Below are 57,671 nucleotides of genomic sequence, written 5' to 3'. Positions count from 1 at the left end.
GCTGGAGGCCCAAGGCCTGGTTCAGCGCAGTCGCTCTTCTGAAGATGGCCGGGCTGCCTTTGCCAGCATCACGGATGAAGGCCGGGCCTTGCGCAAACAGATGTGGCAGATCTACCAGAGCACGGTGCAGGAACTGTTCCTGTCGGCCTTTTCCGATCAGGAACAAACGCAGTTTGCAAAAGGGCTGGATCAGGCTGCCCGACAAACGCGGCAATCTTCCAACACCTAGATGTGTCTAACTGATACCTGAGACTCACGCTTGTAAGATGCGCTGGGCTATTATTTAGTAATGAAAGAAATCTTCGCACTTCTCGATTTCGGGGGTTATATCGCTTTGCTCCTGTGGGGTATCCACATGGTGCAAAGCGGTGTGCAACGCGCCTTTGGTGCCGAGCTAGGCGTCTGGATGGGCCATGCTCTGGGCCGACCCCGGCGCGCCTTTTTTGCTGGCGCCGCCATTACCGCCGCCATCCAAAGCAGTACCGCCACCGGACTGATGATTACCAGCTTTGCCGCCACCGGCATGGTGGCGCTGGTTCCGGCTCTGGCCGCCATGCTGGGCGCCAATGTGGGCACGACCCTGATCGTGCAATTGCTGTCCTTCAAAATGACGGCATTGGCCCCTGCCCTGATTCTGTTGGGTGTCTGGCTGTTCCGCTCGCAGGAACCGGGACGCCGCCGTGACCTGGGCCGTGTCTTTATTGGTCTGGGCCTCTTGCTGCTGTCCTTGCATGAACTGGTGGGCTTGTTCTCGCCCATTCAGGACGCCCCCTTGCTGCAAACCATTCTGGAAGCCTTGGCAGGCAGCCCCATGACCGGCATGTTGCTGGCCGCCTTGCTGACCTGGGCGGCGCACTCCAGCGTGGCCATTGTAGTGCTGATCATTTCCCTGGCCAGCCACCAGCATATGGACCCACAACTGACCTATGCGCTGGTGCTGGGCGCGAACGTGGGTACGGCCATCAACCCGATTCTGGAGGGTGCCGGTGGCACCAAGGACCCAGCCAACAAACGTCTGCCCATAGGTAACCTGGGCACACGTGTGTTTGGCTGCCTGATCGGCATGATCGTGCTGCCCTGGATTCCCGATTTGATGAGCTGGTTTACCGATGACCCGGCCCGTGCCGTCGCCAACTTCCACACCTTCTTCAATCTGGCGGTCGCAGCGCTGTTCCTGCCTTTGCTCAAACCCTATTCGCGTTTGCTCAGCCGTTATCTGCCCCGTCGCACCGACCCGGACGATCCTGGCCTGCCTTTGTATCTGGACCAGTCCGCTCAGGAGGTTCCTGCCGTGGCCTTGGGTAATGCCGCACGGGAAGCTCTGCGTCTGTCCGATATGTTGCAGGAGATTCTGGATACGGCCCGCCAAAACATGCTGAACAATAGCGCCCAAAGCATTAACCATGCTCGCTATATCAGCAATGCGGTCAACCGGCTGGAGCCACTGATCACCACCTATCTGGCCAGCATGGATCAGGAAAATCTGAGCAAGAAAGACACCCGTCGCCTGAACGATATTCTGACTTTCTCCACCAATATCTCGCACGCGGCAACGATCAGCGTGAATGGCTTGCTTAGTCACACGGCCAAGCTGCGTAAACAGGGTTGGACGCTGCAATCGGAAGAGCAGGCAGAAATCGGCAAAGTCATGGACAGACTGATTCGCAACCAACGTCAGGCTGCCGCTCTGTTTGTAGCCGAGGACGTTAAAACCGCCCGCTTCCTGGCCTTTGAAAAAGACTTCTTCCGCGAGCTGGAAGTGGCTGCGGCAGACCGCCATATTCGCAAGATCAAGGCGGGTCAATTGGATTCGGCCGAGCAAGGCTCCTTGTACCTGGAGATTTTGCGCGATGTACGCACAATCAACTCGTATCTGGTCAGCGCGGCGGCTTATCCGATTCTGGCCAAGCACGACGAACTGCTGCCAAATCGGGTACGTACTAACGAGGAGTAAGCAGACTGCAGCCAGGCCGAGAAAACAAAACGCTCTGCTACTTAAAAAAAAGGCGACCATCAGGTCGCCTTTTCCTTGAGCTTGCCAGGAAGCCTTAGTGAGCCTGTTCCCAGTTATCGCCCACGCCGACTTCAGCCACCAGCGGCACATCCAGCTTGGCCACATTGCACATCAGGCCCGGCAGGTTCTCACGCAGAATCTCCAGTTCATCTTCAGGCACATCGAATACCAATTCGTCATGTACCTGCATGACCATTTGCGTGCGCAAACCTTTTTCTTCCAGCCATCGCTGCACCGCAACCATCGCCATCTTGATCAAGTCTGCCGAGGTGCCCTGCATGGGTGCATTAATCGCAGCACGTTCAGCACCAGCCATGCGAGGCCCCTTCGCGCCCTTCAGTTCAGGCAGCCATAGGCGACGACCAAACACGGTTTCCACATAGCCCTGCTCGTGCGCCTGGGCCTTGATGCGCGTCATGTAGCTGGCCACGCCGGGGTAGCGAGCAAAATAACGATCAATATAGGCACGAGCCGCATCGCGAGTAATGCCCAGATTGCTGGCCAGGCCAAACTCGCCCATGCCGTAGATCAGACCAAAGTTAATCGCCTTGGCAGCGCGACGCTGATCAGAGCTGACGTCTTTGGCATCCTCAACACCAAAGATCTCGGCGGCCGTGGCCGTGTGCACGTCACCGCCCTGTTCAAAAACTTGCTGCAAATTGGTATCGCCCGAAACATGGGCCATCACGCGCAATTCGATCTGCGAATAGTCAGCCGACACGATCTTGCCCAGTTCCGACACAAAAGCAGCGCGGACACGGCGGCCTTCTGCGGTACGCACTGGAATATTCTGCAAGTTGGGATCGGACGAAGCCAAACGACCCGTGATAACCGCCGCCTGCGCATAGCGGGTATGCACGCGGCCACTGTCCGGGTTCACCATCTTGGGCAGCTTGTCGGTATAGGTGGACTTGAGCTTGGCCAAACCACGGTATTCCAGCAAGACCTGCGGCAAGGGGTAATCCTGTGCCAGACGGGTCAACACATCTTCGTCAGTAGACGGTGCGCCACTGGCGGTCTTGCGCACCACGGGGATACCCAGCTTGCCGAACAGAATCTCGCCCACTTGTTTGGGGGAATTCATATTGAAGGGCTGGTCGGCCAACTCGTAAGCCTTGTTTTCCAGCTCCAGCATCTTCTGGCCCAGCTCATGGCTTTGGCGTGCCAGCGTGGGCACATCAATCTTGACGCCATTACGCTCCACAATGGTCAGCACATCAGATGCCTGGATTTCCAGCAGATAAATACGTTCCAGCCCCTCTTCCTGAGCCACCTGGGGGCGCAGGCACTGATGCAGACGCAAGGTGTAGTCTGCATCTTCGCAGGCATACTGGGACGCGACCGGAATATCCACCTCGTCAAAACAAATCTGTTTGGCACCCTTGCCGCAAATATCTTCGTAAGACGCCCCTTTCAGACCCAGCCATTGCAAGGCCAGCTCTTCCATGCTGACGCGCTTGTGCGACTGCAGGACATAGGCTTGCAACATGGTGTCCTCGCGTATGCCGCGCAAATGGATCTTCTCATTCAGCAAAACGTGGGTATCGTATTTGGCGTTGTGCAAGACCTTGGCCGCATCCGCGCTTTCCAGCCAGGGGCGCAAGGTATCCAGCACATAGCCTTTATCCAGTTGCTCCACATCCAGCGAACCACGGTGTGCAACGGGTACGTAAAAGGCTTGACCAGGCTTGACTGAAACGGACAAACCCACCAGACGTGCCGTCAGGGGGTCCAGGGATGTAGTTTCAGTGTCCAGCGCCACCAGCTCCGCTTTTTCCAGCTCGGCGAGCAAGGCCTTGAGCTGCTCCTGCGTAGTGACTGTCTGGTAATCCAGCTCCGCGGGGGCGGCAGGTGTTTCAGGCTGCACACGGGCATCCTGGGCCGGTACACGATCGGGATCGTCTGTCAGTTCCCGCAACCAGGTACGGAACCCATAGGTCTCGTAAATGTCCTGCAAGACAGCCTTATCGCGTGGCTCGGGCGTCAGGGCGGCAAAATCACCCGTAAACCCGGGCACTTCGCAATCCAGCTTCACCGTGACCAGCTTGCGCGTCATCTCGAAATTGGAGCTGAAGTCTCGCAGGTTCTGGCCAGCCACACCCTTGATACTGTCGGCATGCTGCAACAGTCCATCCAGGCTGTCGTACTCGCCCAGCCACTTGGCCGCCGTCTTGGGACCGACCTTGGGCACGCCGGGAATATTGTCCGAGGTGTCGCCAATCAGCATCAAATAATCGATAATCTGGTCTGGGCGCACACCGTACTTGGTGGTGACGCCTTCTACATCCAGCTTCTCGTTATTCATGGTGTTGACCAACTGCACATGCTCATTGACGAGCTGGGCCAAGTCCTTGTCCCCAGTGGACACCACGGTGTCGATACCATTTTCTGCCGCCAGACGAGCCAGCGTTCCGATGATGTCATCGGCCTCGACGCCGGGCTGACAAATCAGGTGCCAGCCCATCGCGCGCACGGCTTTATGAATAGGCTCTATTTGCACCGCCATATCTTCGGGCATGGAGGGGCGGTTAGCCTTGTATTGATCGTACAGATCGTCCCGGAAGGTGCGGCCTTTGGCATCGAAAACGCATACCATATAGTCCGCCTGATAATCCTGTAGCAGGCGGCGCAGCATATTGATTACCCCGTACAAGGCGCCTGTAGGCTGGCCTTGCGCGTTTCGCAGATCGGGCATCGCATGGTACGCTCGGTACAGATAGCTGGAACCATCAACGAGCAACAAGGTTTTTTTCATGTCTAACAATAAAATCGTCCGTTTACCGGCCTCTGAGCAGATTCCTACCATCATGAAGGAGCTGCAAACTGCGGTCGATACATTAAAAGAAATGGGTGCTGGCGTTAGCGTTTTTGGCAGCGCTCGCATCAAACCCGGTCATCCTTACTACGAAGTCGCCCAGGAACTGGGCCGTCGTCTGGCCGAAGCGGGCGTCACCCTGATTGCAGGCGGTGGCCCCGGCTTGATGGAAGCCGCCAACAAAGGCGCGTATGAAGCAGGCGGGCAAAGTATCGGCCTGAATATACGCTTGCCTCATGAAACCACCAACAACCCTTACCAGACTCAAAGTCTGCAGTTTGAATACTTCTACTCGCGCAAGGCCACCTTTTTCATGCATAGCTGGGCCTATATTGCCCTGCCCGGCGGCTTCGGTACCCTGGACGAGCTGTTTGAAGTCATGACTTTGGTACAAACTGGCAAAGTCCCACCCGCACCCATTGTACTGATCGGCACTTCCTTTTGGTCCGGCCTGATCGACTGGATTGGTGAGCAATTGATGGAGCTGGGTCTGATTGGCCCCAAAGACCTGAATTTGCTGGTTCTGACCGACGATCTGGACGAGGTGATGAGCTACATCAACCAGTGCTGCGTACTGCCTAGGGCGGAACCCGCATTGCCCCAGTAAGGCGTACGGGTTAAATTTGCAGTCTTTCTTCGGCCCTCCATCAGCAGGGCCGAATTTGTATTGAATGCCACAAGCTAGTCGATATTTGCCGGAGTGACCCATGAACAAAATGCTTGCCCGCCTCCTGATGGTGGCTTTTTGTAGTGCCCTGGTGCCCGCTGCCCATGCAGCCGGGCCGTCCGAAATCCGTTTTGCCACTGAAGCGGGCTACCCCCCATTTGAGTACCTGGACCCTAGCGGCGAGCTACAAGGCTTTGACATCGACATCGGCAACGAGATCTGTAAACGCCTGGAAGCCAAGTGCGTATGGATCGACCAATCGTTTGACAGCTTGATCCCCGGCTTGCAAGCCCGCAAATTTGATCTGGCCAACTCCACCATGACCGCCACAGAGGCGCGCGCCAAGGTCATCGACTTTACCGAACCCCTGTACATCGTGCCGGTTCGTCTGGCCGCCCGCAAAGGCAGTGGCCTGGAACCCACCGTCGAGTCCCTGAAAGGCAAACGTGTGGGCGTGCAGCAAGGCACCACCATGGAAACCTATGCTCGCCAGAACTGGGCCAATAACGGCGTCACGATTGTGGCTTACCCCAGCTACACCGATGCCTTCAACGACCTGGCCGGTGGCCGTGTTGACGCGACCTTCCAGGAAGCCCAGAACGCCATCGAAGGCTTTCTGAGCAAACCTGCCGGTGCCGACTTTGAATTGACCGGCAGCACGGTAGACGACAGCCCCATCCTGAACGAGCCTATTGCCATGGGCCTGCGCAAGGGCAACAAAAAACTCAAGAAAACCGTTGATGAAGTTCTGCGTGAAATGAAAGCCGATGGCACCATGCAGACCTTTGCCGACAAGTACTTCCAAAAAGAAAACATTCGCATCGCGCCCTGACCTGGATATCTGAACCATGTTGCTTTACGGTTATGGGCCGCAGTTGCTGGCGGGCACCTGGGAAACCATCAAACTGGCGGTGCTTTCACTGCTGGTTTCCCTGGTGCTCGGTCTGGTCGCTGCCCTGATGAAACTGTCCCGCACCTCGCTGCTGCGTTGGGTGGGCGGTTTGTACACCACCTTGATCCGGGGCGTCCCGGATCTGGTCTTATTGATGTTGTTCTTTTTCAGCCTGCAAATCTGGCTGAACGAACTGACGGACTGGCTGGAATGGGACATGATCGAGATCGATCCCTTTGGTGCCGGTGTCGTCACCCTGGGCTTTATTTACGGAGCCTACTTTGCCGAGACCTTCCGCGGTGCCTTGATGGCCATCCCCAAAGGGCAGATGGAAGCAGGCAAAGCCTGTGGCTGGAGCGCCTGGCAAGTTCTGCACCGCATTCAGATTCCACAAATGATGCGCTACGCCCTGCCCGGTCTGGGCAATAACTGGCAGATTCTACTCAAATCCACCGCACTGGTATCCCTGATCGGTTTGAGCGATGTGGTCAAGATTGCGCAAAACGCCGGTAACGCGACCTTCAATTCCTTTTTGTTTGTCGGCATCACCGCCCTGATCTATCTGGGCCTGACTGCTGTCAGCAATATCGGGCTGAGCTATCTGGAGCGACGCTATAACATCGGCGTGAAAGGAGCGCAGTTCTAATGGATGTTCTGAACGAATTCTGGCGTGCCTATCTGTACCAAAGCAATGGTCAGCTCTCGGGCCTGGCCATGACGCTGTGGCTTCTGGTGATCTCGGTTGTGATCGGCTTTTTCCTGTCCATTTTCATGGCGATAGGCCGTGTTTCGGGCAAAGCCTGGCTGTCGCGCCCTATCGGTGCCTTTACCTACTTTTTCCGTGGTACGCCCTTGTATGTGCAGATCTTGCTGATCTATACCGCCATGTACAAGCTGGCCATCATCAAATCCGTGCCTGCACTGGAAGCCTTCTTCATGAGCGGCTTTAACTGCATGATTCTGGCACTGACCTTGAATACCGTGGGCTACACCACCGAGATTTTTGCCGGGGCCATCCGCTCCATGCCTCCCGGTGAAGTCGAGTCGGCCCGTGCCTATGGCATGTCCGGCTGGACCCTGTACCGTCGCGTGATTCTGCCGCAAGCCTTGCGTCGCGTGCTGCCTGCGTACAGCAATGAAGTGGTCCTGATGCTGCATGCCACCTCGCTGGCCTTTACCGCCACCGTTCCTGACCTGCTCAAGATCGCGCGTGATGCCAATGCGGCCACTTACCAGACCTTTACCTCCTACGGAATTGCTGCACTGATTTATCTGTGCGTATCTTTCATTCTGGTCGGTGCTTTCCGTATTGTGGAAAAGCGCCAGATGGCATTTTTGAATCACTGAACGCTGAAGTGCTGAACAAAAAATGGGCCGCTTGCAAAAGCGGCCCATTTTTCTTTAGCAATACAGCAACCCTATCAGTCCCCCGTGTGATCCAGGTTCTGATATCGCATCTGCCGACCCATCACACCGGCCATCATCAAGAAGAAGGTCAGGCCGCGACGCACCTCCGGCTCCTTGGCCAGCCGTATCAAACCCATCAGAGTCGGGGTAGTCTCCGTGGCCCGCACTTGATCCGAAGCCATGCGTGCCGCATTTCCAACCGACCAGGCGGCTCCTATGCCCTCCTCAAAGCCCTTCATGAGCTTTTCCAGCATGTAGTCGTCCGTCATGTCCACCAGATCGGCCAACAAAGACACCGCGTCCACCACCCGATTCAGGCGGCCACCGGCCAGCAAGGGCTCGATCTTGCCAATCAATTCGTCCAGGCCCTTGATGCCAGGGTCTTCTCCCAGCAAAGCCTCCAGAGCTGTTGGTTTTTTCTGAGCCGCACCCGCGTCTTCGGGGTTCAAGGATTTATCCGATACCGAATTCATCTGTCTCTCCTGACTTAGACCAAGCCACGGGCCACAGCCCAGTAAATACCCCGATTAAAGCCCTTGCGCAGCAAGCCACCCAGCTTGGTGGGCGGCGTGGGATGCACATCCTCCTTGTAGTCGTACCAGAGCGGCATACCGCCCTCCAGACCCATTTGGGCTACCGCTACCACACGGCCATCGTATTCGTCGCTGGTGCGCCCGAATCGCAGCTCTGAGGCCAGGTTATTGACCACCACGGGCGACTGGTTATGGCAAGAGCCACCCGCCTTGCTGATCGGCAGATCAACGGTGTCACCCAGCACATACACATTGTCCAGACCCAGCACTTTCAGGGTCTGGTGATCGGTAGGCACCCAGCCTTCGTTATCTGCCGCCTGCGAAATGCCGGAATCCCGGACTGCGGCCACAGCCGTAATCGGAGGCGTTGCCATCAGCAAGTCGTAGGGCTCCTCGGCCCCTTCGGCGGAATAGGCAATCTTGCGTTCGGGATCCACGCGGCTCAAGGTAAAACCACGTTGGTGTTTGATATCCCGGTCTTCAAAAATGGGAGGCAAGACCTGGCAAACCTCGTTCTGCATGAACAGGCAATTACGCAAAAGCTGGGAGGTGGTGGGATAGGTATAGGCAATCTCTACCTTGTCGCGCACCCCGCGACGACGCAGATACTCGTCCAGCATCAGGGTCGTTTCCACCGGAGCGATCCCGCACTGGTGCGGCACGTTATGGGTTTTAGGGAACGTCACCGTGACCAGCACACGACCTTTTTCCAGCTTGCTCAGGCGGTCAGCCAGTTGTCGGGCGGGGGCGTGCTGATAGAAATGGTCTCCCCCCTCTTTCAGGCCCTCGATTTTTTCCGGTGAAGGTACGCAGCCTGTGGACAGCACCAGGTAGTCATAATCAATCTTCTTTCCACTGGCGCAGTGCAGGCGGCTGGCCTTGAAGTCAAAACCGCTGACTTCCTCTAGCTGAAAATCGATTTCCGGGCGTAGCAGAGAAATTTGAGGCCGCCGCAATTCATCTCGAAAAAAAGCATCAAAGGCCACGTACATAAAAGCGGGCTTGTAATAATGCCAGGGGGAATTGGACAGCATGGTAATGCGGACTTTGCCAGAGCGAATCTCTGGATATAACTTGGTCACCAGATGATTGGCGGTCATCGTACCGCCAATCCCACCACCTACAATCACAATATGCTGCACCATCAGTATTCTCCTTGAAGGGAAAACTACGCATAGCAACTTGTATCAATAAAAATTTATAAAAAACAAGAAGATACGCAGATATAACTGAGACTTCGCAAAGCGAGCTTGGTAATGCGTCCAGCCAGTCTGGATCGAACAAGTATTAAGCAGAAATTAAAACAGTCGTTTATTTATTGATAAGCTGCTTAATCAATTTTATTTATCTCCCACCCGCTCATGATTTTAAAAATCAAGCTGGAGCGCTTATCAATGCGCCCCAGCTCTCTAATACCTTTTTCAAATCTGGCCTGACCCTGACAATATAGAATAAAAAAAACGCCTGCATCAAGCAGGCGTTTTCTCGTATCGCTAAACCCGAAGGATTAACCTTCGCGTTGGCTGCGACGACGCTCGTGTTCTTTCAGGTAACGCTTGCGCAGGCGAATGGACTTGGGAGTCACTTCAACCAGCTCGTCGTCATCCAGGAAGTCCACAGCGTATTCCAGGCTCATGCGGATAGGTGGAACCAGATCAATGTGCTCGTCCTTACCGGAAGCACGCACGTTGGTCAGTTTCTTTTCCTTGATGGGGTTAACCACCAGGTCGTTGTCACGGCTGTGAATACCGATGATCATGCCTTCGTACAGGGCATCACCGGGGGACACAAACATACGGCCACGATCTTGCAGTTTCCACAGCGCGTAGGCCACGGCATCACCGTCGTCCTGGCTGATCAGCACGCCGTTACGACGCTCGCCAACCGTGCCTTCACGCATGGGGCGGAACTCGTCAAAGGTGTGGCTCATCAGGCCGGTACCGCGTGTCAGGGTCATGAATTCGCCCTGGAAGCCGATCAGGCCACGAGCGGGAATACGGTACTCCAGACGTGTACGACCACGGCCATCAGCAACCATATCCTGCAAGTCACCACGACGGCGACCCAGCTCTTCCATCACGCCACCTTGGTGGCCGTCTTCGACGTCCACGGTCAGTTGCTCGTAGGGCTCCATCTTGACGCCGTTTTCCTCACGAATCAGCACGCGTGGACGCGATACGGCCATTTCGTAGCCTTCACGACGCATGTTTTCGATCAGAATGGTCAAGTGCAACTCACCACGACCGCACACTTCAAACACGGTGTCGTCGTCGGTTTCGTTAACGCGCAGCGCCACGTTGGATTTCAGTTCGCGGTCCAGGCGGTCACGCAACTGACGGCTGGTCACAAACTTGCCTTCACGACCGGCCAAAGGCGAGGTGTTCACCATGAAGTTCATGGTCAGTGTAGGTTCGTCAATGCGCAGCAAAGGCAGTGCTTCAGGCGTAGCAGGATCGGTCACGGTGCAACCAATGCCCAGCTCTTCAATACCGTTGATCAGCACGATGTCGCCGGCTTCGGCTTCATCAACCGACACACGCTCCAGACCCTTGAACTTCAGAACCTGGTTGATACGGCCTTTGATGACTTCGCCATCAGGACCGAATTTGACGATCACGTCCTGGGCAGCGCGCACGCGACCACGGTTCACACGACCTACACCGATCTTGCCCACGTAGGAGCTGTAGTCCAGGGAACAAATCTGCAACTGCAAAGGTGCGTTGACGTCATCTTCACGCTGAGGAACGTGCTGCAAAATAGCGTCAAACAAAGGACGCATATCGCCTTCACGCACGTCTTCGGTCAAACCGGCGTAGCCCGACAGGCCCGATGCGTAAATGATAGGGAAGTCCAACTGCTCATCAGTGGCGCCCAGCTTGTCGAACAAGTCGAACGTGGCGTTGATGGCGAAGTCAGGACGGGCACCAGGACGGTCAACCTTGTTGACCACCACAATCGGGCGCAGACCCAGTTCCAGGGCTTTACGAGTCACAAAACGGGTCTGGGGCATGGGGCCTTCAACCGCGTCCACCAGCAACAGCACGCCGTCAACCATGGACAGCACGCGCTCGACCTCGCCACCGAAGTCAGCGTGACCGGGGGTGTCGATAATGTTGATGTGGGTGCCTTCGTATTCGACGGCACAGTTCTTCGCCAGAATGGTAATACCGCGTTCTTTCTCGATATCGCCCGAGTCCATGACACGTTCGGAGATATGTTCGTTGTCACGGAACGTACCTGCCTGTCTCAACAATTGATCGACCAGGGTGGTCTTCCCGTGGTCAACGTGGGCAATAATGGCCACATTGCGCAATGCGCGTCTCATAACTCATCCTTCTGATTGAAGTTTTTTGGGCAAAATCTCGGTAGGCAAGCTCTCGATGGCCAGCAAGGCCGACATCGGGTCTTCCATCGCCTGCAACCCGTCCAGGGTGTAGGCGTCGTCGATATGAAAAGGTCCTAACTCTGTCCGGCGCAAGGCCGTCAGATGGGCAAAACACCCCAGAGCACGTCCAATGTCTTGCGCCAGGGTCCGGATATAGGTTCCCTTGCTGCAACGTACAAACAAACGCGCCGATTGCGGCGTAAAGTCTTGCACCTGCAAATCGTGAATCACGAGATGTCGTGCCTCACGTTCCAGCTCTATACCCTGACGGGCATATTCATACAGGGGCTTGCCATCGCGCTTGAGCGCGGAATACATGGGCGGCACCTGGGTAATGGGGCCTCGAAAGGCAGGTAATACGGCCTCCAGGGCCTCAAGGGTCACACCGGCAAACTCTGCCGGGGCCTGAGACACCACATTGCCAGTCAAGTCACCTGAATCGGTTTCCTGACCAAACAGCAAGGTAGCTTCGTAGGCTTTGTCCGCTTCCAGCATGGTGGCGGAAATCTTGGTAGCTCGACCAAAACAGCAAACCAGCAGACCCGTTGCAAACGGGTCCAGGGTTCCAGTATGGCCAGCTTTGCGGGCATCCAGAGTGCGGCGCGCACGCTGCAAAGCGTGGTTGCTGGACATTCCGTCGGACTTGTCCAGTAGCAGCACACCATCAATCAACTGCCCGCGTTTTCGCGTAGCCATTGTGTGTCAATCCGTGAAGAAACAACAGCCGCGTCAGGGCTGTTCGTCCGGCTCGTCCGATTTGGAGGCAGAGCCGTTCAATTCGCTATCGGCCTGGTTGGCGCTGTCGATGAGCTTGGAGAGCTCCATGCCGCGTTCCAACTGTCGGTCGTGATGAAAATGCAGAGTCGGAACGGTATGAATGTGCAGCAGCTTGAACAGCAGCGAGTGCAACCAACCGGCCTTCTCGGTCAAAGCCGCCTGGGCAGCTTCGGGTTCGGCGCCCAGCACCGAGTAATACACTTTGGCGTGAGCGTAGTCAGGAGACAGCTCCACACCGGTCAAGGTGATCAGACCAGCGCGGGTCATATCGATCTCGCGCTGGATCAGGACCGCCAGATCCTTCTGGATCTGGTCGGCCAGGCGCAGATTGCGCCCTGGGTTAGGTTTGGACTTGTGTCGTGCCATAAATTACAGTGTCCGGGCGATCTCTTTGATCTCGAAGATCTCAAGCTGGTCGCCCACTTGGATGTCGTTGTTGCCGCGCAGCGTGATACCGCAATCGAAGCCGGAACGCACTTCTTTGGCATCGTCCTTGAAGCGGCGCAGCGATTCCAGGTAGCCACTCCAATGCACGACGTTGTTGCGCAGCAAGCGAACTTGCGAGTCGCGGCGAACCACGCCCTCGGTAACCATACACCCGGCGATGTTACCAATACGTGACACGTTGTAGACTTCGCGAATTTCAACCATACCGATGACTTCTTCGCGTTGCTCTGGAGCCAACATGCCGGACAGAGCTGCTTTGACCTCGTCGACCGCATCGTAAATGATGTTGTAGTAACGCATGTCGATACCGTTGGCTTCGGCCAGTTTCTTGGCGCTTTGCTCGGCACGTACGTTAAAGCCAATAACAACGGCGTTGGAGGCGATAGCCAGGTTGACGTCGCTCTCGGAGATACCACCCACGGCGGCGTGTACAACCACCACGCGCACTTCGTCGGTAGAGAGCTTGACCAGCGACTGAACCAGCGCTTCTTGCGAACCCTGTACGTCGGTCTTGATGATCAGCGACAGAGTCTGTGTACCTTCGCCCAAGTTGTCGAACATGGATTCCAGCTTGGCGGCTTGTTGACGCGACAATTTCACATCGCGGAACTTGCCTTGGCGGAACAGGGCGATTTCACGGGCTTTACGCTCGTCAGCCATCACGACCAGTTCGTCACCGGCGGCAGGCACATCGGTCAGACCCTGGATTTCGACCGGAATCGATGGACCAGCGGAATTGAGCGACTTGCCCGTTTCATTCAACATGGCACGAACGCGACCGAAGGATGCGCCAACCAGCACGCTGTCGCCACGGTTCAGGGTACCGCTCTGAACCAGGATGGTCGCTACAGGACCACGGCCCTTGTCCAGACGGGCTTCAATGACGGTGCCCTTGGCAGGCGCGTCTACCGGGGCCTTCAGCTCCAGCATTTCGGCTTGCAGCAGCACGTTTTCCAGCAGTTCGTCGATGCCCTGGCCGGTTTTGGCCGACACAGGAATAAAGGGCACATCGCCACCGTATTCTTCAGGAACGACTTGCTCGGCAACCAGTTCCTGCTTGACGCGTTCCGGGTTGGCTTCGGGCTTGTCGATCTTGTTGATCGCCACTACCAGAGGCACACCAGCGGCGCGAGCGTGGTGAATAGCTTCACGGGTCTGAGGCATCACGCCGTCATCCGAGGCCACCACCAGAATCACGATGTCCGTTGCCTTGGTACCGCGAGCACGCATGGCCGTAAAGGCTTCGTGACCGGGGGTATCCAGGAAGGTAGCGGTGCCGCGATCTGTTTTTACGTTGTAAGCACCAATGTGCTGCGTAATACCACCGGCTTCGCCCGACGCGATCTTGGCGCGACGGATGTAGTCCAGCAGCGAGGTTTTACCGTGGTCAACGTGACCCATCACGGTTACCACTGGAGCGCGTGGCTTCAGTTCGGCATCGTTCTGAGCATCGGTATCAACCAGGAAGGCTTCCGGATCGTCCAGCTTGGCCGCAATCGCTTTGTGACCCAGCTCTTCGACCAGAATCATGGCCGTTTCCTGATCCAGCACCTGGTTGATGGTGACCATCTGGCCCAGTTTCATCAGGTGCTTGATCACCTCGGCAGCCTTGACGGCCATCCGGTGAGCCAGATCGCTGACCGAAATAGTTTCAGGCACGTGAACTTCACGGGCGATGAATTCTGCCACTTGCGGTTCGCGACGATCAGCCTGAGCGTTACGGCCACCACGGCCACCCTTGCCACGACCGGCCTTGGAATTGGATTTCCAGCCTTCACGACCACCACCGGCACCGGCGGAAGCCACATCAGCCTTGGAGGGCTGCTTCTTGCGGCTTGCATCGCTGGTCCAGCCTGGGGTGCTATCGGTCTTGACCGGTTTGCCTGGAACTTTATCGGTTTTGGAACCTTTGGCGTCTTTCTTCTGAGCGCCCTTGGCGCCTGCCTTGCTGTCAGCCTCGGGCTCGGGAGCACGCAAGACTTTACGAGGACGGTTCAACATATCGCGCAAGGCAGCGGCTTCAGCCTCGGCTGCTTTACGGGCGCGATCACGATCCTGGTCTTGCTCCACATCGGCGGCAACAGGCGGAATCACCGGGCCGCGCACGGCACGACGCTGGCTAGTAGCGGCCATATCCCGAGGTTTTCCAGTCGAGGTGGGCGTTTTAGTCCCTTGAGGGTGCTGATTTTTATTCACAGAGTTAGCTTGACGGGCGTCGTTTACAGATTTAGTAGGTTCCACCGGCTTTTCTTGGGCCGTAGGAGAGGGAGCCGAATCGGCCTTTTCCTGAACAGGCGCTGCAGCGTCGGACGGTGCCGATGCAGCAGGTGCTTGTTCCTGAGGCTGAGGCTCGGGTTTCTTTGTATCTTCCTGGGCAGCCACAACGGGCTCTGCAGGAGCAGCAGGTTCAGGCGCGGGCTCAGCAACAGGAGTCGGTTCTGGGGCGGCGACCACTTCGGGTTCAGGCTCTGGCGCAGGCGCAGGCTTGGACTCGACGGGGGTTTCCACCTTCACAGGAGCCTCAGGGGTCGCTGCAACAGGGGCCACCGGCTCGCTGACAGGCGCGGCAGGCGCCTGTTCAACAGCGGGGCTTTCCTGGCTGGCCGCTTGGGCCTGAGCAGCTTGCTCCTTGGCATTTTCCTGAGCCAATGCCGCATTGGCCTCTGCCACCAGCTCGGACGGATCACGCTTTACAAACACACGTTTTTTGCGTGTTTCCACCTGAATCGTGCGGGAGCGACCCGACCCGTCATCCTGACGAATCTCCGATGTTTGACGGCGAGTCAGGGTGATTTTATTACCCTCCTGACTGCCGTGCGAGCGGCGCAACGATTCAAGCAGCTTCGCCTTATCCGAATCAGTGATGGCGTCATCAACTGATTTGAGCTCAATACCTGCGCTACGCAACTGTTCCATCAGAACATTCGCAGGCATTTTCAGTTCTTGAGCGAACTGGGCGACAGTGTTACTCGACATTCGACTCTCTCTTGCTTTACTACAACTATTCTTAATGAATACAACGCGCGGGACCTAGCTAGACATATCAGGCCTCGTCGTCAAACCAGTGGGCACGGGCACGCATGATCAGTTCGCTGGCTTCTTCTTGTGCCAGGCCGCTCATTTCGGACAGTTCGTCCGTTGCCAGTTCCGCCAGTTCATCCAGCGTTGTAATCTCGTTTTCGGCCAACACGGCGATCAGCTCAGGCGTCATGCCTTCGATTCCAGCCAGTTCCTTGACCGCAGTCTGTACCAATTCTTCTTTGGCAATAGCCTCGCTCAGCAGTGCATTGCGGGCGCGGGCGCGCAGCTCGTTGACGGTTTCTTCGTCAAAGGCTTCGATATCCTGCAGTTCCTGCATAGGCACATAAGCGATTTCTTCCAGACCGGTAAACCCTTCGTCGATCAGAATATCGGCCACGGCTTCGTCCACATCCAGACGGGACATGAAGGTGGCGCGCAATTCTTCGCGCTCTTCGTCCTGACGGTTGCGGCTTTCTTCCGGTGTCATGATGTTGATCTGCCAGCCAGTCAACTCGGAGGCCAGACGCACGTTCTGACCACGCGAACCAATCGCCTTGGGCAGGTTTTCTTCGTCCACCACCACGTCCATGGCGTGCTTGTCTTCATCCACCAAAATGGATTCGACGTGTGCCGGAGCCAGAGCGCCGATCACAAATTCGGCCGGATCATCCGCCCACAACACGATATCGACCTGCTCGCCGCCCAGTTCGTTACGCACCGCAGTGACGCGCGAACCACGCATACCGACGCAAGTACCGATAGGATCGATACGCTTGTCGTAAGCAATAACGGCGATCTTGGCGCGCACACCCGCATCACGGGCGGCTGCCTTGATTTCCAGCAGACCCTGTTCGATTTCAGGTACTTCGTTCTCGAACAGTTCTTTAATAAAGTCAGGGGCCGTACGCGACAAGATGACCTGTTGGCCACGAGCCGCGTAATCCACCTTTTGTACCCAGGCACGCACGCGGTCACCCACGCGGATGTTTTCCTTGGGGATCATTTCCGAGCGTGGCAGACGCGCTTCGATCTTGCCCATTTCGATAATGGCATCGCCCTTATCCATGCGCTTGACCGTACCGGAAACGATGGTTTCACCACGTTCCAGGAAGTCGTTCAGAACCTGTTCGCGCTCGGCGTCACGGATTTTTTGCAGGATGGCCTGTTTGGCCGCCTGGGCACCGATACGACCGAACTCGATAGGCTCGAGCGGTTCTTCGATGTAATCGTCCACTTGCAGCTCGGGATCGATTTCCTGGGCGTCCGACAACATTTCCTGTTTATCGGGCTCTTGCAGGCCGGCCTCGTCGGGCACGACCAGCCAGCGCCGGAACCCTTCATGGGCACCAGTTTCCCGGTCGATTTCCACACGGATATCGACATCTTCCTTGAAGCGCTTTTTCATGGCCGAGGCCAAGGCGCTTTCGAGCGCGGTGAACACGACATCACGCGCTACGGATTTTTCACGCGCCAGCGCATCGACCAGCAATAGAATTTCGCGACTCATCGCTTCTTACCCTTGAAATCAAGAACGGGATCCAATTTGGCACGATCCACCTGGTCATAGGTGAATTCGACCTGCGTCAGCTTGCCCGATGCTTCGTCCAGTTCCAGCCTAAAAACGGTATCCAGCGGAACACTAGCCGGTAGCGCCCCCTCAGGAGCGTGGAGCGTACCCACAAACACTTTCCGATTGTCGACTGCCTCGTGCAGGCGCACTTGCACCCGACTGCCCGCGAAACGCACGTAATCGCCAACGCGCAACAAAGGGCGATCTATCCCCGGCGAGGCGACTTCCATGCGGTTGTATTCCACGTTTTCCACTTCGAAAACGCGCGATAATTGTTTAGACACCCATTCACAGTGTTCGATACGCACCCCTTCCGGGTGATCGATGACGATGCGTAACAAGCCTAGCGGCGCACGCTCCACGTCCACCAGTTCGTACTCGGTACCCGCCAGGGTCTCTTGTGCCAAAGCTAGAATGTCTGCCATAAAATCCAAAAAAAATGGGCTGTACGCCAGCCCATGGTCACCATGCACACTTGAGAGTCAAGCGGGCCCTGGTCTTGCGCATTGCCAACGTCAAATCGGGTAGTTGCAGGCGCAACCGAACCGGATGATCCACGCGGTCTTTGCCTTGAAAGACCGCCCTATTCGCTGGCGCGCAGCATCAAAAAAGACCCAGCCGACACTATCGTCTCTGAGCCAAGTTCTATATTCTACCAGAAAACCGGAAAATACGTGCATTCACACGGCCTTACAGGCCCAAACCGCAGGGTTCGGGCCACAAACTCAAAGTCCGTGCGACTTGGCTTTATCGACGCCCACGCCCCAGATGGGACTCATGAGCGGCCGAGCTGGCTGGCTGCCAGTCATCATCACGTCGATTAACACGACGCACTACTGTTGTTTTCTTCACGTGAGCCTTAGGCCCCTGCCCTGCACCCGCACGGTCTGTTGCACCGCGACGAACCGATGGAGCACGCCCTTCCTGAGCACCACGTGCGTGACCGCCACGAGCCTGATCACCACGACCCTGCTCGCTGCGACCGCCCTGTTCACCACGCGCCGGACGACGGCCATTGTGAACACGCGCACCTTCTTGCGAGCGACCCTCGTGACCACGGCCTTCGTGGCTACGGCCCTCCGAAGAACGTCCCTCTGCCGAGCGACCGCGCTGCTGACCACGAGCACCTTGACCGGCACGTGGCGCACCACGTCCATGACCGCCGTGTTCGCGACGACCACCATCAGGATGGCCATTTGCCAGACCGCCACTGATAAACAGAGCACCGCTGACTGACTCATTCACCCGCACATTATTGGACGAACGACCACGGCCACTGGCGACTCGGCCACCGCGTCCCATACGGGCACCGCTCAGACCATTGTGCTCCAAAGTACCGAAACCGGGAGGCAAGGCGCTGTCATGCGACAAGGGCTGGCGCTCACGGCGCTGATACGAGCCCTCATCGTCCGATTCTTTAACCAGACCCAAACGCAGCATGAAGGCCATTACCAGGTCGGCATCCAGCTCTTCCCAACGACCACGGCGCAGGCTCTTGGGCAGACCCACATCGCCAAAACGTGTACGAATCAAACGGCTAACCGTGACACCCATGGCTTCAAACATACGACGCACTTCACGGTTACGACCTTCGTGAATGGTGACGCGATACCAGCGATTACTGCCTTCACCGCCCAGGAACTCGATCGCACCAAACTTGGCCACACCGTCTTCCAACTGCACGCCATCGCGCAAAGACTGCATTTGCTCTTCGCTCAACTCGCCCAGCACGCGCACGGCGTATTCACGCTCGGCACCGTAGCGAGGATGCATCATGCGATTTGCAATATCGCCGGAGGTTGTGAAAATCAACAGACCTTCGGTATTCAAATCCAGACGACCCACGGAAAGCCACTTGCCTACTTTCAGGGAAGGCAGACGACCAAACACGGTGGCGCGACCTTCAGGGTCATCGTGCGTCACGATCTCGCCAGCCGGTTTGTGATACAGGATCACACGGGGAGGACGCTTGGCATTGGCACGATTGACCAACTGACCATTGATACGCACCTTGTCTTCGGCGCTAACGCGTTGACCGATATGAGCAGGCTCGCCATTCACCGATACGCGACCGGCGACGATCAACTCTTCCATATCGCGGCGCGAACCGATACCCGCCTCAGCCAGCACTTTGTGCAACTTGGGCTGCACCAGCTCGCTGCCCATGTATTTACCCAAACGCTGCGACAGGCGACCTTGCTTGTCCAAGTGGCTAAAGGCGATGTCATCATCACCATCCAGCACCACAACGGGAGCATCATCTGCCGGATTCGTGTAACGAGCCTGCTGCGTCGCTGGGCGCTTGTGGGCACCACCGCGCGTATCCTGGCGACGACCGGCAGGAGCAGGCTTGCGGCGATTTTGTGTTGGACGAGCAGGACGTGCCTTGGCTTCGCTAGGAGCGGCAGCCTGGGCTTCTTCATTCTGGCGGGGTGCAGACTCTTGGGTCGCATCACCACGACGGCGGCGAAACGGGGTACGTAATTTACGTCCCTGGCCTTTTGCGCGTGGATTTTTAGGATCGGCCGCGCCAGAGGCGTCCGACATAGAGGCTGTGTTCGTCTCGTGCGAATCAGTCATTTTTAATCATTTACTCCAGAGTTTTTTATTTCGTCCGGTACCTGTGCTTCTGATAGGCCAGCCGCAGCCTGGGCCTCATCCAATGGGTCCGGTGTCGTATTCACTTCAGCTTGTGGCGGCTCCCCACTAGGAGCCCCCTCGCGAAAACCTTCCTGACTGCCTGGCTCGGAATCCGGTTCAGACTCCAGCTCAAGCTGAGCAACAGAAGCCAGAACCGGCTCCATGCTCACTTCCAAAGCAGCGTCTTGCTCTGCTTCTTGTTCTATTTCTTGCCCTGCTTCGGAACCCGTCTGCGGCATGGCCGCAGAGGCAGACTCTTGCTCTACGCCCTGCTCTGCCGCCAGCTCCTGGCTCTGATCCTGATGATCCAGACCCTGCCCTTGATCCTGCTGTTGATCCTGTTGCTGGTCCGGCCCCTGATCAGGCGATGCAGCCGCTTGCCCGTTTGGCAAGGATGCCAGCACATCCAGCGAGTCCAGAGTTTCAACGGAGGGCAACTCATCCAAAGAACGCAGACCCAGATCATTCAGAAACTGACGGGTCGTTCCCAGCAATGCCGGGCGTCCGGGCGCATCACGATAACCCAGCACTTCAATCCAGCCCCGATCCTCCAGGGTACGCACAATCTGGGTCGATACGCTGACCCCACGTATGTCCTCAATATCGCCACGGGTAACGGGTTGCCGCCAGGCAATAATCGCCAAGGTTTCCAGCACGGCCCGCGAGTACTTGGGCGCACGCTCCAGACTGAGGCGAGACAAAAATACCTGCATGGCCGGGCGACTTTGAAAACGCCAACCCGAAGCGACCTGGACTAATTCCAAGCCACGTTCTTTCCAATCCAATTGCAAGATAGCCAGATAACGGCGCAGATCATCCGCACTCAGCGGCGGGGAGACAAACATTTTGCGCAACTCGGCGCTGTTCATGGGCTGCTGCGCACACAGCAAAGCCGTCTCCAGGACTCGGATTATTTCACTTTCAGTCACTGCTGGGAAGCCTCACTGTGTAGCGATACTTGCATAAAGCAAAAATTCCATGTTAATATTTAATTCTTCCGGCGCGGGGTGGAGCAGCATGGTAGCTCGTCGGGCTCATAACCCGAAGGTCGTAGGTTCAAATCCTGCCCCCGCAACCATCACCCGGAACTGCTTAGCAGAATCAAACAAGCCAGCCAATGCGTGCTGGCTTTTTTGTTGCCCGCTGTTTTGATCTTCAATCTTGCGCGCAGCGCAGCCCACAACCAGAGCACGCAGGCTGTCAGCACGACTGAGCGCGCGCGCAGCCCCATCGCCCTGGCTCAAACCAGAAACGGCAGCTTTAAAAACAATTAAAAATGTTGTGTAAGCACACATGCTGATGATGAGTATGTCCGCAAGCCCTATCGGGCCGGATTGGAATTGGCGTTTCAGATTCAAGAACGCGAAAACAGCACAACAACTTTTGGGGCAATAACTGATCGGGGCAATACAGGTCCGGACGGTGACACACCATCATCAAGGCAAACAAAGACCACAGCATGGGCCATCGATTGCCTAAACCTGAAGCAAAGCCAGAAACAGAGAAATTCGTTTTGCCGGGACATCCCGCCTAGTAGGGGAGCCGACTGCTATCAAAGCCAGATACCAGCCAATAAGAACTGGTCGCTATACAGGGAGCCGCTTGCGCGTTTGAGCTTTTAGAAATGCCAGTCTGGCTGAACCTGTAAGCACAGTCCCTATTACACCATTGCGACCAACAAGACGCAAGAAAATTGAAGGGCCGATTTATCCTGCCACCGAGCCCTTCCAAGAGCTGATCGGCAAATATTAATGAAATAAACTCGCCACACTATGTACATAATCAAAAACTATGTTATAGTTACTTTTCTGACGCGGGGTGGAGCAGCATGGTAGCTCGTCGGGCTCATAACCCGAAGGTCGTAGGTTCAAATCCTGCCCCCGCAACCAAATTTAAAAAACCGTCGCTTATGCGGCGGTTTTTTTCGTCCTGCTTCAGGCACCGCTTTATAGACAGCTACTAGCGATGGTCTGAACACCTAACATGGCTCGGATACTCTACGTACCCCGAGCCATACCTGTGAGCCTTGAGTGCCCCGCCTTGCTCATGGCGAAAGCCAGACAAACACCCTACGGCTATAAAAACCTGCAGCGACTGACGCCCATTAATTCGATGCGTCGGCCTTGCCAAGGTCAAACAACTTCAAACCATAACGCAAGCGATCACGCAGCCAGACATAGGCTGAAGGGACTTCTTGCCCTGTATCGAACCTGGCTTTCACTTTCAGGCCGGACATCAATTTACGCATTTGATCTACAGACAGCCCGGACTCCAGGCGAGTCGCAGGCCAAGGCGGGTCCATATTCATCTCCAGCGATAAACGCCCCTCGGGTGCGGGAAGTTGAGCGATGAATGCCAGCAAGGCATTGCGACTGTCCCGATCCGCCACCGAGTCAGGCATCAACTGCACAGACGTGCGGGCTGCCAACAAGGCCTTCTCGACAGCGGGGCGCGGGTCCTCGTACATACTCATGTTCAACACCAATGCAGGCATGATCATGGTCTGGATCAGATTCTGATTATCCAGGTACAGATTCAGACTTTTAAGTTCTGCCTGCTCCAGCTCGTCCGGGCCCAAGGCACGCCCTGCTGCTGATTTGATTCCGAATTGAGCCTGAACACGAACCTCACGCAGGTACTTGCTGCGCAGCCGGAGCTGCTCCAGATCCAATTGCGCCGAGGCCGAGTCCCACTTGTATTTCAGGGAGAAATCCATAGGCTTGGCCTGCAGGCGCATCACATAGTCCTGCCCTGGCAAACGTCCCGTCAGAACATAGATTCCGCCGACTCGTAGATCCATGGCGTCAGGAATGGCTTGCCGCTCGGACAGTTTTTCCAAGCCCTCATCACGCAAGACCAGCTCATCAAAGGCCAGCAACATCGACGAAAAACCGGCCGACCATTGTCCGTTCTGAACCAGACAAGCTCCATCCTGATCCTGCATCTGCAGCTCGTCGCCGGATTGCGACTGCAAAGCGACATGATTACGCAAATACTCACAAGCAGGTCCTGCTTGAGCCGAACTCGCCAGCACCATCGCGGCACCCAGCGTCAAAGCAATTTTCTTCATGGATTCCTCGTATTGAGCCAGCACAGGCAACAATGCCAGGCAGGCCTTCCCTTTGCATGAAACGCTGGCTAGTATACAAAGCCGTCAGGGGCTCTGCCCTACCCCTGTTTCAAAATAGACTTACCGACGCCCCCCTTGCCATGGCCAGCACTGAACCCATCCAGTTTTCACTTTGCACACAACTGAATCAGCTCGATGCGGCAGGCTGGGACGCGCTCTCTGGCGATCGCCTGCTGCTCAGCCATGCTTTTTTGACAGCGCTGGACGCCGTTGGCTGCGCCACTCCACAGACAGGCTGGTCACCCCATTACCTGTTAATGCATCGTGGACAGACGCTGTGTGGTGCCGTACCCCTGTACCTGAAGCATCACTCCCGGGGGGAGTATGTGTTTGACCAAGGCTGGGCCCAGGCCTATCAACGTCACGGTCTGGACTATTACCCCAAGCTCTTGTCTGCCATACCTTTTACGCCTGTCAGTGGCCCCCGCCTGCTGGCCCGCACGCAGGAAGATCGCGTCCTGCTGGCTCAGCAACTGATTGAGCTGGCGCGGAACAATCAACTGTCCTCGGTACATGTCCTGTTCCCGAACGCAGACGACAGGCAGGCCCTGGAGCAAGCAGGCTTCATGATTCGCCATGATGTGCAGTTTCACTGGCAAAACCAGGACTACGCCAGCTACGAGGACTTTCTGGCATCACTGACCCAGCAAAAACGCAAAAAGATGCGACAGGATAGCCGTAAGGTCTACGAGCAGGGCCTGTCCTTTGAGCACAAGCAGGGCCAGGACATTAGCGAGCAGAACCTGGACTATTTTTACCAGTGTTACGCCAACACCTATCAAGAGCGCGGGCAACGCCCTTATCTGAATCGGGATTTCTTTGCGCGCCTGCACGATCAACTACCCGACTCTCTGGTGCTGATTCTGGCCCAGCAAGATGGACAAGACGTGGCCTGCGCCCTGTCACTACGGGACGGGCACACGCTTTATGGACGTTACTGGGGCTGTACTCGTTACGTACCTGGCCTGCATTTCGAGACCTGCTACAACCAGGCGATTCAGTTCTGCATTGCGCAGCAACTGCGTTTTTTTGAAGGCGGCGCTCAAGGGGAACACAAGCTATCACGTGGCTTGCTCCCGACTCCCACCTGCTCGGCGCACTGGATTGCAGACCCTCGCTTTGCCCACGCCATTGAAGAGTTCCTGCATGAAGAAGCGGGCCATGTGGCCCGCTATCAGGACAATTTAAGCAGCCATACCCCGTTTAAAACGCTGGCAGACTAAAAAAAATCAGTCCTTCTTGTCTTTGCCCGGTGGCACAAAGGGAAAGACCGAGAACATTTGCCGGGTTTGATCCTGCATCTGATCCTGCATTTGCACGAACAGATTTTTGCTCTGATCAATATAGCTGTTCATGACGGTCTGCATGACAGGCGCCTGCACACTCATGAACTGCGCCCAGGCTTCAGGACCGAACTGCCCGCCGTACACGCCTTTGGACTGCTCGGTCATGCGTTCCTGGATTTCCATGAAAGCCTGGATGTTCTTTTCCAGATACGAGCCCATCACCCCCTGCATGGCATTGCCATAGAAACGGATGATTTGCATCAGCACCGGGGTCGAGAACATGGGAATTCCCCCGCTTTCTTCCTCAAGAATGATCTGCAACAGAATACTGCGCGTCAGGTCCTCGCCGCTTTTGGCATCGACGACCGCGAACTCCTCTCCTGACAGGACCAACTGCTTGACATCGACCATGGTGATGTAAGCGCTGGCCTGCGTGTCGTACAAGCGACGATTGGGGTATTTCTTGATGAGCCGAGGGGATCCCATGCTGGTGCTTACTTCCTAATCAATAAAACAAAGACAAACGAATTGCACAGTGGCAAGCCTTAGCTCATGTGCAGGCCGCCGTTCAGGGAGAAATCCGCGCCTGTTGCAAAACCTGAGTCCACCGAGGCCAACCAGGCCACCATAGAACCGATTTCATCAGGCGTACCCAAACGGCCTACCGGGATGGTCGCGACGATTTTCTCCAGAACATCGGGACGAATCGCACGCACCATGTCAGTACCAATATAACCGGGGGAAATAGTATTGACCGTCACCCCCTTATTGGCAACCTCTTGCGCCAGCGCCATGGTAAAGCCGTGGATACCGGCTTTGGCGGTGGAGTAGTTGGTCTGGCCGAACTGTCCTTTTTGCCCGTTCACCGAACTGATGTTGACGATACGGCCCCACTGACGCTCCACCATGCCATCAATGACCTGCTTGGTCACGTTAAACAGGCTGTTCAGGTTGGTATCGATCACCATGCGCCAATCTTCCTGGCTCATTTTACGAAACGTACCGTCGCGTGTAATCCCGGCATTATTGACCAGCACATCGACACGACCAAAATCGGCAAAAACCTTTTTAAAGGTTTCAACCGTCGAATCCCAATCTGCGACGTTGCCCACCGACGCATGGAATGTATAGCCTAGCTCGGCCTGCTCGCCCAACCACTTTTGATAGTCACGGTTAGGGCCGCAACCGGCAATAACGGTAAAACCGTCCTTGGCCAGGCGCTGACAAATGACTGTCCCTATCCCTCCCATACCACCAGTTACGTAAGCTACTTTGCTGCTCATATACATCTCCTGAAAGGGGTGACATAGCTCAAATCCCGATGCCGGCCTGGGCAATGTCATCAAACGACATCGGGATAAAGGAAGCGGACGAATCGCCCTGCTCCCGAAACCTGAAAATTGAAGTCTTAACTGGCGCGTACTTTGACGTAGCTGCCTGGTGCCTCTTCCAGCACCGGGTAGCGGGCATGGCCCAGACTACGTTTGGCGCGGCGACGCGAACCGGACAAAGGGGCCAGCCAGGCAATCCAGTCCGACCACCAGCTACCGGGAACAGACTGCGCCCGTTCCATATACTGCTGGGCATCCAGCGAGGCGACCGGCTCCCCATCTTGCAACACCCAATAATTACGGCGCTGCTTGGCAGGCGGATTGATCACACCGGCAATATGGCCCGACGCCCCCAACACAAAACGATGCTGGGCCGCAGGCAAAGCCTGCAAGGAGGCATAGGCCGACTGCCAGGGCACGATATGGTCTTCTTTGGAGCCATACAGGTACACAGGCAAGTCCAATTGGCTCAAATCAGCACGGTGAGCCCCTACTGGCACGCCGCCCTCTTGAACCAGGCGGTTTTCCAGATAGGTATTACGCAAATACCAGGTAAAGAAAGGGCCGGGCAAATGGGTGCCGTCAGAGTTCCAATACAGCAGGTCAAAGGCCGGAGGCTTTTTGCCCTGCAAATAATTGCTGTTGACGTAGTTCCAGACCAGCTCGGCCGGTCTCAAGAAAGAAAACGTGCTGGCCAGCTCGCGAGCATTCAGCAAACCGCCCTGCCCTAACTGCCATTCCCGATACGCCACCTGCGCTTCGTCAATGAACACATTGAGCATGCCCACATCCGTGAAGTCCAGCATGGTGGTCAGCAAGGTCATGGACGCAGCCGGGTCCTGGCCCTTGTCACGCGCCAGCGCCAAGGCACTGGCCAGCAAGGTGCCGCCAATACAAAAACCCAGCGTATTGATTTTTTTCTGGCCAGACAGCTCCTGGCTGACGCGAATGGCCTCCAGCACGCCCTGCTCCAGATAATCCTGCCAACCCAGGGCATGGATATGTGCGGCATCGTCAGGCTGAGGATTGCGCCAGGACATCAGATACACCGTCAGCCCCTGATCCAGGGCGTGACGCACAAAGGAGTTCTCCGGCTGCAAGTCCAGAATATAGAACTTGTTAATGCAGGGAGGCACAATCAGCAAAGGCACCGCATGCACCATCGTCGTGGTGGGCGCGTACTGGATAAGCTGAAAAATATCGTTCTGGAACACCACGGCACCCGAAGTGGTGCCCACGTTTTGCCCCAACTGAAACTGGCTTTCATCCGTTTGCGTCAGACGCCCTTTTTGCCAGTCGTCCACGAAATTGGACATGCCTTCCAGCACAGACTGGCCGCCCGTATCCATCATGGTCTGCAGGGCCTGGGGGTTGAGCATCAGATAATTGCTGGGCGACATGGCTTCGGCCCACTGCATCATGGAAAAGCTCAGGCGTTCGCGCTGCGCCGCTTCCAGATCCATCAGGCCCAGCATATCGTTCATGGCCTGAACGCTAAGCTGCCAGATATGGGCATTGAACAAGGCGGTAGGATTGCTCTGCCAGGCGGCATCGGCAAAACGGCGATCCTGCGGGGGTGGCAAGGCGCCACGTTGAGCCTGGTCCCACAGATCCTGCCACTGCTGTGTGTAACGAGCCTGAAGTTCAGCACAGCGGGTGGCATCCATCGGTTTGCCAAAACCTTGAAAAGCACTGTTGTTACTCGACATCTGCCACCTGTAAACGAATTGCAAATACGCTTAGAGCATGACGTTCGTAACAAAAGCAGTCAATTGGGGTAATTAATTAGGCTGGCACGCCAATAGACAGAATCAAAGATTCCTTATCGTATTTAAAACGATCAAAAAACCGTTAAAGCGGGTTCAAGCGAGCAATGGTGGCCTGTCGGCCCGTCAAGGGCGAACGGCGGTAGGAATAAAACAATTCGTTTTGTTGAAACGTGCACAGGCCACTTAAATGCACGGTCATTTTGCCGGGACACAGTTTTTCCAAACGATGGCGTGCAATACCGGGCAAGTCCGCCTGCCATTTCCCTGGACGCTGACCGGGAATAAAAAAGCGCGCTAATTCAGACTCATTGGAAACATAGGCATCGAAAACCTCCTGTCCCACCTCGAAGTGCTCCTGACTGATGGCAGGCCCAATCCAGGCTTGCCAGGACTGTGCTTGCGGGCAACGGGCCGCCATCGCCTGCCAGGTTCGCTCCAATGCTCCGGCCTGCAGACCGCGCCAACCAGCATGGGCCACGCCCAGCACTTGGCTCTGCTCATCCCAGATCACGACTGGCAAGCAGTCAGCAGTCAAAATCGCTAGCGTACGATCCCGGCGGGTAGTGATCGCCGCATCAAACTCGCGGGGTACAGCAGGCAAGATATCCAGATCTGCATCCAGCACGTCTGTGCCATGCACCTGTGCCAGCCAGACAGGGTCTGCCCCCAAAAACTCTGCTACCCGTTGGCGATTGGCCTGCACCCGTTCCGGGTCGTCGCCCGTGTTGAGTCCCAGGTTCAAGCTGCTACGCTCGTCCTGGCTGACGCCCCCGGCACGGGTCGTACAAAAATAAAGCAGCCCCGCTTGTTCGGGGCCGCTAACAGTAGGAATCAGCTTTGAGTGTGCCATTCAATCGCCTCTACGACAGACTGATAATCAGACGGTGGTGCCGCCGAGAAACGGCGACGCTCGCCCGTATCGGGATCATCAAACTCCAGCACATGGGCATGCAACATTTGGCGCTGGGCCCCGGCAACCACTCGGCCACCATATAAGGTATCGGCCAGCAAGGGATGCTTGATCGAGCTTAGATGCACACGAATCTGGTGGGTACGCCCGGTCTCAAGACGGCACGCCACCTCAGTCACGGACTCTTCGCCTGCATACCCCTGACGCAGCATCTGATAATGCGTGACGGCGGCCTTGGGGGCAACAGAGGGCCCGGTACTCATGCGTACCGGCACACGCAAATCGCGTCCAATAGGCTCATCCACCGAACCCTGACCCGGCAAGACACCATGGACCAACGCCAGATACTGGCGTCCCATGCTACGCTCTTGCAGTTGTCGGACAAAGTGAGTTTGAGCCACTTCCGTGCGGGCCACGACCAGCAAGCCAGACGTATCTTTGTCCAGCCGGTGTACAACACCGGCACGGGGCACCTGACGCAAATTGGGAAAGCGAAACAGCAAACCATTGAGCAAGGTGCCGCGCCAGTTACCCGCACCGGGGTGCGTGACCAGACCCACGGGCTTGTTGACGACCAGCCAGGAATCGCTTTGGGCCACAATCTCAAAGTCTACGTCATCGGGCTCGAAGGCCATGTCTTCGGGGGCTTGCTGCTCCCAGACCAGCACGGTATCACCGGGGTAAACCGTATGCTTGACCTTGACGGCCTGGCCGTTGACAAGAACATGCCCGCTCTCGACCCAGGACTGTAGACGGCTGCGCGAATGCTGTGGCAGTAAACGCGCTAAAGTCTTGTCCAGACGGTCTGGGGACGCAGTGATGGGAAGGATAAAACGCAGTGCGTCGGAAGAAACAACACTATCTTTTTCAGTATCTGTGTCAGGCATGGCGACAAATCATATAATTGAGCAGCAATGCTAACACCAAGGACGCTTTTGTGACTCGCCTGAACCTGAACTTGCCACGTATTCGTGGTACCAAGCTGGCCCAAGTAGCCGCATTAATGCTGGCCGCCACTTTGCTTGCTGGCTGCGGCACTACCAAAAAAGAAGTTGACCCCACCTCGGGTTGGACCGCCGAACGCCTGTATAAAGACGCCCGCGAAGAAATGTCCGCTGGCAACTGGAAAGATGCGCGTGCCCGCCTGGAAGCCGTCGAGTCCCGTTATCCCTTTGGTACCTTCGCACAACAGTCGCTGATCGACCAAGCCTATATCAACTGGAAAGATGACGAGCCTGCCAAAGCCCTGGCCGCTATCGACCGCTTCCAGAAGCAATACCCCAGCCACCCCGGTACCGACTATATGTTGTACCTGAAAGGGCTGATCTCCTTTACGCCTCCTAGCGCTGCCCTGTCCAACATTACCCAACAGGACCCCAGCGAGCGAGACCCCAAAGGCCTGCGCGAATCCTACGAAGCTTTTAACGATCTGCTGCAACGCTACCCGAATAGCCGTTACGCACCGGATGCTGCCAAGCGCTTGACCTGGCTGGTCAGCACCATCGCCCAGAACGAAGTTCACGTGGCCGAGTACTACTACAAACGTGGTGCTTACGTGGCAGCGGTGAACCGTGCACAGACCGTGATTACGGACTTCAAGGGTGTACCTATTGCTGAGCGTGCTCTGTACTTGATGTACCTGTCCTACGACAAGATGGGTCAAACCGAGCTGCGTGACACCACCAAACGCGTGATGGACGACAACTTCCCTGATTCGGTTTACTTCAAGGAAGGCCTGGATACCAAGGTGAACTACTGGAACCCGATTAACTGGTTCTAAGCCTTGAAGCCAAGCAGCGCAAAACACGGACTGCCTTTGTGAAGCGACAATAAAACGTCCCACAGAACGCAGCCCAAAAAAGGGCCGAATCCCATACAGGATTCGGCCCTTTCAGTTTTTCGGCTTCAGAGTGTCCAAACTATCACCCTGCGTTCTTGGCATTGTCCTTTTGCACGCTATACATACGCTCTGCAAACGCCTTGGCCTTGGCGGGGTCCAGAGGCTGGCCGCCCAGAATCTTCATGGTGTCATCCAGGTAGACCATCCGATCCTTCAGGTCCTCCTGAAGACCAATCAGGTAATAACCAATCTGACAAAAGTAGGTTGTCCGGGCTCGGGTCTGCGCTTCTACCTCTTCCAAACCCATACGCTGAAAGAAATTGGCCAAGGCATTCATGCAGGCCTTGTCCGCCCGCGCTACGGCCTGACGCACCCGCTCGGAGCGCCTTGCCCAATCACGCATGGCCATATCCAGGCCGGGTTCAAAACGGGATACGTCCAGCCAGGTGGAGAACAGGGACAACATGCCATCTTGCAGATTGTCCACGTTCTCCAGCGCCAGCATGGTGGAGCGCATGTTCTTTTGCTCCCAGAAACCGACCAGCCCATCGAGCAGATCGTCCCTGTCCTTGAAATGCCAATAAAAGCTGCCCCGCGTGACGGCCATGACCTGGGCCAGACGAGTGATGCGCACCGCCTCCACGCCTTCCTGCATAAACAGGCGAATGGCAGCCTCCAGCCAATCCGCCCGCGTCAAATGCACATTGGGCTCGGTCAGCGCCCCGGCCTGGGCCACGCGTTCAATCAGTTCCTTATCGCTCATATCACCTGCTTGTAGAGTCGCTTTAGTCGCCAAAGTATACCGGCGCTCCTCTTATAACAGGCCCAGCATTCGTGGAAACGCCAAGGAAACAGCGGGCACGAAGGTGGTGATCAATTGAATCGGAATAGCCACAAAAACAATCATGGCAATCGCTGGACCAAAGGAGCGGTGTACCGCCACTTTACTGATGCGGCAGGACATGTACAGCACCGGCGCCATCGGTGGGCTGTTGGAACCCACGATCACGGCGCACGCCACGATTGCTGCAAACTGCACCGGATTTACATCAGCGACACCAACCAGCGGCAGCAGCAAGGGAGCAACCACGACCGTCAGCGATACGTCATCAATAATCATGCCCACTAAAATAAGAAAGACATTGACCATCAAGAGAATGCCGATAGGGCTGTCAACCAGTCCGGTCACAAAGGCCGTCAAATCCTGCGGTACACCCTGGGCAACCAGAATACGGCCGATCAGGAAGGAAAACAGCAAGATCAAAATGACCGTGCCCGTTGTCTCTGCGGTACGCACAAAGCTGTCACGCAGCGTGCGCATCGTCAGCTCGCGGTACACAAAGCAGCCAATACCAATCACCAGCACCACCGCTACGGCGGCCGCTTCGGTAGGAGTGAATACGCCCCCATAGATGCCCCCAAGAATCAGGGCCGGGATGCACAGTGCTGGCACGGCATAGAGCAGCGTTTTCAACGAAGATCGCCGACTTTGCTCATCGACGGGCTGAGCAGGCAACTCCTTGAACCAGCGCCCGGCCACCACGTAGTTGAACAGCGTCAGCCCGATCATCAAAAGCAGACCTGGCCCGATAGTGGCTGCAAAGCAAGCTACCACTGACTGCTGTGTCACCACGGCAAACAGAATCATGGTGATGGATGGCGGGATCAGAATCCCCAACAAGGAAGAAATTCCCAGCAAGGCCGCCGAATATTGACGCGGGTAACCGCGCTGCTCCATGGGATCGACCAGAATGGTGCCAATAGAAGCCACCGCCGCCGAGGCTGTACCTGAAATAGCCCCAAACACACCTGATGCCAGGACCATGCTGGCTCCCATGCCACCCCGGCGATTCTTGACCAGCATCTCGGCAAAGCCCACCAAACGGTGCGCAATCCCGCCTGCCTGCATCAAATAACCCGCCATGATGAACAAGGGCAAAGCCAGCAGAACCAGTGAGTTCAAGGAACGAAAGCCCTGCAGCATCAAGGTGTTCAAGTTGACGTCATACACCAGCGTCAACATCAGCAGCGTACCGGCAAAGGACCAGGCCACCGGCACCCCTATACCCAAGAGCAGCAAGAGCAAGAGAACAGAAAATCCAGCATGCATAATCAATGGCCTCCATGGCGCACGGCCATCAAAGACTGATAAACATCGCGCAAGGCATACAGCAGGCTACCCGCCGCATTCAAGCCAATCGCTGCCTGAGGCACCCAGACGGGAATCCCCAGCTCCGCCATCGTGGTCGAAAAACGGGCACCCCACATGAACATGCGCAAGGTCCAATACGCAAAGGCCGTCACAATGACCAGCACCAGGATCGAGACCAGCAAACGGTGAATGGCGCGGACACGCGGCGTCTTCAAACGATGCGACAAGTAATCCACCACCAGATGCTGGCGCGACTGGCTGGCAATCAGTGCCCCGGTCATGTAGAGCCAAATCGCCGCCACCATGACGATGGTGTGCACTCCGGTTGCCGGCCAGTTCAGGTAATAACGGGCTGCCACCACATAGGCCAGGCCCGCCGCCACCACAATGCTGGACACAATGGCTAGCCACTCCAGGGCGATCAGGGTCGGCCCGCGCTTAATCGGGATGTCCTCACTCACATTCATACCCCCTTGATTCAAGGTGTTCACTGGAGAACCGAGGCGTTTTTCTCGATATGAGACATGATGCTGTCGCCCACTTCAGCGTGCATCGCAGGCCAGACTTTGGCGCGGACATGCGTACCCAGCGCGGCCAGTTGCTCCTTGTCGAGTTCAATATAGTTTTTGCCCAGCGCCTTCCATTTCTCCACAATGTCCGCATCCGCTACCTGAGCCTTGGCAAACTGCTCCTGCATGATGCTGATGGCCGAGGACTGAACCACTTCCTGCTGCTCGGGTTTCAAGGCTTCCCAGGCTTCCAGATTCATGGACAACACGCCGGTAATGAACTGCTGCTTGCTGCGCACGTAGAAATCCAGCGTGTCGCGGAAGTACTCGTAGTCGTAATAAATGACGTTGGCTGCATCGCCATCCACCACGCCAGTTTGAATCGAGGTAAAGACTTCGCCCCAATCAATGGCTGCCGTCTGATAACCCATGGCTTGCACGGACTGCTGCATCATGGAGATAGGCGGCACGCGCACCTTGATGCTCTTGGCATCCTCTACCGTCAAAGCATGCTTGCCTTTGGTCGCCACGCCATTGAACCCTTCAGGCCAGGCACCAAAGAACTTCAGGCCGTTCTCTTTGTAGATACCGTCCAGCGTTTCATTCAACCAGCCACCGGGCTGGTAAGCGGCCAAGGCTTCCTCCCAGGTGGTGAACATATAGGGCGTGTAGATCACCGCAATGCGCTTGTCGTAGGACGTCATGGGCCAGTTCAACATCAACTGCACATCACCGGCCACGTGCTGGTCGAACACCTCTTCCTGACCGCCCAACTGGTTCTGATAAAAAACGCGTGGCGACAAGGAGCCTTGCGTGCCCTCTTTAATCAGCGCAGCCCATTTCTCGATGGCATCACCACTAGGCGAACCCTGCGCGCCCGAGTCCGTGGCAATACGCAAGGTTTGTGCGGACACCGTGGCCGCGCTCAGGCTGAACATCACCGTCAGCAAAGTCTTGCTCAATAGCTTCATAACTCCTCCTGGGTATTTCTTTTAAATTTATTGTTCAAACTTCGGATATCAGGCTTCCGCCCTGTGCCGCCACAACTCCCAGCCCAAACGGGCACGGACGCCAACATCCAGAAACGGACGTGGTGGCAAGGCATCGGGTTGCCCCAAAGCCTGCATGTCGGCAATCAAGGGGTTATCCACACCGCAAGCCAGATCCGCCACCAACATGCCGGAGATCGTGCCCTTGGTCAGCCCCACCCCGTTCTGACACACCGCGGAATATACATGCGGGGCCACCTGACCAAAGCCGGGTGAACCATTACGGGACAGGCAGATAAAGCCCGTCCAGGTGTGCTCCATTTCCACGTTCTTCAGATTCGGGAAACGCTCATCAAACAAGGTTTTGTGCTCGATGCGCACGCGGCGACGGCTCTCGTCATCACTACGCAAATTGGGGGCGTACGTCATGTGCTGACGAATCAGAATGCGCTGGTCATTGGTGCGACGCATGGTGATGCCCACAAAGGCATTAGCGGGCGTCAAACCCCAGCTAGGCAAACCACCCAATTCACGCTGTTCGCTTTCTGTCAGACAACGGGTCAGGCTGGCATGAGCCGCCATCGGCATCAGCTTGCCGCTATAAAACCCGAATTGCTCTGCAAAGACGTTCACGGCCAGAATCATCTTGCCTGCACGAACTTTGCCGCCGGGGGTTTCCAGCGTGACGCCATCACCTTGCTGCACAGACATCACGGGCGTTTTTTCATAAACAGTGACGTTGGCAGGCATATTGTCGGCCAGACCGCGAGACAAACCCGCCGGATTCAGCAACACCGTACCGGGGGTGTAAATACCTGTGCGGAAATGCTTGAACCCCAGCTTGTCGTGCAAGGCCTTGCCGTCCAGCCACTCATGCGGTTCCTTCAAGGATTCCAGCACTTGCAGCGTAGGTTTCAAGGTTGTGCGTACGCCTTCCTCGGAAACGGCAGCGTGGAATTTCCCGATGGGGCTCCAGTCGCACTCAATGCCGTAACGCTCGACCTGGGTTTTCAGATAAGCAATCGCCGTACGCGCCAGGCGCACATGCGAGCGAGCAGCGTCCAGCTCGCCCATGGAACTGCCGACGTTATGAGGGCTATCAATCGCAAAGCCGGAGTTGCGGCCTTGAGCGCCCTCGCCCACCTGATCAGCTTCCAGCACCACGATGCTATCGCCGGGGCGATTCTCTGCCAGTCGACGGGCTGCGGCCAAACCGGCCAGACCACCACCGACGATCACCCAATCAGCCTGTACGTCTTTAGCCAAAGCGGGCTTGGGCGTGCGGGGCGCCAAGAGCCGACTCCACCCATTGGTCTTGTCGTTCTCCGGCAGGCGCGTAATTTTCTTGATGCTCATGCCGCCGTCCGTGCGCTGGCCCAGTTGCTGGGATGCAGGCAGTAGTGGATCAGGGCAGATTCTGCTTCGTAGATCAGGGGAGTGCCTGCTGGCAGCCAAATGCAATCACGTGGACCGGCTTCCAGAATGCCCTGTGGCGTATGAATGCGAATACTGCCCTCGATCACCGTCACGACCTCGTCGTAAAGCACAGTCCATTCGATGCGAGCCTGGTTCAAGCGTGCATACCCCGCCCCCAAGGGCGTCCCGTCTTCCTCACCCACGATTTCCGCCAACTGCGCCATCTCCGGTTTTTCCTGTCTGGGCTGGAAGACCAAATCGTCAAAACGCATTACTCGCGGCAAAGTTTTTTCTGTTGTCATGTGGATCACCAAACACAAGTGGTTTTAGAACATACATAGTTGTATGTTGTGATGGTAATGAGCCGAATTTGACGCGTCAATGCGTTCAGAGATGGGGATTACCCTGCGTTCCGGGCAGGAGAGCTTTACATTTAAATGATTTAATTGGCCTTGTGACAGGCTGTGCGAGCAAGGTTCTTCGCAGCGTTTTTGGCTGTTTTTAGCAGGCTTACTGATAAGAGAAATAGCGCGTGACAGTGGCGACTACTCAACAAGCAATCGCTCGGTCGCACGAATGAAATGGAGTCCTTCAGCCACAGCGAGAAAGCAACAGACTCCATCTGCGCACATTCCTTCGCCTAGCCTCTCTACGCCTGTTTCCTGCGCAGCGCTTCTTCCAGTTTTCCACGCCCCTCTCCCATCAACCATGAGCGCAAGGAGACAAGTCCAGGATTGATCTCGCGCATCAGGTCGAGGTCCACCCGCTCGGCGAGAGGGCCATCTTTCAGGCTTGACGCCATATGTCCCAAATCGGCGTTGGCAGCCAACACTTCGTCAGGGAATCGGGCATAGGTGATGGAACGACCTGCGGCTTCCGAGAATGCGGCCTCCAGCTCCTGGCCGGTCACACGATCGCTAGCGATCTTCAAGCTCATTCCGGCAAACCGTGCTCTGTCCGCGAACAGGGTGGCAACGATTTTCCCTATGTCTTGCACTGCAGTGAGTTGAATCGAATGATCACGGTGTATCAGGGAAAGCAGCCGCCCTTCATCCAGGCCAAAGCCTGGCCGCACAAGCATCTCCATGAAGATCATCGGACGGATGATCGTTGCGGTAATCGGCAGTTCACGGATGTGTGCCTCGATACGAGGCTTGGCATCGAAGCGCGGAACACCTGTCAGTTCTTCACCAGCGCTCGCCCCCGAGGAATAGATAAAATGCTCGACGCCATTCTTTGCCGCCAGATCAGCAACGCGTGTGCCATAACAAACCTCCTCCTCTGCCGACAGATTGGCAGGCATCACGCTGAAAATGCCATATACACCCTTCATGGCCGACGCGATAAGATTGGCATCGTCCAATGAGCCCTGCACGAGCTCAGCGCCTGCCTCCCGCAACGCAATTGAAGCGGGCCCGGATGGGGCTTGTACAAAAGCGCGCACAGGCCAGTGAGCCTCCAGCAGTGCTTTGACTACCGAGCCGCCTTGCCGACCAGTGGCTCCGAAAACCAGAATGGGACGATGTACTTTGTTCATGATTCAGCTCGAAAAAAAGAGAATGTCGTATTCTTTCCTCGATCCCTGAATTGCGGAAGACGGCACTTTCTTGAACCTCAGGCACAAAAATGAAACCCATAGATCCAGCAGAGTCGGATTCTCCCCAAAAAAAGCACGACAGCGATTCATCCTTCCTGCCGATTCCCTTGAATGGAGTCTGCACACGCCTCGGTGACAAATGGACCGTGCAGGTCATCTGGCGCCTTGCCATCGCGGGTGATCGTAGGCTGCGGTTTTCCGAGATCAAGCGTGAGGTGGAAGGAATCACACAACGCATGCTGACGCTGACACTGCGAAACCTGGAACGAGATGGCTTGGTAGAACGCCATTATTTTCCCGAGGTACCTCCACGTGTGGAATATGAACTGACAGAGATGGGAAAAAATATGTTCGATGCACTGAAAGGCGTCAATGTGTGGGTCAGAGAGAATCTTCCGCGTATACAGGCATCACGTCAAACATACGATGCCAAGAAGCCTTGATATAGAGTTACTGAGTCACAAGACCATGAATCACGAACAAGCAGAAACGCTGGTACTGCAAGCCATTCCTGTGCTGGCAAAAGATCAAAGCATCGAGGAGTGCATCGCCCAACTGCAAGCCAGCGGCCTGTCAGAAGTACGAGCAACCAAGCTTTGCGTGATGATTCCCGAGGCTTTCGGGCTAGCACTAGCCTGGCGTCTGGGTGCCGCCTTACCCGACGAAGAGCAGATGTTTGATGTGTACAACCGTGCAGGTGAGACGGTTAAAGTCCCCATGCTGGGCCAGCATGTGTTTTCCGTCGCACTGGCAATGGCAGTGGCGGTACTCAAAAAAGGCTGGTTTGCGCCTATCACTCGGGAAGCATTTGAGGCAGTCAGCAATCGCAGCGCCGTCATGTCCGTTCTTCAGCAGATAGAGGGCAGCCTGGAAGGCGCTGGCACGCCCAGCCTGTTTTTATGGGGTTTGGTGGCAGAGGACATCGTGGCAGACGAGTCCTTGCCCTAGTTTTAATAGACGGAATACGAGGAATATTTTCAAGCCTGCTCCGAGCTGTCATTCAGCTCCACATCGCTTACTTGGGCACTCTGCCGTTTGGCCTTCTGCTCCCGCAGAAACGCCAACGCACGCGCAGGATCACGGGTACGGGCAAAGGGTGGCAAGCCACGCCACAATAATTTCCCATAGGGTTTTTCAACAATACGGGTATCGCCCACCAGCAGCACACCCCAATCGCGTTCAGTACGAATCAGGCGGCCAGCCCCTTGTTTCAAGGCAATTGCAGCCTCTGGCAGTTGGTATTCCATAAAGGGATTACCACCTCGATCCTTGCACTCCTTGATACGCGCTTCCAGCACGGGATCATCCGGTGGCGCAAAGGGCAGCTTGTCGATAGCGACCAGGGTCAAAGCATCCCCAGGCAGGTCAATCCCTTCCCAGAAGCTGGCACTACCCACCAGCACGGCATTGCCGCGCGCACGGAATTCGTCCAGCAGCACTTGCCGTGAACGCTCCCCTTGGCGCAGCACATTACGCTCTATGTCTTCCTGATCAAAACGATCACGCAACATATCCGCAATCCGCTCTACCGAGCGCAAGGTCGTACAGAGCACCAGCACACCGCCCTGCCCGGCTTTGATCAAAGGCATCAGCGCGTCGACAAAGGCCTGGTTGAAATTCGGGTGGCTAGGCAGCGGCAAGGTACTGGGCACATAGAACAGCGCTTGATTGGGGTAATCAAAAGGCGAGGCCCAGGATTCGGTACGGGCGTCAAACAAGCCCAACTGCCGTTTGAAGTGATTGAAGTCACCATGTACAGAAAGCGTGGCCGAAGTCAGCACCCAGGACTGCTCTTTGCCTCTGTAGCGCGAGAAAATCTTGGCCACGGACAAAGGCGCACTATGCAAACGCAGATAGTGCTGGCCGCTTTCTACCCAACGCACAAACTCGTCAGGCTGATCATCGTCTTTTTCGCTTTCAGGCAGATACGCGTGGCGGCCCTGGCGATCTGGCTGACTCCACTGAAACAAGCGTGCCCGCAATTCCAGTGCACTTTTATGCGCAGCCGCCAGATCAGGATGGCGTTCAGCCACCATAGCCAGCATCTTGATGACCTTGTCGAAGGTTTCCAGCAGTTGTTCCAGCGCCTCGTCAAAGCGTTCTGGTTCGGGCAAGGCCTGGAAGGTGGCACGGCCACCCTGCGCGGCCAGCGAGGCGGTACGCAGATGCAAGTCCCGAGCCGCTTGTTCCAGCTTGCGGGCGACCTGACTCCAGTCCACCGTCTCTCGCGCCTGAGCCAGACCCGCCACTTCAATCTGTCGACACAAATCCGTCAATTGATACAAGGACACGCTGCTACCCAGAAAACGGGTGGCCACGTCGGGCAATTGGTGTGCTTCATCAAACACCACCAGATCCACGCTGGGCAGCAAGTCCGTCACCCCCTCTTCGCGCAAGGCCAGATCGGCCATGAACAGGGCGTGGTTCACCACCACCACATCCGCATCCTGGGCATGGCGGCGCGCTTTCATCACAAAGCAGTCGCGCACAAAGGGACAATCCTGACCCAGGCAGTTATCCCGTGTGGAAGTGACTCGGTGCCAAATATCCGCATCCTCGGGGACTTCGGCCAGCTCGCCCTTGTCGCCGCTACGGCTGCGTTCGGTAAAAAGCTGAATGGCACGCAGGTAAGCGATTTCCGCACGGGACTTCAGGGCCCGGTCATCCTGCCCCAGTCGTTCCAGATGGTAATGACAGACGTAATTACTTCTGCCCTTGAGCAAGGCCACATCGACCGGCAAAGCCAGCGCTTTACGCAGATGGGGAATATCCCGACGGAACAATTGATCCTGCAAGGTACGCGTCCCGGTCGAGACCAGCGCTTTACCGCCTTGCATGAACACGGGCACCAGATAGGCCCAGGTCTTGCCCGTTCCTGTGCCCGCCTCGGCGATCAGTACGCCAGACTCGGCGACGGTCTCGCTGATGGCTTGGGCCAGCTCCAACTGAGCCTGCCGCGGACGATAGTGCGGGACAGACTCTGCCAGTGGGCCTTGGGGGGAAAATATATCGGAATAATCCTGCAACAACATGGGGCAAAACCGCTAAGGGAGAGGTGACGAATGACAGAACTGTCTACAATCACAGTGGAATACATACAAGATGATACCTGCCAATTCTGGGTCACTGCCGGTCTTTATGGCAAAATGCGGCGCTTGCAGACCCTTTTACAACGATGGACCCATAACTGAAATGACTGTGGAAACCCTCGCCCAGCAACAGGATCACCAACAGATTCTGGCGCTACTGGCCTCTGAACTGAACATCCGCATCCAACAAGCCGCCTCGACGGTAGAGCTCTTGGACAACGGGGCCACGGTCCCTTTTATCGCCCGTTATCGCAAAGAAGCAACCGGCGGCCTGGACGATAATGTCCTGCGTGACCTGGAAGTGCGCCTGATCTATTTGCGCGATATGCAATCGCGTCGTCATGCCATTCTGGAATCGATCCGCCAGCAAGAAAAACTGACGCCCGAGCTGGAGCAAGCCATTCTGGTGGCCGACACCAAGCAGCGTCTGGAAGACTTGTACGCCCCTTACAAGCCCAAGCGTCGTACCCGTGCCCAGATTGCCCGCGAAGCGGGCCTGGAGCCGCTGGCGGACGCTATCCTGGCACAAGCCAATGCCGACCCGCTGGCGCTGGCCGAAGGCTATCTGAATGCCGAGGCCAAAATCGACACGGCCAAAGCGGCCCTGGACGGTGCCCGCGACATTCTGGCCGAGCGCTTTGCCGAGCAAGCCGATCTGCTGGAAGCCATGCGCGACCATCTGTGGAAGTCTGCCCACCTGTACTCCAAGGTTGCCGAAGGCAAGGAGCAGGACGGTGACAAATTCCGCGACTGGTTCGATTTCAACGAAGCACTGCGTCAACTGCCTTCCCACCGTGTTCTGGCTTTGCTGCGCGGTCGCCAGCAAGGGGCGCTGGACTTGCGCCTGGGCCTGAACCCCGAACAAGATCAACTGCTGCCACACCCTTGTGTGCTGAAAGTGGCCGAGCTGACTGACATCGGTGCAGACTTCTCCGCCGACGCCAGCCCACGCGATCACTGGTTGGCCGAGGTCTGCCGCTGGACCTGGCGCGTCAAACTGCTGACGGCGTTTGAGTCCGAGCTGATTGGCCGCCTGCGTGAAGAAGCCGAGCAAGAGTCTACCCGCGTGTTTGCTGCCAACCTGCGCGATCTGCTGCTGGCCGCCCCCGCTGGCAATAAAGCGGTGCTGGGTCTGGACCCTGGTATTCGTACCGGCGTGAAAGCCGCGGTGATTGATGCAACCGGCAAAGTGCTGGATACCGCCACCGTCTACCCCTTCGAGCCACGCCGTGACCGCGAGGGCTCGATTCGCACTCTGGCCGGTCTGGCAACACGTTATCAGGTTGAACTGGTGGCGATTGGCAATGGCACCGCATCGCGCGAAACCGAGAAACTGGTCGCTGACCTGCAGTCCGCTTTCCCGCAATTGCCGCTGACCCGTGTGGTGGTATCCGAAGCAGGTGCTTCGGTGTACTCCGCTTCCGAGATGGCCGCCCAGGAATTTCCTGATATGGACGTCAGCCTGCGCGGTGCCGTCTCCATTGCACGCCGCCTGCAAGATCCGCTGGCCGAACTGGTCAAAATCGACCCCAAATCCATTGGTGTCGGCCAGTACCAGCACGATGTGAACCAGCGCGAACTGGCTCGCAGCCTGGATGCCGTGGTGGAAGATTGTGTGAACGCGGTAGGTGTGGACGTCAATACAGCTTCGGCTCCCCTGCTGGCCCGTGTTTCCGGCCTGAACAATACGCTGGCCAAGAACATCGTCACCTGGCGTGACGAGAACGGCGCTTTCCAAAGCCGCAAGCAATTGCGTGATGTGCCCCGCTTTGGTGAAAAAGCCTTCGAGCAAGCCGCTGGTTTTTTGCGTATTCCAGGTGCGGCCAATCCCTTGGACGCCTCCTCGGTTCACCCTGAAGCCTACCCCGTGGCGGCCCGTATTCTGGAGCGTCTGCAAACCGAAGCCAGTGAAGTCATGGGCAAGTCCGGCGCACTGAAAGGCCTGTCGCCCTCGGACTTTACCGATGAACGCTTTGGTTTACCGACCGTGCGTGATATTTTTAACGAAATTGAAAAGCCCGGCCGCGATCCTCGCCCTGAGTTCACCACCGCCAAGTTCCAGGAAGGCATCGACTCCCTGAAAGATCTGACGCCCGGCATGATTCTGGAAGGTGTGGTTACCAACGTGGCCAACTTTGGTGCCTTTGTGGATATCGGTGTGCACCAGGACGGTCTGGTCCATATCTCGGCCCTGTCTGAGACCTTTGTGAAAGACCCGCGCGATGTCGTTCGCGTTGGTCAGACGGTTAAGGTTAAAGTTCAGGAAGTGGATATAGCCCGCAAGCGTATTGGTTTGACCATGCGCCTGAACGACGACAGCGCCCCGGTGCGTGGTTCCAGCAGCACAAGCAATGCTCCCCAGCGCCGTTCCGGTAACAATCGCCCCAACCGGCAAGCTGAACCGGCACCGACAGGTGCAATGGCAGCCGCCTTTAGCAAACTTCGGAGATAAGCCATGACTGAGACCGAGCGCCTTTCCCAACTGACGCGTCTGCTCAATCTGCTGACCGGATTTGATCAGAAGGAACAGGATATTGCAGCCATCAGCCAGTCCGTGCTGACAGCCAGCGCCAGCCCGGCAGCGATGGGCGAAGCATATGGCAAGCACGCCCAGAACCTGATGGAGCATGACCCTGATGGCGCTCTGATCCTGGCCATCAGCTACGAACTGGACGACTACCTGGCCCTGGCCGATACCGTGGACGAACTGTGGGAAGAAATCCTGGCCGCGTTTGAAAGCCAGGACCTGCCCGCCTTCCCCTACGAGGACATGCCATTTCAGGATGTGGACGGCTTTTTCCAATGGGCCAACGAGCAATTGAAGGAATTTCATCCTTCCTATTGCCTGCTGGAGTTTGCCCAAAGCTATGACGAGGAATTTCAGCTTATCGTCGTTAAACGCGAGAACCTGGACGAAATTCTGAGCCTGTGTGAAAAACTGGGTATTCCCGCCCAGCCTGCCGAATAAGACAGGTATTCCTGGCCCAAGCCCATCATCAAGCCCTGCATGAATTATTCATGCAGGGCTTGATGCTTTTGGCCTGCCTGAATGCAAAGCGCCTCAAAGCGCATTAGACTAGTCCCGCCATCAGCGTCAACAAAGCGAGCTTCCTACACGCGCCTGACTGCCTGGCCCAAACACGAACATCTCACCTTGCCCTTACTGGCGCAAAGCCAGATCCAGCACAGCAAGGTCCAGAAGGAGAAGCATGGTGCAAAAGCACTGGTCGCAGGTCGAACTCCTGCACGAAACCGTATCCAACCCCAATATCCATGTGCGTGGCACACACAGCTACTACAGCCATGCCTGGACCGGCAGTTTTGAAGAAAGCGTGGTGCGTTACCTGTACGGAGACGAATACAGCCGCAAGGCCTGGACCTCTCAATGGCCGGTAGACCAGCTACATATTGGCGACTACGTATGTATCGGCGCCGAGGCCGTGATTCTGATGGGGGGTAACCATACCCATCGCATGGACTGGTTCAGCCTGTATCCCTTCGTGGACAAGATTACGGATGCCTATGTGGGCAAAGGCGACACCCATATCCATGACGGTGCCTGGATCGGCATGCGGGCCATGATCATGCCCGGTGTAGTGATTGGAGAAGGCGCTGTCGTGGCCTCCGGTGCGATTGTGACCAAGAGCGTGGCACCGTACACGATTGTGGCCGGGAACCCGGCTGTGCCCGTGCGCAAGCGCTTTGCTGAGGCAAGCATTGAACGATTGCTGGGCCTGAAGATATATGAATGGCCGGAAGAGAAATTCACAGCTCTGCGCGACATGATCTGCGCAGAAGATATTGCGGCATTGGAGCTGGCCAGCAAAGACTGGGACCAGAAGTCCACAGTCTAGCTCCTGACTCAAGCTCACTGCATTCAGCGCGGGATTGATCCTCAGTCAAGGATCAATCCTGCAGCAGACACACTACTTAGTCACGCATCGAATCCAAAGCAGCTTCGACTGCATCACGCAGATCTGCCGATACGCGGGCGACTTCTTCACCAGCACAATGGATTTGCAGCTCCTGGCCGTCATGCTTGGACACCTCTGCAAACGCTGCGGTCTGCAATGCCTTGATCGCTACACCAGCCTGTTTAGGGTCAGCGTAGGAGCGGGACAGGAACAGCTCTTGTCCGGCAGCATCTTGCAGGCGGAAACGGAAGGTGCCGTCTTCGTCGCGGAAGTTCACAAAACGGGCTTTACGGGCCTTGGCTTCGGACTTGCTGGCAGCGGTACTCAAAGGATCACGCAGGCCTACAGCAGCCTTCAATTCATGGATGAAGGGGGTTGCGTAAGCTCGTGCCTTGCGCGCACCAACTTGCAGCAGCTCTTCAATGTCTTGAGGACGGGCCATCAAAGCTTCGTAACGGTCGCGCATAGGAGCAATCATGGCTTCCAGCAACTGGTGCAAGGCATCCTTGGCTTCACCCCAGGCCATGCCGTCAATCAACTGCTGACGGAATACTTGGGTCTGCTCAGGTGTTGCAAATGCCTTGTACAAGGCCGTCAGGTGCGAATCGTCAGGGTCTTTGGACTCGCCGGGACCTTTGGAGTCCGTCACGATACGGGCAATGGCCGACTTCAGTGCCTTGGCACCACCCTCAAACAGAGGAATCGTGTTGTCGTAGCTCTTGGACATCTTACGGCCATCCAGACCGGGCAAGAGGGCCACGTCCTCTTCTACCTGCACTTCAGGCAAGACAAACAGCTCCTTGCCACGGCCATACAGGTGGTTGAAGCTCTTGGCGATATCGCGCGCCATTTCCAGATGCTGTACCTGATCGCGGCCCACTGGGACTTTGTGCGCGTTGAACATCAAAATGTCGGCCGCCATCAGCACGGGGTAGCTGAACAAACCCATGGTGACGCCATCATCGGGCTCCATACCAGCAGCTTCATTTTTATCAACAGAAGCTTTATAAGCATGGGCACGGTTCATCAAACCCTTACCGGTCACACAGCCCAGCATCCAGGACAATTCCGGAATTTCTGGGATATCGGATTGACGATAGAACGTAACTTTCTCCACATCCAGGCCGCAGGCCAGCCAGGTAGCAGCAATCGCACGGCGGGAGATCGCAACGCGCTCCGGATCATCACATTTGATCAGGGCGTGGTAGTCGGCCATGAAGAAAAATGCGTCGACATCGGCTTGCTGGCTAGCACGGATAGCCGGACGAATCGCCCCAGCATAGTTGCCCAAGTGTGGAATACCGGTCGTGGTAACGCCGGTCAGTACTCGTGTCGTCATGATAAAAAATACGCTTATAAAACTACGTGTCAGGGTCAGGGATCAGGCGCACTGGCCACCGGCCGCGCCCAAGCCCTACAAAATAACTGCCTGGCGCCGCTCTGACTCCAGGTACTCGCGCGATTGCATTTCCATCAAACGCGAGACAGTACGGTGGAACTCATTGGCCATGGGGCCATCTACATACAACTCTTCCTCGGGCACAGCCGCGGACATAATAAATTTGACTTTGTGATCGTAAAAAACATCCACCAGCCAGGTGAAGCGTCGCGCTGCAGAAGCATCACGGGCCGTCATCCGAGGGACATCGGACAGGATCACAGTCTGGAAACGGTTGGCCAGTTCCAGATAGTCGTTCTGCGAGCGTGCACTAACGCATAGGGTCTCGAAATCAAACCAGACGGCCGAACCTGACAAGGCCACGGCCTTCACCTCACGGTTCTCAATGGTCAGCACAGGTTCCAGTGGAGCCGTATCCGACAAGGAAGAGAACATGGATTGCAGCTCTGCCGTCGTATCAGGGCCCAGCGGAGTCAGATAGGTTTTGACCTGCTCCAGAGCGCGGCGGCGGTAATCTACGCCCGTATCCACGTTCATGATGTCCATATTCTTCTGGATCAGCGCAATCGCGGGCAGAATCCGGTCACGATGTAAACCTTCCGGGTACAGCGTGGATGGCTCGTAGTTGGAGGTCATGACAAAGGACGTGCCGCGCTCGAACAGGCCCAGCAGCAGCTTGTACAGAATCATGGCATCTGCCACATCCGAGACGTGAAACTCGTCAAAACAGATCAGGCGATAACGCTTGGCGATACGTTTGGCGACTTCATCCAGGGGGTCGCTCATGCCTTTGACCTGATTCAGCTCCTTGTGCACGCCACGCATAAACTCGTGGAAGTGAATCCGGGTTTTGCGCTTGAGCGGCACCGTCAGGTAAAACGCGTCCATCAGGAAGCTCTTGCCACGCCCTACGCCCCCCCACAGGTACACGCCACGCGGCACCTCCGGACGGGAAAACATGCGACGCAAGGTGCTGGAGCGCATTTTGCGGTACTCCACCCACTCGTCGTAATAGCGTTGCAGCCGGTCTATAGCTTGCTCCTGTGCCTGGTCGGCACGGTAGCCTTTTTCCGCTAAAGCCTGATGGTAATACTCGCGAACATTCATATCACTGAAAATAAAAGAACCTGTCCAGGACAGGTAGTGGTCTGCCAGTAGACGCCCAGGGTTTCACCAAGCGTCCTGCTGATACAGAATCGGGGCATATTGCGTGGTTAATTATCCCATGCAAGGCAAGCCCTGGAGATTGGCGTAATTAAAGCCAATTCTTTGACGAAAAAAAGGGCGAGCCTGTGCCCGCCCTTTTCCAACAACACCCTGAAAGTCTATCAGAAGTTCAGAGCGCGTTTGTCCACTGCCAAGGCCGCTTCTTTCAGGGCTTCGGACAGGGTTGGGTGAGCATGGCAAATACGGGCGATATCTTCCGACGCGCCACGGAATTCCATGATCGCAACAGCTTCAGCCACCAGCTCAGAAGCCACAGGGCCCACAAAGTGAACGCCCAGAACTTCGTCGGTCTTGGCGTCAGCCAGAACCTTCACAAAGCCGGTGGTATCACCCAGTGCGCGGGCACGGCCGTTAGCCAGGAAGGGGAAGCTGCCAGCGCGGTAAGCACGGCCTTCGGTCTTCAGTTGCTGTTCGGTCTTGCCAACCCAAGCGATTTCAGGGGAGGTGTAGATAACCCAAGGCACAGTGTCGAAGTTGACGTGAGGTTGCTGACCAGCCAGACGCTCGGCCACAGCCACACCTTCCTCTTCGGCTTTGTGAGCCAGCATAGGACCACGAACCACGTCACCCACAGCCCAGATACCTGGCAGGCTGGTGGCGCAATCGTCGTCCACAACCACGAAACCACGCTCGTCCAGCTTCAGGCCAATGGTGTCAGCACCCAGACCGGCAGTGTTAGGAACACGGCCAATGGAGACGATCAGCTTGTCGGCTTCCAGCTTTTGCTCGGCGCCCGAAGCGTCTACGTAGTTGATGGCCACGTGCTTGGCGGTCTTTTTGATCTCGCCAACCTTCACGCCCACATTGATCTTCAGACCTTGCTTGGTGAAAGCTTTCAGGGCTTCCTTGGCAACGTCGCGATCCACGGCGGACAGGAACTCGGGAGCACCTTCCAGAATGGTCACTTCGGCACCCAGACGACGCCACACGCTACCAAGTTCCAGACCAATCACACCGGCACCGATAACGGCCAGTTTCTTGGGAACCTTGGGCAGACGCAATGCGCCGTCGTTGGACAGAATTTGTTCTTCGTCGAACTCGGCACCGGGCAAGGCACGAGCCGAGCTACCGGTAGCGATGATGACGTTCTTGGCAACCAGCTCTTCAGCGTTGGCACCGGCCACGTTCACCGACCAGCCGCCGTCAACCTTGGCGCCAAACGAAGCGGTGCCGTGGAAGAAGTTAACTTTGTTCTTTTTGAACAGGTACAAGATGCCGTCGTTGTTCTGCTTGACGACGACATCTTTACGACCAACCAGCTTGTCCAGATTCAGCGACACGCCCTTGACGTCCACGCCGTGCTCAGCCAGATGCAGATTGGCGTGCTCGAAGTGTTCGGACGATTGCAGCAAGGCCTTGGAAGGAATGCAACCTACGTTGGTGCAAGTACCGCCAGGAGCGGGTTTGCCTTCAGCGGTGGACCAGGCGTCCACGCAAGCGACGCTCATACCCAGTTGAGCAGCACGGATGGCGGCAATGTAGCCACCAGGGCCTGCACCAATCACGACAACATCAAATTGCTTAGCCATAAAAAATCCCATAAATGTGAAAAGGCACACTGGACCGCCCAAGAATCAGACGGGAAACAATCAGGTGGCAACAGCCAACCCCCAGGTCCTTAAACAAAGTCGGCCAAGGCTTAGAAGCAAGCACTTGGCCGTATACAAACTAGACCGAAACTACCGCGTGCTTAGACGTTCAGCAGCAAACGCTGAGGATCTTCCAGCGCTTCTTTCATGGCTACCAGACCCAGAACGGCTTCGCGGCCGTCGATGATGCGGTGGTCGTAGGACATAGCCAGGTAGTTCATGGGGCGAACCACGATCTGACCGTTTTCAACAACAGCGCGGTCCTTGGTGGCGTGAATGCCCAGGATGGCGGACTGAGGTGGGTTGATGATCGGGGTGGACAGCATGGAGCCGAACACACCACCGTTGGAGATCGAGAAGGTACCGCCTGTCATTTCTTCCAGAGTCAGCTTGCCGTCGCGAGCACGGGCACCGAAGTCAGCGATTTGCTTTTCGATGTCAGCAATCGACATTTGATCAGCGTTACGCAGGATAGGCACCACCAGACCACGTGGGCTACCAACAGCCACACCAATGTCGAAGTAACCGTGGTAGATGACGTCTTTGCCATCAACCGAGGCGTTCAGCACGGGGTATTTCTTCAAAGCAGCAACAGCGGCTTTAACGAAGAAGGACATGAAGCCCAGTTTCACACCGTGTTCTTTCTCGAACTGATCTTTGTATTTTTTACGCAGATCCAGCACAGCTTGCATGTTCACTTCGTTGAACGTGGTCAGCATGGCGTTTTCGGATTGCGACTGCAGCAGACGCTCGGCGATACGGGCACGCAGACGGCTCATGGGCACGCGCTGTTCTGGACGACCGTCCAGGGACAGGGTTGGAGGTGCAACAGGAGCGGCAGCAGGCTTGCTGGTGGCAGGAGCGTTAGCTTGCAGTGCGTCACCCTTGGTGATGCGACCACCACGGCCGGAACCTTCCACGGAGCTGGCTTCCACGCCCTTTTCAGCCAGGATCTTGGCAGCGGCAGGCGAAGCAACGGAAGAAGCAGCAGTGCTGGCAGCAGGAGCAGCGGCGGCGGGGGCAGCAGCAGGAGCGGCTTGTTCAGCGGCGGCAGGAGCAGCAGCGGCGGCTTTGCCTTCGGAGTCGATACGAGCCAGCACGTCGCCGGAGGTAACGGTGCTGCCGTTAGCCTTGACGATTTCGCTCAGCACGCCCGAAGCAGGAGCTGGAACTTCCAGCACGACCTTGTCGGTTTCAACTTCGATCAGGATTTCGTCAGCCTGGACCATTTCGCCAGGTTGTTTTTTCCATTCCAGCAAAGTCGCTTCGGAGATGGATTCAGAGAGTTGGGGAACCAGAACGTCGGTAATTGCCATGATTATATTTTCCGTATTTAAAATTTGGGGTGCGTTATTTGGTCAGCATGAAGCCTTTGCGGACGCCGAAAGCCTGCTCCAGCAGCGCCTTGTGTTGTTCCTGGTGCTTGGCCAGGTAACCCACTGCAGGCGAAGCGGACGCGGCACGACCGGCGTAGCCTAGCTTCTGACCTTCGGTCATGTTCTCGTAGATGTGATGCTGAACGTAGAACCATGCACCTTGGTTTTGAGGTTCGTCCTGAACCCAGATAACTTCCTTGGCGTTGCTGTATTTAGCCAGCTCTGCCTGGAAGGCCTTGTGGGCAAACGGATACAACTGCTCCACACGGATAATGGCAATATCGTTGCGCTCCAGCTCTTTACGGTGGTTCACCAGATCGTAGTAAACCTTGCCCGAGCAAGCCAGAACACGTTTGACAGCGGCTGCATCAATTGCCTGATCCGTCTCGCCGATCACGGGCATGAAGTGACCTTCAGCCAGATCGCTCATTGGCGAGGTAGCGTCTTTATTACGCAGCAAGGACTTGGGCGTCATGATGACCAAAGGCTTGCGGAAAGGACGGATCATCTGACGACGCAGAACGTGGAAGATCTGGGCGCCGTTGGTAGGCTGGACAACCTGGATGTTGTTGTCTGCGCACAATTGCAAGAAACGCTCGATACGGGCCGAGGAGTGCTCCGGACCCTGACCTTCGTAGCCGTGTGGCAGCATCAAGGTCAGACCGCAATGACGGCCCCACTTGGCTTCACCCGATGTAATGAACTGGTCAATCACAACCTGAGCACCGTTGGCGAAGTCGCCGAACTGGGCTTCCCAGATAGTCAGGATGTTAGGTTCTGCAGAGGCGTAACCGTATTCAAAGGCCAGCACGGCTTCTTCGGACAGGACCGAGTCGATCACCGTGAAGTTGGCTTGGCCTTCCGACACGTTTTGCAGAGGAATGTAAGCACCATCATTCCAGCGCTCACGTTTTTGATCGTGCAATACAGCGTGACGGTGTGTGAACGTACCACGGCCCGAATCCTGACCGGTAATACGGATGGCGTAGCCATTGTTCACCAGAGTTGCAAAGGCCAAGTGCTCGCCCATGCCCCAGTCCACTTGTGCTTCGCCGCGTGCCATGGCACGACGGTCGTTCAGCATGCGGTTGACCAGAGGGTGAACGGTGAAGTCTTCAGGCACAGTAGTCAGTTTTTCACCGATGCGAGCCAGTTCGGACAGAGGCAAAGCGGTGTCTGCCTGGTCAGTCCATTTGGCGCCCAGGAAAGCGGACCAGTCGGTCGCGTACTTGTTCTTGTAGTCAGTCAGAACAGGTTCAACCGTGCGCTTGCCGTCTTCCATCAGTTGACGGTAGGCCTTGACCAGATCTTCGGGCTCGTTCTCGGCCAGAATGCCTTGAGCAACCAGCTTGTCGGCGTACAGTTTGCGCGTACCGTTGTGCTGACCAATCTTCTTGTACATCAGCGGCTGGGTCATCGAGGGAGTGTCTTGCTCGTTGTGGCCCAGTTTACGGAAGCAAACAATATCAACCACGACGTCGTGCTTGAATTCGCGGCGGAAGTCCAGAGCCAACTGAGTCACGAACACAACAGCTTCGGGATCGTCGCCGTTGACGTGGAACACAGGGGCTTCAATCATCTTGACCACGTCCGTGCAATACAGCGTGGAGCGTGTATCGCGGGGGTCAGAGGTGGTGAAACCGATCTGGTTGTTAATAACGATGTGCAGCGTGCCACCGGTACCGTAGCCACGAGTCTGGGCCAGGTTCAGTGTTTCCATGACCACGCCCTGGCCGGCAAATGCCGCGTCACCGTGTACCAGCACGGGCAACACCTGGCTGCCTTCTTCGTCGTTACGACGATCCTGGCGAGCACGGACCGAACCCTCGACCACTGGGTTCACAATTTCCAGGTGGGATGGGTTAAAGGCCAGGGACAGGTGAACTGGACCGCCACGGGTGGACAGGTCGCTGGAGAAACCGTTGTGGTATTTCACGTCGCCGTCGGTCAGGCCTTCAGCGTGATGACCTTCAAATTCGGCAAACAGGTCACCGGGCATTTTGCCCATGATGTTGACCAGCATGTTCAGACGGCCACGGTGGGCCATACCCACGATGATTTCCTGAACGCCGTTCTCGCCAGCGTGGTTGACGACCTCATCCATACAAGCGATGAAGCTCTCGCCACCTTCCAGGGAGAAGCGTTTCTGACCTACGTATTTGGTGTGCAGGAAGCGCTCCAGGCCTTCGGCCTCGGTCAACTGCTGCAGGATGTTGCGTTTTTGGTCAACGTCGAAAGAACCTGTGCCATGCACCGACTCCAGGCGCTGTTGAATCCAGCGCTTGACGACGGGGTCGGAGATGTACATGAATTCTGCGCCCACCGAACGCGAGTACGTATCACGCAAGGCCTTGAGCATGTCGCGCAGCGTCATGGTGTCGGCTTTGGTGAAGTAGGTGTTGGTGGCGGAGTAGACCTGGTCCAGATCCGCTTCGGTCAAACCGTAGAAAGCGGGGTCCAGTTCAGGGATGCTGGGGCGTTCGGAGCGCTTCAGGGGATCCAGTTCGGCAATGCGGGCACCCAGGGAGCGGTAAGCAGCAATCATGGACTGAATCGACACTTGCTTCATGGCAACTGTCAGGTCCGGAGCTTGCGCGCTGGTCAGGAAGGCATTGGCTTTGGCACGTTGGGCGAAAGACTCGACGATAGGAGCGTGAGCTTGATCGCGGGTGCTGTCGCGGCCGTCAGTAGCAGGCTGATGCTGCAACTGATCGAAGTACTCGCGCCACTGGTCGGCGACGGAGCCTGGATTGTCGAGGTAGGACTCGTAGAGTTCTTCGACGTAAGGAGCATTGCTCCCGAACAAATAAGAGTTACTGAGCAGTTCTTTTTGCGATGACATTATTACGCTTCACCTAGCCGAGTGTTTCACTCGTGTTGAGATGCAGGAAAACCTTCCGCGACACGGACCTCGCCGGTTAGCGGATAGCAGGAGCAGAAGGCAACGTAGGACGCCTTATACAAGCCGTATCGATCTAGTATAACGCCGCACACAAAAGGCGCAATTAATGACATCTAAAATGCTTGGCGACTGCATCAGACCGTTGGCATTAACAAACACATCGATCTATCACAAGGGCGAATTCTTACAAAAGAAGCGCTCCAAATCATGATTGACGCCCCTGTGGCGCCCCACATGAAGGAAAAATTCCGATATGCTAATCGTGTGCAGCAAGTACGCGCTTCGCGGGCCCCTTTTCCACCAAACCGAGCCCAGCCTGCCCTTGGTCACCTTGAGGCAGGCAACAAGCGTTGCCATGACATATGCTGTCTATAACAAATCAGCACCTACCTGGTGACTGTATTTCTTATAAATTAGATTTACTTTTACACATAAAAAATCCTATCAGGAGCTTTACCAAATGGATGCCAACGCCGATCTGGCCAAACTTGCGCTGGACTATCACGCGTATCCCACTCCCGGGAAAATCTCGGTGGTTCCCACCAAGACCCTAGCCAATCAAGATGACCTCTCGCTAGCCTATTCCCCCGGCGTCGCATCTGCTTGCATGGCCATCCACGCCGAAGGCGAAGAAGCCGCCGCCAAGTACACCTCGCGCGCCAACCTGGTGGCTGTGGTCACCAACGGTACCGCTGTGCTGGGTCTGGGCAATATCGGCCCTCTGGCCGCCAAGCCCGTCATGGAAGGCAAAGGCTGCCTGTTCAAGAAATTCGCTGGCATTGATGTGTTCGATATCGAATTGAACGAAACCGATCCGGACAAGCTGGTCGACATCATTGCTGCACTGGAACCCACCCTGGGCGGTGTGAACCTGGAAGACATCAAGGCCCCCGAGTGCTTCTACATCGAGAAGAAGCTGCGCGAGCGCATGAGCATTCCCGTGTTCCACGACGACCAGCACGGTACCGCCATCATCTCGTCCTCCGCAGTTCTGAACGGCCTGAAAGTCGTTAACAAGAACATTGGCGACATCAAACTGGTGTGCTCGGGCGCTGGCGCTGCTGCCATTGCTTGCCTGGACTTGCTGGTTGCCCTGGGCGTGAAGCTGAGCAACATTTTCGTGGCTGACTCGCGTGGCATCATCTGGAAAGGCCGTGACGAGAACATGGAGCCCAACAAGGCTCGCTACGCTCAAGACACCGACGCTCGCACTCTGGCTGATGCCATGGTCGGCGCTGACGTATTCCTGGGTTGTTCGGCTCCTGGCGTTCTGAGTGCCGACATGGTCAAGACCATGGCCGACAAGCCTCTGATTCTGGCCCTGGCTAACCCCGAGCCTGAAATCCGCCCTGAAGTGGCCAAGGCTGCTCGCCCTGACTGCATCATCGCGACCGGCCGTTCGGACTACCCGAACCAGGTCAACAACGTGCTGTGCTTCCCCTTCATTTTCCGTGGTGCCCTGGACGTTGGCGCCAGCGTGATCAACGAAGAAATGAAGCTGGCTTGCGTGAAAGCCATTGCCGAGCTGGCCCAGGTCGAGCAAAGCGACGATATGGCCACCGCTTACGGCGGCGAAGATCTGCGTTTTGGCCCTGAGTACATCATCCCCAAACCATTTGATTCCCGTCTGATCGTTCAGATCGCTCCTGCCGTGGCCCAAGCTGCGATGGACTCCGGCGTTGCCGCCCGTCCTATCGAAGACATGGACGCCTACCGTCAGAAACTGATCGCCATGACCTACCACACCGGCCCGCTGATGCGTCCGTTGTACATGCAGGCCAAGGCCGCGCCCAAGCGCATCATTTACGCTGACGGCGAAGACGAGCGCGTATTGCGTGCCGTGCAAACCGTGGTGGACGAGAAGCTGGCCCAGCCTATCCTGGTCGGTCGTCCCAACGTGATCGAAATGCGCGTCAAGAAAGCCGGTCTGCGTCTGGAAGCGGGCAAGAACGTGCAAATCGTTGACCCCGAAGACGACGACCGCTTTACCGACACCTGGACCTCCTACTACAAGCTCAAAGCACGTGAAGGCGTTACTCCAGACATCGCCAAAGCCATGATCCGCAAGCACAACTCGCTGATCGGCGTGATGCTGCTGCAACGCGGTGACGCGGACGGCATGATCTGCGGTGTGGCCAGCAACTACGACAGCCAACTGCAATACGTTGAGCAAGTCATTGGCCTGAAGAAAGAAGCACAAACCTTCGCCGCCATGAACGTACTGATGCTGCCAACACAAACTCTGTTTGTGTGCGACACGCACGTTAACGAGAACCCCAACGCCGAACAGATCGCCGACATGACGATCCAGGCCGCCGAGGAAGTTCGTCGTTTTGGCGTGGTGCCTCGCGTGGCTCTCTTGTCGCACTCGAACTTTGGCAGCCGCCAGACCGAGTCCTCGCGCAAGATGGCCAAGGCTCGTCAGATCCTGGCAGAACGTGCTCCAGACCTGGAAGTGGACGGCGAAATGCACGCTGACTCCGCCCTGTCCGAGAAGATCCGCCTGAAAGCCTTCCCCGACAGCACGCTGCGCGGTTCGGCCAACCTGCTGATCACTCCTAACCTGGACGCTGGCAACATCACGTACAACATGCTGAAGATGACAGGCAGCAACGGTGTGGCCATGGGCCCTATCCTGCTGGGTGCGGCTCGCCCCATCCACATCCTGACCACCAGCGCTACTGTGCGTCGCATCATCAACATGACAGCCCTGGCTGTTGTGGATGCTCAGCAAGAAGCCCAGCAAAACAGCTAATCCTGTTTAGCTGAATAAAAACCGGATGCCGCTTTACGCCGCATCCGGTTTTTTTTATTTCATGCTGACTCCAGCACCTTGCTTCAATAAACAGATCTGTCGCCTGATCCAACAGAGTATCAATACTCAAGATCAAGCTCATTTACCCCGCAACAGACACAGCACAGGCGCATAGTGACCGATGCCCTTTAGCGAACAGCAGAAGGCAAATAACCAAAACGTGCGCGGAATCGGTCGGAGAAACGAGCACGGGACTGGTATCCACAGGCCTGTGCAATGTGTGGAATGGTCCAGGATGTCGTCTGGAGCAACATCAGGGCATGGTGCATGCGAGTGTCGATCAGCAACTCCTCGAAGCGCACACTTTCACCGGCAAGACGTCGCCGCAAGGTGGCCTCGCTCATCGCCAATGCACGGCCAGCCTCGTGCGCTGTCCAGTTCTGATCCGGCGCCTCACCTATCAAGGTGCGCAAGCGGCCGGCAGTACCGTTCTGTTTGATGCCCTTGAATACATGACCTCGCTCGGCAAGGGCAAAGAGGAAATCCATCAGTCGGCACTGGAGCCTTTCATCGCTCACACGTTTGGCATCCACGCTTTCGAGAACTCGATGGAACGTAGATTCGAGGTCCGCGTCCAGTGATGCCAGCCGATAAGGCATCAGGCTAGCGCGCTCCAATGTTTGAGCGGAGCGATCACGCTGAAAGACGTCCAATAGGTCTGCCGAGAGCGTCAGGAAGATAGAGCGGAAACGCTTCTCGGGGCCATCTGGCGTTTTCAGCAAGTCGACGCAAGTGCCCGGTTCGACGAGCAATAGCGACGTTGGAGTGTCAATCGCAAGCGGGTGGGCATCGTCATTCAAGTCGAGCTGCCCCGTAGCGACAAGCAGCACGGTGGCATCATGGAACAAAAACTGCGGCGTGTACTGCACCTGAGTCAGTACTGGCTGCGCCAAGGCGCACAAGCCACGCCGAAGCACTGGCGTGCCAGATGGCAGCGACCAGTGACGGCCAGGCTCAGATTGTGCAGTTGTCTGGGCGATTGCTTGCTCGCTTTGCCGTGACTCTGCAGTGCCCCACTTGCGCTGGCTCACAAATCAGCCAAGCGACACGGAAGGGTTTAGGCTGTACAAGCCAGTCAGGCTGGCTTGCCCCAGCACCGGAGCAGCAGCCAGTGCCGCGTGCACGTTAACACCTATGAGTGGACCATCCACCGCAAGCGCGGGTGTCGCCAAGGCATAGACCGTGAAGATATAGCGGTGAACCAGTGTGTCATTCCAGGGCGGGCATGGGCCATCATAGCCGTGGTAATCGCCCTTCATTTGCTCGTCACCAGCGAACCAGGCGGTGTAGTCGTTGATACCGTGGCGCAAACCGCCTTCAAGCTCAGGGCCGGGCTTGCCACGCGGCGTGACACTGCTGGAATGCGAGCCTGATGCGATCTGCGTCGTACTGGCAGGAATGTCGAGCAGCAGCCAGTGAAAAAAGTCGACTCGAGGCAGATCAGCAGGCACGTCGCGGCCTTCCTGATTCACATCATCTCCACGACTGGGCACGTCCGGGTCATGACAGACGATGACGAATGATTGAGTGCCTGCGGGAACATCGCTCCAGGCAAGATGCGGATTACGATTCGACGACAGCGCAATGTGTGCGCTGGCATCGGGTACGGCGAAAGCAAATTCGCCTGGAATCGCCTGGCCGTCCTGGAAACTTTGACTGATGAGTTGCATGTGAGTTTTCGTCTGGTGATTGTTGAAAAGCCGCTGTTGTACCGGCCTGCGCACAATAGATGACTATTCTAAGGACGCAGGCACTGTTTCAAAGCATCAAATCCAATCAATTATTTTTCATTTCCAATCAAATTGATCTCTTTTGGACTGTTTGATGAGTTACGGAGCTTAACCTTACAAGGCAGCACACATGGCCTAGGCAAACTCATTTCAAACCAGCTAAACATGCGACACGACTCAAGTGCGACCTGCTTTCACACTCGCCCAGCGCGCACAGACAAAGGCCAATTGATTCGACGGCGCTGATCAGGATCGCCCCACTGTTTACGTAGCTCTGCTTCCACCTCACTCAAGACGCTATTGCCCAGCCCCTTCTCTGCCACTTTCACCGCAGACCAGGTTCTGATGTATCCCAACAACTGCGGCAGATTCCAATCCACTTCTATAGCCAAAGGCGGCAAGCTCAGCTCTTGAAAAGGAAAGTCCAAACTACGATAACCTTCCTCCACATGGTGACGCTCCGGTGGCCAGTAAGCACCGATGGTTTCATAGTAGAAGTGCTGCATCACGCTATCCACCTCGCCCTCCACATG

Annotated in this window: 46 protein-coding genes, 2 tRNA genes and 1 pseudogene (2 of these 49 cut by a window edge); 16 read left to right on the top strand and 33 right to left on the bottom strand. The window is 56.3% G+C overall.

Annotation, left to right across the window (positions count from 1 at the left end):
* Nucleotides 1–229, top strand: a pseudogene (locus tag OSH09_RS12600) (MarR family winged helix-turn-helix transcriptional regulator); it begins 170 nt to the left of the window's first position.
* Nucleotides 230–289: 60 nt separating this feature from the next.
* On the top strand, nucleotides 290–1,954 hold the full coding sequence (locus OSH09_RS12595; RefSeq protein WP_207873659.1) for a Na/Pi cotransporter family protein: 1,665 nt from the start codon (nucleotides 290–292) through the stop codon (nucleotides 1,952–1,954).
* 94 nt (nucleotides 1,955–2,048) lie between these two features.
* Here OSH09_RS12595 and polA read toward each other — a convergent pair whose 3' ends face one another.
* Nucleotides 2,049–4,769, bottom strand: coding sequence for a DNA polymerase I (gene polA, locus OSH09_RS12590; RefSeq protein ID WP_266121158.1), 2,721 nt, complete (start codon nucleotides 4,767–4,769; stop codon nucleotides 2,049–2,051).
* Between polA and OSH09_RS12585 the strand changes: the two genes are divergently transcribed.
* From OSH09_RS12585 to hisM, 4 genes are all read left to right on the top strand, one after another.
* Nucleotides 4,768–5,436 (top strand): LOG family protein, encoded by a 669-nt coding sequence (locus OSH09_RS12585; RefSeq protein WP_207873657.1) that lies wholly within the window; start codon nucleotides 4,768–4,770, stop codon nucleotides 5,434–5,436. The two genes, polA and OSH09_RS12585, sit on opposite strands and share 2 nt — an antisense overlap.
* A 100-nt stretch (nucleotides 5,437–5,536) precedes the next feature.
* Nucleotides 5,537–6,328 (top strand): ABC transporter substrate-binding protein, encoded by a 792-nt coding sequence (locus OSH09_RS12580; RefSeq protein ID WP_207873656.1) that lies wholly within the window; start codon nucleotides 5,537–5,539, stop codon nucleotides 6,326–6,328.
* 16 nt (nucleotides 6,329–6,344) lie between these two features.
* On the top strand, nucleotides 6,345–7,034 hold the full coding sequence (locus OSH09_RS12575) for an ABC transporter permease (protein ID WP_207873655.1): 690 nt from the start codon (nucleotides 6,345–6,347) through the stop codon (nucleotides 7,032–7,034).
* Entirely contained in the window at nucleotides 7,034–7,735 is a 702-nt protein-coding gene (gene hisM / locus OSH09_RS12570; RefSeq protein ID WP_207873654.1) for a histidine ABC transporter permease HisM, read from the top strand. Before OSH09_RS12575 ends, hisM begins: the two co-directional genes overlap by 1 nt.
* A gap of 74 nt (nucleotides 7,736–7,809) precedes the next feature.
* Here the strand turns inward: hisM and OSH09_RS12565 are convergent, their stop codons facing one another.
* The 10 genes from OSH09_RS12565 to scpB all read right to left on the bottom strand — a co-directional run bounded on the left by OSH09_RS12565 (nucleotide 7,810) and on the right by scpB (nucleotide 21,037).
* A complete protein-coding gene (locus tag OSH09_RS12565; protein ID WP_207873653.1) occupies nucleotides 7,810–8,268 on the bottom strand; it encodes a DUF1641 domain-containing protein in 459 nt (152 codons plus the stop codon).
* A gap of 14 nt (nucleotides 8,269–8,282) precedes the next feature.
* Complete coding sequence (locus OSH09_RS12560; RefSeq protein WP_207873652.1) at nucleotides 8,283–9,473, bottom strand: NAD(P)/FAD-dependent oxidoreductase; 1,191 nt, start codon at nucleotides 9,471–9,473, stop codon at nucleotides 8,283–8,285.
* Nucleotides 9,474–9,835: 362 nt separating this feature from the next.
* Nucleotides 9,836–11,653 (bottom strand): translational GTPase TypA, encoded by a 1,818-nt coding sequence (typA, locus tag OSH09_RS12555; protein WP_207873651.1) that lies wholly within the window; start codon nucleotides 11,651–11,653, stop codon nucleotides 9,836–9,838.
* Between the two features lie 3 nt (nucleotides 11,654–11,656).
* Complete coding sequence (gene truB, locus OSH09_RS12550; RefSeq protein ID WP_207873650.1) at nucleotides 11,657–12,409, bottom strand: tRNA pseudouridine(55) synthase TruB; 753 nt, start codon at nucleotides 12,407–12,409, stop codon at nucleotides 11,657–11,659.
* A gap of 33 nt (nucleotides 12,410–12,442) precedes the next feature.
* On the bottom strand, nucleotides 12,443–12,856 hold the full coding sequence (rbfA, locus tag OSH09_RS12545; RefSeq protein ID WP_207873649.1) for a 30S ribosome-binding factor RbfA: 414 nt from the start codon (nucleotides 12,854–12,856) through the stop codon (nucleotides 12,443–12,445).
* Between the two features lie 3 nt (nucleotides 12,857–12,859).
* Entirely contained in the window at nucleotides 12,860–15,913 is a 3,054-nt protein-coding gene (gene infB, locus OSH09_RS12540) for a translation initiation factor IF-2 (RefSeq protein ID WP_222667449.1), read from the bottom strand.
* Nucleotides 15,914–15,980: 67 nt separating this feature from the next.
* Nucleotides 15,981–17,465, bottom strand: coding sequence for a transcription termination factor NusA (nusA, locus tag OSH09_RS12535; protein ID WP_266121157.1), 1,485 nt, complete (start codon nucleotides 17,463–17,465; stop codon nucleotides 15,981–15,983).
* Nucleotides 17,462–17,953 carry a ribosome maturation factor RimP gene (gene rimP / locus OSH09_RS12530; protein WP_207873646.1) on the bottom strand — a complete coding sequence of 164 codons (492 nt, stop codon included), beginning with the start codon at nucleotides 17,951–17,953 and terminating at the stop codon, nucleotides 17,462–17,464. The genes nusA and rimP overlap by 4 nt, the downstream gene beginning before the upstream one ends.
* A 322-nt stretch (nucleotides 17,954–18,275) precedes the next feature.
* Nucleotides 18,276–20,108, bottom strand: a complete 1,833-nt coding sequence (rluB, locus tag OSH09_RS12525) for a 23S rRNA pseudouridine(2605) synthase RluB (RefSeq protein WP_266121156.1) — start codon at nucleotides 20,106–20,108, stop codon at nucleotides 18,276–18,278.
* A gap of 2 nt (nucleotides 20,109–20,110) precedes the next feature.
* Nucleotides 20,111–21,037, bottom strand: coding sequence for an SMC-Scp complex subunit ScpB (gene scpB / locus OSH09_RS12520; RefSeq protein WP_407653291.1), 927 nt, complete (start codon nucleotides 21,035–21,037; stop codon nucleotides 20,111–20,113).
* A gap of 132 nt (nucleotides 21,038–21,169) precedes the next feature.
* Here scpB and OSH09_RS12515 point away from each other — a divergent pair.
* Both OSH09_RS12515 and OSH09_RS12510 read left to right on the top strand, forming a co-directional pair.
* Nucleotides 21,170–21,246: transfer RNA gene (locus tag OSH09_RS12515), tRNA-Met, on the top strand.
* 734 nt (nucleotides 21,247–21,980) lie between these two features.
* Nucleotides 21,981–22,057: transfer RNA gene (locus OSH09_RS12510), tRNA-Met, on the top strand.
* A gap of 215 nt (nucleotides 22,058–22,272) precedes the next feature.
* On the opposite strand, the gene OSH09_RS12505 is transcribed toward OSH09_RS12510, so the two are convergent.
* Nucleotides 22,273–23,238, bottom strand: a complete 966-nt coding sequence (locus OSH09_RS12505; RefSeq protein ID WP_266121154.1) for a hypothetical protein — start codon at nucleotides 23,236–23,238, stop codon at nucleotides 22,273–22,275.
* A gap of 140 nt (nucleotides 23,239–23,378) precedes the next feature.
* Between OSH09_RS12505 and OSH09_RS12500 the strand changes: the two genes are divergently transcribed.
* The gene (locus tag OSH09_RS12500; protein ID WP_266121153.1) at nucleotides 23,379–24,521 is read left to right on the top strand and encodes a GNAT family N-acetyltransferase; all 1,143 of its coding nucleotides are present in this window, start codon (nucleotides 23,379–23,381) and stop codon (nucleotides 24,519–24,521) included.
* Nucleotides 24,522–24,527: 6 nt separating this feature from the next.
* Here the strand turns inward: OSH09_RS12500 and phaR are convergent, their stop codons facing one another.
* From phaR to OSH09_RS12475, 5 genes are all read right to left on the bottom strand, one after another.
* On the bottom strand, nucleotides 24,528–25,070 hold the full coding sequence (phaR, locus tag OSH09_RS12495; RefSeq protein WP_207873641.1) for a polyhydroxyalkanoate synthesis repressor PhaR: 543 nt from the start codon (nucleotides 25,068–25,070) through the stop codon (nucleotides 24,528–24,530).
* A 59-nt stretch (nucleotides 25,071–25,129) separates the two neighbouring features.
* Nucleotides 25,130–25,867: an acetoacetyl-CoA reductase gene (phbB, locus tag OSH09_RS12490; protein ID WP_207873640.1), complete on the bottom strand. Its 738-nt coding sequence runs from the start codon at nucleotides 25,865–25,867 to the stop codon at nucleotides 25,130–25,132.
* A 125-nt stretch (nucleotides 25,868–25,992) separates the two neighbouring features.
* Nucleotides 25,993–27,624 (bottom strand): PHA/PHB synthase family protein, encoded by a 1,632-nt coding sequence (locus tag OSH09_RS12485; RefSeq protein ID WP_266121152.1) that lies wholly within the window; start codon nucleotides 27,622–27,624, stop codon nucleotides 25,993–25,995.
* Nucleotides 27,625–27,766: 142 nt separating this feature from the next.
* Nucleotides 27,767–28,534, bottom strand: a complete 768-nt coding sequence (gene pgeF, locus OSH09_RS12480) for a peptidoglycan editing factor PgeF (RefSeq protein WP_266121151.1) — start codon at nucleotides 28,532–28,534, stop codon at nucleotides 27,767–27,769.
* The gene (locus OSH09_RS12475; RefSeq protein WP_207873637.1) at nucleotides 28,516–29,481 is read right to left on the bottom strand and encodes an RluA family pseudouridine synthase; all 966 of its coding nucleotides are present in this window, start codon (nucleotides 29,479–29,481) and stop codon (nucleotides 28,516–28,518) included. The genes pgeF and OSH09_RS12475 overlap by 19 nt, the downstream gene beginning before the upstream one ends.
* A gap of 95 nt (nucleotides 29,482–29,576) precedes the next feature.
* Between OSH09_RS12475 and OSH09_RS12470 the strand changes: the two genes are divergently transcribed.
* The gene (locus OSH09_RS12470) at nucleotides 29,577–30,374 is read left to right on the top strand and encodes an outer membrane protein assembly factor BamD (RefSeq protein WP_266121189.1); all 798 of its coding nucleotides are present in this window, start codon (nucleotides 29,577–29,579) and stop codon (nucleotides 30,372–30,374) included.
* 142 nt (nucleotides 30,375–30,516) lie between these two features.
* Here the strand turns inward: OSH09_RS12470 and OSH09_RS12465 are convergent, their stop codons facing one another.
* The 7 genes from OSH09_RS12465 to OSH09_RS12435 all read right to left on the bottom strand — a co-directional run bounded on the left by OSH09_RS12465 (nucleotide 30,517) and on the right by OSH09_RS12435 (nucleotide 37,037).
* Nucleotides 30,517–31,197, bottom strand: a complete 681-nt coding sequence (locus tag OSH09_RS12465) for a TetR/AcrR family transcriptional regulator (RefSeq protein ID WP_266121150.1) — start codon at nucleotides 31,195–31,197, stop codon at nucleotides 30,517–30,519.
* A gap of 51 nt (nucleotides 31,198–31,248) precedes the next feature.
* Nucleotides 31,249–32,544: a TRAP transporter large permease gene (locus OSH09_RS12460; RefSeq protein ID WP_222667457.1), complete on the bottom strand. Its 1,296-nt coding sequence runs from the start codon at nucleotides 32,542–32,544 to the stop codon at nucleotides 31,249–31,251.
* 2 nt (nucleotides 32,545–32,546) lie between these two features.
* The gene (locus OSH09_RS12455) at nucleotides 32,547–33,053 is read right to left on the bottom strand and encodes a TRAP transporter small permease (protein ID WP_266121149.1); all 507 of its coding nucleotides are present in this window, start codon (nucleotides 33,051–33,053) and stop codon (nucleotides 32,547–32,549) included.
* A gap of 20 nt (nucleotides 33,054–33,073) precedes the next feature.
* Nucleotides 33,074–34,066, bottom strand: coding sequence for a TRAP transporter substrate-binding protein DctP (gene dctP / locus OSH09_RS12450; protein WP_266121148.1), 993 nt, complete (start codon nucleotides 34,064–34,066; stop codon nucleotides 33,074–33,076).
* A gap of 48 nt (nucleotides 34,067–34,114) precedes the next feature.
* Nucleotides 34,115–35,440 (bottom strand): NAD(P)/FAD-dependent oxidoreductase, encoded by a 1,326-nt coding sequence (locus OSH09_RS12445; protein ID WP_266121147.1) that lies wholly within the window; start codon nucleotides 35,438–35,440, stop codon nucleotides 34,115–34,117.
* Nucleotides 35,437–35,802, bottom strand: a complete 366-nt coding sequence (locus OSH09_RS12440) for an ethanolamine utilization protein EutQ (RefSeq protein ID WP_266121146.1) — start codon at nucleotides 35,800–35,802, stop codon at nucleotides 35,437–35,439. The genes OSH09_RS12445 and OSH09_RS12440 overlap by 4 nt, the downstream gene beginning before the upstream one ends.
* Nucleotides 35,803–36,149: 347 nt before the next feature.
* On the bottom strand, nucleotides 36,150–37,037 hold the full coding sequence (locus OSH09_RS12435) for an NmrA/HSCARG family protein (protein WP_266121145.1): 888 nt from the start codon (nucleotides 37,035–37,037) through the stop codon (nucleotides 36,150–36,152).
* A gap of 89 nt (nucleotides 37,038–37,126) precedes the next feature.
* Here OSH09_RS12435 and OSH09_RS12430 point away from each other — a divergent pair, with 89 nt between their 5' ends.
* Entirely contained in the window at nucleotides 37,127–37,540 is a 414-nt protein-coding gene (locus tag OSH09_RS12430; RefSeq protein WP_266121144.1) for a winged helix-turn-helix transcriptional regulator, read from the top strand.
* Between the two features lie 25 nt (nucleotides 37,541–37,565).
* Complete coding sequence (locus OSH09_RS12425; RefSeq protein ID WP_266121143.1) at nucleotides 37,566–38,045, top strand: hypothetical protein; 480 nt, start codon at nucleotides 37,566–37,568, stop codon at nucleotides 38,043–38,045.
* Between the two features lie 29 nt (nucleotides 38,046–38,074).
* Here OSH09_RS12425 and OSH09_RS12420 read toward each other — a convergent pair whose 3' ends face one another.
* A complete protein-coding gene (locus tag OSH09_RS12420) occupies nucleotides 38,075–40,129 on the bottom strand; it encodes an ATP-dependent DNA helicase (protein ID WP_266121142.1) in 2,055 nt (684 codons plus the stop codon).
* Between the two features lie 160 nt (nucleotides 40,130–40,289).
* Here OSH09_RS12420 and OSH09_RS12415 point away from each other — a divergent pair, with 160 nt between their 5' ends.
* The 3 genes from OSH09_RS12415 (at nucleotide 40,290) to OSH09_RS12405 (ending at nucleotide 44,040) form a co-directional block, all read left to right on the top strand.
* Nucleotides 40,290–42,638, top strand: coding sequence for a Tex family protein (locus tag OSH09_RS12415; RefSeq protein WP_266121141.1), 2,349 nt, complete (start codon nucleotides 40,290–40,292; stop codon nucleotides 42,636–42,638).
* A 3-nt stretch (nucleotides 42,639–42,641) separates the two neighbouring features.
* Nucleotides 42,642–43,154: a DUF6630 family protein gene (locus OSH09_RS12410; protein ID WP_207873626.1), complete on the top strand. Its 513-nt coding sequence runs from the start codon at nucleotides 42,642–42,644 to the stop codon at nucleotides 43,152–43,154.
* A 241-nt stretch (nucleotides 43,155–43,395) separates the two neighbouring features.
* Nucleotides 43,396–44,040 carry a CatB-related O-acetyltransferase gene (locus OSH09_RS12405; RefSeq protein WP_266121140.1) on the top strand — a complete coding sequence of 215 codons (645 nt, stop codon included), beginning with the start codon at nucleotides 43,396–43,398 and terminating at the stop codon, nucleotides 44,038–44,040.
* Nucleotides 44,041–44,116: 76 nt separating this feature from the next.
* Here OSH09_RS12405 and OSH09_RS12400 read toward each other — a convergent pair whose 3' ends face one another.
* From OSH09_RS12400 to OSH09_RS12380, 5 genes are all read right to left on the bottom strand, one after another.
* Nucleotides 44,117–45,439, bottom strand: coding sequence for a tryptophan--tRNA ligase (locus OSH09_RS12400; RefSeq protein ID WP_266121139.1), 1,323 nt, complete (start codon nucleotides 45,437–45,439; stop codon nucleotides 44,117–44,119).
* Nucleotides 45,440–45,514: 75 nt separating this feature from the next.
* The gene (gene zapE / locus OSH09_RS12395; RefSeq protein ID WP_266121138.1) at nucleotides 45,515–46,606 is read right to left on the bottom strand and encodes a cell division protein ZapE; all 1,092 of its coding nucleotides are present in this window, start codon (nucleotides 46,604–46,606) and stop codon (nucleotides 45,515–45,517) included.
* 221 nt (nucleotides 46,607–46,827) lie between these two features.
* On the bottom strand, nucleotides 46,828–48,255 hold the full coding sequence (gene lpdA, locus OSH09_RS12390) for a dihydrolipoyl dehydrogenase (RefSeq protein ID WP_153229430.1): 1,428 nt from the start codon (nucleotides 48,253–48,255) through the stop codon (nucleotides 46,828–46,830).
* A gap of 161 nt (nucleotides 48,256–48,416) precedes the next feature.
* Nucleotides 48,417–49,631 carry a 2-oxoglutarate dehydrogenase complex dihydrolipoyllysine-residue succinyltransferase gene (gene odhB / locus OSH09_RS12385; RefSeq protein ID WP_222667466.1) on the bottom strand — a complete coding sequence of 405 codons (1,215 nt, stop codon included), beginning with the start codon at nucleotides 49,629–49,631 and terminating at the stop codon, nucleotides 48,417–48,419.
* Between the two features lie 34 nt (nucleotides 49,632–49,665).
* Complete coding sequence (locus tag OSH09_RS12380; RefSeq protein WP_207873622.1) at nucleotides 49,666–52,533, bottom strand: 2-oxoglutarate dehydrogenase E1 component; 2,868 nt, start codon at nucleotides 52,531–52,533, stop codon at nucleotides 49,666–49,668.
* Between the two features lie 520 nt (nucleotides 52,534–53,053).
* On the opposite strand from OSH09_RS12380, the gene OSH09_RS12375 reads away from it, so the two are divergent.
* Nucleotides 53,054–55,348 carry an NADP-dependent malic enzyme gene (locus OSH09_RS12375; RefSeq protein WP_222667467.1) on the top strand — a complete coding sequence of 765 codons (2,295 nt, stop codon included), beginning with the start codon at nucleotides 53,054–53,056 and terminating at the stop codon, nucleotides 55,346–55,348.
* Nucleotides 55,349–55,536: 188 nt separating this feature from the next.
* Here the strand turns inward: OSH09_RS12375 and OSH09_RS12370 are convergent, their stop codons facing one another.
* The 3 genes from OSH09_RS12370 to OSH09_RS12360 all read right to left on the bottom strand — a co-directional run.
* Nucleotides 55,537–56,439: a helix-turn-helix transcriptional regulator gene (locus OSH09_RS12370; protein WP_266121137.1), complete on the bottom strand. Its 903-nt coding sequence runs from the start codon at nucleotides 56,437–56,439 to the stop codon at nucleotides 55,537–55,539.
* Between the two features lie 3 nt (nucleotides 56,440–56,442).
* Entirely contained in the window at nucleotides 56,443–57,078 is a 636-nt protein-coding gene (locus OSH09_RS12365; protein ID WP_266121136.1) for a YbhB/YbcL family Raf kinase inhibitor-like protein, read from the bottom strand.
* A 254-nt stretch (nucleotides 57,079–57,332) separates the two neighbouring features.
* Nucleotides 57,333–57,671, bottom strand: the end of a protein-coding gene (locus OSH09_RS12360; RefSeq protein WP_266121135.1) for a class I SAM-dependent methyltransferase. The gene runs 414 nt beyond the window's last position; only the last 339 of its 753 coding nucleotides appear in the window; its start codon lies beyond the right edge, outside the window; the stop codon is at nucleotides 57,333–57,335.

The sequence above is a fragment of the Alcaligenes parafaecalis genome (assembly GCF_026344135.1).
GTDB lineage: Bacteria > Pseudomonadota > Gammaproteobacteria > Burkholderiales > Burkholderiaceae_B > Alcaligenes > Alcaligenes parafaecalis.
This window is presented reverse-complemented; position numbering and strand designations above follow the sequence as displayed.

Coding starts and splice junctions, on each gene's coding strand:
- OSH09_RS12595 (WP_207873659.1), top strand. CDS start 290: ATGAAAGAAATCTTCGCACTTCTCGATTTCGGGGGTTATATCGCTTTG.
- OSH09_RS12585 (WP_207873657.1), top strand. CDS start 4,768: ATGTCTAACAATAAAATCGTCCGTTTACCGGCCTCTGAGCAGATTCCT.
- polA (WP_266121158.1), bottom strand. CDS start 4,769: ATGAAAAAAACCTTGTTGCTCGTTGATGGTTCCAGCTATCTGTACCGA.
- OSH09_RS12580 (WP_207873656.1), top strand. CDS start 5,537: ATGAACAAAATGCTTGCCCGCCTCCTGATGGTGGCTTTTTGTAGTGCC.
- OSH09_RS12575 (WP_207873655.1), top strand. CDS start 6,345: ATGTTGCTTTACGGTTATGGGCCGCAGTTGCTGGCGGGCACCTGGGAA.
- hisM (WP_207873654.1), top strand. CDS start 7,034: ATGGATGTTCTGAACGAATTCTGGCGTGCCTATCTGTACCAAAGCAAT.
- OSH09_RS12565 (WP_207873653.1), bottom strand. CDS start 8,268: ATGAATTCGGTATCGGATAAATCCTTGAACCCCGAAGACGCGGGTGCG.
- OSH09_RS12560 (WP_207873652.1), bottom strand. CDS start 9,473: ATGGTGCAGCATATTGTGATTGTAGGTGGTGGGATTGGCGGTACGATG.
- typA (WP_207873651.1), bottom strand. CDS start 11,653: ATGAGACGCGCATTGCGCAATGTGGCCATTATTGCCCACGTTGACCAC.
- truB (WP_207873650.1), bottom strand. CDS start 12,409: ATGGCTACGCGAAAACGCGGGCAGTTGATTGATGGTGTGCTGCTACTG.
- rbfA (WP_207873649.1), bottom strand. CDS start 12,856: ATGGCACGACACAAGTCCAAACCTAACCCAGGGCGCAATCTGCGCCTG.
- infB (WP_222667449.1), bottom strand. CDS start 15,913: ATGTCGAGTAACACTGTCGCCCAGTTCGCTCAAGAACTGAAAATGCCT.
- nusA (WP_266121157.1), bottom strand. CDS start 17,465: ATGAGTCGCGAAATTCTATTGCTGGTCGATGCGCTGGCGCGTGAAAAA.
- rimP (WP_207873646.1), bottom strand. CDS start 17,953: ATGGCAGACATTCTAGCTTTGGCACAAGAGACCCTGGCGGGTACCGAG.
- rluB (WP_266121156.1), bottom strand. CDS start 20,108: ATGACTGATTCGCACGAGACGAACACAGCCTCTATGTCGGACGCCTCT.
- scpB (WP_407653291.1), bottom strand. CDS start 21,037: ATGAACAGCGCCGAGTTGCGCAAAATGTTTGTCTCCCCGCCGCTGAGT.
- OSH09_RS12505 (WP_266121154.1), bottom strand. CDS start 23,238: ATGAAGAAAATTGCTTTGACGCTGGGTGCCGCGATGGTGCTGGCGAGT.
- OSH09_RS12500 (WP_266121153.1), top strand. CDS start 23,379: ATGGCCAGCACTGAACCCATCCAGTTTTCACTTTGCACACAACTGAAT.
- phaR (WP_207873641.1), bottom strand. CDS start 25,070: ATGGGATCCCCTCGGCTCATCAAGAAATACCCCAATCGTCGCTTGTAC.
- phbB (WP_207873640.1), bottom strand. CDS start 25,867: ATGAGCAGCAAAGTAGCTTACGTAACTGGTGGTATGGGAGGGATAGGG.
- OSH09_RS12485 (WP_266121152.1), bottom strand. CDS start 27,624: ATGTCGAGTAACAACAGTGCTTTTCAAGGTTTTGGCAAACCGATGGAT.
- pgeF (WP_266121151.1), bottom strand. CDS start 28,534: ATGGCACACTCAAAGCTGATTCCTACTGTTAGCGGCCCCGAACAAGCG.
- OSH09_RS12475 (WP_207873637.1), bottom strand. CDS start 29,481: ATGCCTGACACAGATACTGAAAAAGATAGTGTTGTTTCTTCCGACGCA.
- OSH09_RS12465 (WP_266121150.1), bottom strand. CDS start 31,197: ATGAGCGATAAGGAACTGATTGAACGCGTGGCCCAGGCCGGGGCGCTG.
- OSH09_RS12460 (WP_222667457.1), bottom strand. CDS start 32,544: ATGCATGCTGGATTTTCTGTTCTCTTGCTCTTGCTGCTCTTGGGTATA.
- OSH09_RS12455 (WP_266121149.1), bottom strand. CDS start 33,053: ATGAATGTGAGTGAGGACATCCCGATTAAGCGCGGGCCGACCCTGATC.
- dctP (WP_266121148.1), bottom strand. CDS start 34,066: ATGAAGCTATTGAGCAAGACTTTGCTGACGGTGATGTTCAGCCTGAGC.
- OSH09_RS12445 (WP_266121147.1), bottom strand. CDS start 35,440: ATGAGCATCAAGAAAATTACGCGCCTGCCGGAGAACGACAAGACCAAT.
- OSH09_RS12440 (WP_266121146.1), bottom strand. CDS start 35,802: ATGACAACAGAAAAAACTTTGCCGCGAGTAATGCGTTTTGACGATTTG.
- OSH09_RS12435 (WP_266121145.1), bottom strand. CDS start 37,037: ATGAACAAAGTACATCGTCCCATTCTGGTTTTCGGAGCCACTGGTCGG.
- OSH09_RS12430 (WP_266121144.1), top strand. CDS start 37,127: ATGAAACCCATAGATCCAGCAGAGTCGGATTCTCCCCAAAAAAAGCAC.
- OSH09_RS12425 (WP_266121143.1), top strand. CDS start 37,566: ATGAATCACGAACAAGCAGAAACGCTGGTACTGCAAGCCATTCCTGTG.
- OSH09_RS12420 (WP_266121142.1), bottom strand. CDS start 40,129: ATGTTGTTGCAGGATTATTCCGATATATTTTCCCCCCAAGGCCCACTG.
- OSH09_RS12415 (WP_266121141.1), top strand. CDS start 40,290: ATGACTGTGGAAACCCTCGCCCAGCAACAGGATCACCAACAGATTCTG.
- OSH09_RS12410 (WP_207873626.1), top strand. CDS start 42,642: ATGACTGAGACCGAGCGCCTTTCCCAACTGACGCGTCTGCTCAATCTG.
- OSH09_RS12405 (WP_266121140.1), top strand. CDS start 43,396: ATGGTGCAAAAGCACTGGTCGCAGGTCGAACTCCTGCACGAAACCGTA.
- OSH09_RS12400 (WP_266121139.1), bottom strand. CDS start 45,439: ATGACGACACGAGTACTGACCGGCGTTACCACGACCGGTATTCCACAC.
- zapE (WP_266121138.1), bottom strand. CDS start 46,606: ATGAATGTTCGCGAGTATTACCATCAGGCTTTAGCGGAAAAAGGCTAC.
- lpdA (WP_153229430.1), bottom strand. CDS start 48,255: ATGGCTAAGCAATTTGATGTTGTCGTGATTGGTGCAGGCCCTGGTGGC.
- odhB (WP_222667466.1), bottom strand. CDS start 49,631: ATGGCAATTACCGACGTTCTGGTTCCCCAACTCTCTGAATCCATCTCC.
- OSH09_RS12380 (WP_207873622.1), bottom strand. CDS start 52,533: ATGTCATCGCAAAAAGAACTGCTCAGTAACTCTTATTTGTTCGGGAGC.
- OSH09_RS12375 (WP_222667467.1), top strand. CDS start 53,054: ATGGATGCCAACGCCGATCTGGCCAAACTTGCGCTGGACTATCACGCG.
- OSH09_RS12365 (WP_266121136.1), bottom strand. CDS start 57,078: ATGCAACTCATCAGTCAAAGTTTCCAGGACGGCCAGGCGATTCCAGGC.